Annotated in this window: 35 protein-coding genes (1 of these 35 only partly in view); 13 read left to right on the forward strand and 22 right to left on the reverse strand. The window is 71.7% G+C overall.

Features of this window, described 5'->3' with window-relative positions; translation table 11 throughout:
• The 9 genes from CTZ28_RS46795 to eccD all read right to left on the reverse strand — a co-directional run.
• Positions 1 to 16,411, reverse strand: the 5' portion of a protein-coding gene (locus CTZ28_RS46795; RefSeq protein ID WP_183154206.1) for a lonely Cys domain-containing protein. It extends 6,296 nt beyond the left edge of the window; the window shows 16,411 of its 22,707 coding nt (coding positions 1-16,411); the start codon lies at positions 16,409 to 16,411; the stop codon falls past the left edge of the window.
• Between the two features lie 207 nt (positions 16,412 to 16,618).
• A complete protein-coding gene (locus tag CTZ28_RS01235) occupies positions 16,619 to 16,969 on the reverse strand; it encodes a hypothetical protein (protein ID WP_121887281.1) in 351 nt (116 codons plus the stop codon).
• A gap of 43 nt (positions 16,970 to 17,012) precedes the next feature.
• Positions 17,013 to 17,495 (reverse strand): YbaB/EbfC family nucleoid-associated protein, encoded by a 483-nt coding sequence (locus CTZ28_RS01240; protein WP_121887282.1) that lies wholly within the window; start codon positions 17,493 to 17,495, stop codon positions 17,013 to 17,015.
• Between the two features lie 19 nt (positions 17,496 to 17,514).
• Positions 17,515 to 21,066, reverse strand: a complete 3,552-nt coding sequence (locus CTZ28_RS01245; protein ID WP_121887283.1) for an AAWKG family protein — start codon at positions 21,064 to 21,066, stop codon at positions 17,515 to 17,517.
• Between the two features lie 78 nt (positions 21,067 to 21,144).
• Complete coding sequence (locus CTZ28_RS01250; RefSeq protein WP_121887284.1) at positions 21,145 to 21,618, reverse strand: type VII secretion system-associated protein; 474 nt, start codon at positions 21,616 to 21,618, stop codon at positions 21,145 to 21,147.
• Positions 21,619 to 21,731: 113 nt separating this feature from the next.
• Complete coding sequence (locus CTZ28_RS01255; RefSeq protein WP_121887285.1) at positions 21,732 to 22,052, reverse strand: WXG100 family type VII secretion target; 321 nt, start codon at positions 22,050 to 22,052, stop codon at positions 21,732 to 21,734.
• A 60-nt stretch (positions 22,053 to 22,112) separates the two neighbouring features.
• Positions 22,113 to 22,478 carry a WXG100 family type VII secretion target gene (locus tag CTZ28_RS01260; protein ID WP_121887286.1) on the reverse strand — a complete coding sequence of 122 codons (366 nt, stop codon included), beginning with the start codon at positions 22,476 to 22,478 and terminating at the stop codon, positions 22,113 to 22,115.
• Positions 22,479 to 22,791: 313 nt separating this feature from the next.
• Positions 22,792 to 24,390: a type VII secretion protein EccB gene (gene eccB / locus CTZ28_RS01265; protein ID WP_121887287.1), complete on the reverse strand. Its 1,599-nt coding sequence runs from the start codon at positions 24,388 to 24,390 to the stop codon at positions 22,792 to 22,794.
• Positions 24,391 to 24,475: 85 nt separating this feature from the next.
• A complete protein-coding gene (gene eccD / locus CTZ28_RS01270; protein ID WP_121887288.1) occupies positions 24,476 to 25,876 on the reverse strand; it encodes a type VII secretion integral membrane protein EccD in 1,401 nt (466 codons plus the stop codon).
• Positions 25,877 to 26,314: 438 nt separating this feature from the next.
• On the opposite strand from eccD, the gene eccCa reads away from it, so the two are divergent.
• Positions 26,315 to 30,349 (forward strand): type VII secretion protein EccCa, encoded by a 4,035-nt coding sequence (gene eccCa, locus CTZ28_RS01275; protein WP_259471435.1) that lies wholly within the window; start codon positions 26,315 to 26,317, stop codon positions 30,347 to 30,349.
• A 328-nt stretch (positions 30,350 to 30,677) separates the two neighbouring features.
• On the opposite strand, the gene CTZ28_RS01280 is transcribed toward eccCa, so the two are convergent.
• The gene (locus CTZ28_RS01280; protein WP_259471411.1) at positions 30,678 to 31,934 is read right to left on the reverse strand and encodes a S8 family serine peptidase; all 1,257 of its coding nucleotides are present in this window, start codon (positions 31,932 to 31,934) and stop codon (positions 30,678 to 30,680) included.
• A 215-nt stretch (positions 31,935 to 32,149) separates the two neighbouring features.
• Here CTZ28_RS01280 and CTZ28_RS01285 point away from each other — a divergent pair, with 215 nt between their 5' ends.
• From CTZ28_RS01285 to CTZ28_RS01310, 6 genes are all read left to right on the forward strand, one after another.
• Positions 32,150 to 35,494, forward strand: a complete 3,345-nt coding sequence (locus CTZ28_RS01285) for a right-handed parallel beta-helix repeat-containing protein (RefSeq protein WP_121887289.1) — start codon at positions 32,150 to 32,152, stop codon at positions 35,492 to 35,494.
• Between the two features lie 255 nt (positions 35,495 to 35,749).
• On the forward strand, positions 35,750 to 36,589 hold the full coding sequence (locus CTZ28_RS01290) for a helix-turn-helix domain-containing protein (protein WP_121887290.1): 840 nt from the start codon (positions 35,750 to 35,752) through the stop codon (positions 36,587 to 36,589).
• A 168-nt stretch (positions 36,590 to 36,757) separates the two neighbouring features.
• Positions 36,758 to 37,699, forward strand: a complete 942-nt coding sequence (locus CTZ28_RS01295; protein ID WP_259471412.1) for an ABC transporter ATP-binding protein — start codon at positions 36,758 to 36,760, stop codon at positions 37,697 to 37,699.
• Positions 37,696 to 38,760, forward strand: coding sequence for an iron-siderophore ABC transporter substrate-binding protein (locus CTZ28_RS01300; RefSeq protein ID WP_121887291.1), 1,065 nt, complete (start codon positions 37,696 to 37,698; stop codon positions 38,758 to 38,760). Before CTZ28_RS01295 ends, CTZ28_RS01300 begins: the two co-directional genes overlap by 4 nt.
• Complete coding sequence (locus CTZ28_RS01305) at positions 38,757 to 40,859, forward strand: iron ABC transporter permease (RefSeq protein WP_121887292.1); 2,103 nt, start codon at positions 38,757 to 38,759, stop codon at positions 40,857 to 40,859. Before CTZ28_RS01300 ends, CTZ28_RS01305 begins: the two co-directional genes overlap by 4 nt.
• A 58-nt stretch (positions 40,860 to 40,917) precedes the next feature.
• Positions 40,918 to 42,003 carry a peptidase C39 family protein gene (locus tag CTZ28_RS01310; protein WP_121887293.1) on the forward strand — a complete coding sequence of 362 codons (1,086 nt, stop codon included), beginning with the start codon at positions 40,918 to 40,920 and terminating at the stop codon, positions 42,001 to 42,003.
• Between the two features lie 73 nt (positions 42,004 to 42,076).
• Here the strand turns inward: CTZ28_RS01310 and CTZ28_RS01315 are convergent, their stop codons facing one another.
• From CTZ28_RS01315 to ychF, 5 genes are all read right to left on the reverse strand, one after another.
• Positions 42,077 to 43,513: an ATP-binding protein gene (locus CTZ28_RS01315; protein WP_121887294.1), complete on the reverse strand. Its 1,437-nt coding sequence runs from the start codon at positions 43,511 to 43,513 to the stop codon at positions 42,077 to 42,079.
• A 395-nt stretch (positions 43,514 to 43,908) separates the two neighbouring features.
• A complete protein-coding gene (locus CTZ28_RS01320; protein ID WP_121887295.1) occupies positions 43,909 to 44,331 on the reverse strand; it encodes a hypothetical protein in 423 nt (140 codons plus the stop codon).
• 100 nt (positions 44,332 to 44,431) lie between these two features.
• Entirely contained in the window at positions 44,432 to 44,845 is a 414-nt protein-coding gene (locus CTZ28_RS01325) for a PIN domain-containing protein (RefSeq protein ID WP_121887296.1), read from the reverse strand.
• Positions 44,827 to 45,111, reverse strand: a complete 285-nt coding sequence (locus tag CTZ28_RS01330) for a hypothetical protein (protein ID WP_121887297.1) — start codon at positions 45,109 to 45,111, stop codon at positions 44,827 to 44,829. Before CTZ28_RS01330 ends, CTZ28_RS01325 begins: the two co-directional genes overlap by 19 nt.
• Before the next feature lie 264 nt (positions 45,112 to 45,375).
• Complete coding sequence (gene ychF, locus CTZ28_RS01335; RefSeq protein WP_121887298.1) at positions 45,376 to 46,464, reverse strand: redox-regulated ATPase YchF; 1,089 nt, start codon at positions 46,462 to 46,464, stop codon at positions 45,376 to 45,378.
• A 174-nt stretch (positions 46,465 to 46,638) separates the two neighbouring features.
• Here ychF and CTZ28_RS01340 point away from each other — a divergent pair, with 174 nt between their 5' ends.
• Positions 46,639 to 47,208 (forward strand): DUF6542 domain-containing protein, encoded by a 570-nt coding sequence (locus CTZ28_RS01340; protein WP_183154207.1) that lies wholly within the window; start codon positions 46,639 to 46,641, stop codon positions 47,206 to 47,208.
• Between the two features lie 89 nt (positions 47,209 to 47,297).
• Here the strand turns inward: CTZ28_RS01340 and ppgK are convergent, their stop codons facing one another.
• The gene (gene ppgK, locus CTZ28_RS01345) at positions 47,298 to 48,044 is read right to left on the reverse strand and encodes a polyphosphate--glucose phosphotransferase (protein WP_121887300.1); all 747 of its coding nucleotides are present in this window, start codon (positions 48,042 to 48,044) and stop codon (positions 47,298 to 47,300) included.
• 55 nt (positions 48,045 to 48,099) lie between these two features.
• Positions 48,100 to 49,116: a 4-hydroxy-3-methylbut-2-enyl diphosphate reductase gene (locus tag CTZ28_RS01350; protein WP_121887301.1), complete on the reverse strand. Its 1,017-nt coding sequence runs from the start codon at positions 49,114 to 49,116 to the stop codon at positions 48,100 to 48,102.
• Positions 49,117 to 49,474: 358 nt separating this feature from the next.
• Between CTZ28_RS01350 and xseA the strand changes: the two genes are divergently transcribed.
• From xseA to CTZ28_RS01365, 3 genes are all read left to right on the forward strand, one after another.
• Complete coding sequence (gene xseA / locus CTZ28_RS01355; RefSeq protein ID WP_121887302.1) at positions 49,475 to 50,683, forward strand: exodeoxyribonuclease VII large subunit; 1,209 nt, start codon at positions 49,475 to 49,477, stop codon at positions 50,681 to 50,683.
• Positions 50,684 to 50,692: 9 nt separating this feature from the next.
• Positions 50,693 to 50,935, forward strand: coding sequence for an exodeoxyribonuclease VII small subunit (locus CTZ28_RS01360; protein WP_121887303.1), 243 nt, complete (start codon positions 50,693 to 50,695; stop codon positions 50,933 to 50,935).
• A 207-nt stretch (positions 50,936 to 51,142) separates the two neighbouring features.
• Positions 51,143 to 51,730 carry a malonic semialdehyde reductase gene (locus CTZ28_RS01365; protein WP_121887304.1) on the forward strand — a complete coding sequence of 196 codons (588 nt, stop codon included), beginning with the start codon at positions 51,143 to 51,145 and terminating at the stop codon, positions 51,728 to 51,730.
• An 18-nt stretch (positions 51,731 to 51,748) separates the two neighbouring features.
• Here the strand turns inward: CTZ28_RS01365 and CTZ28_RS01370 are convergent, their stop codons facing one another.
• Entirely contained in the window at positions 51,749 to 52,273 is a 525-nt protein-coding gene (locus CTZ28_RS01370) for a DUF4245 domain-containing protein (protein WP_121887618.1), read from the reverse strand.
• Positions 52,274 to 52,399: 126 nt separating this feature from the next.
• On the opposite strand from CTZ28_RS01370, the gene glpX reads away from it, so the two are divergent.
• A complete protein-coding gene (gene glpX / locus CTZ28_RS01375; RefSeq protein ID WP_121887305.1) occupies positions 52,400 to 53,434 on the forward strand; it encodes a class II fructose-bisphosphatase in 1,035 nt (344 codons plus the stop codon).
• 198 nt (positions 53,435 to 53,632) lie between these two features.
• On the opposite strand, the gene CTZ28_RS49430 is transcribed toward glpX, so the two are convergent.
• Together CTZ28_RS49430 and CTZ28_RS01385 are read right to left on the reverse strand one after the other, a co-directional pair.
• Positions 53,633 to 53,884, reverse strand: a complete 252-nt coding sequence (locus tag CTZ28_RS49430; RefSeq protein ID WP_121887306.1) for a hypothetical protein — start codon at positions 53,882 to 53,884, stop codon at positions 53,633 to 53,635.
• A gap of 151 nt (positions 53,885 to 54,035) precedes the next feature.
• A complete protein-coding gene (locus tag CTZ28_RS01385; RefSeq protein ID WP_310887583.1) occupies positions 54,036 to 54,827 on the reverse strand; it encodes an alpha/beta fold hydrolase in 792 nt (263 codons plus the stop codon).
• Positions 54,828 to 55,008: 181 nt separating this feature from the next.
• On the opposite strand from CTZ28_RS01385, the gene CTZ28_RS01390 reads away from it, so the two are divergent.
• Entirely contained in the window at positions 55,009 to 55,581 is a 573-nt protein-coding gene (locus CTZ28_RS01390; RefSeq protein WP_121887308.1) for a TetR/AcrR family transcriptional regulator, read from the forward strand.
• A 168-nt stretch (positions 55,582 to 55,749) separates the two neighbouring features.
• Here the strand turns inward: CTZ28_RS01390 and CTZ28_RS01395 are convergent, their stop codons facing one another.
• Together CTZ28_RS01395 and CTZ28_RS01400 are read right to left on the reverse strand one after the other, a co-directional pair.
• Positions 55,750 to 56,127 (reverse strand): WhiB family transcriptional regulator, encoded by a 378-nt coding sequence (locus CTZ28_RS01395; RefSeq protein ID WP_121887309.1) that lies wholly within the window; start codon positions 56,125 to 56,127, stop codon positions 55,750 to 55,752.
• A 174-nt stretch (positions 56,128 to 56,301) separates the two neighbouring features.
• Positions 56,302 to 56,997, reverse strand: coding sequence for a DUF1707 SHOCT-like domain-containing protein (locus CTZ28_RS01400; RefSeq protein WP_121887310.1), 696 nt, complete (start codon positions 56,995 to 56,997; stop codon positions 56,302 to 56,304).
• Positions 56,998 to 57,671 lie beyond the last annotated feature (674 nt).

Here is a 57,671-nt window from a genome sequence, read left to right on the forward strand (position 1 = left end):
GGGTCTCCCTCGGCACCGGTCCCGCGTCGGTGTGCAGGCCCGCGGTGCGGGCGCGGTCGGCCAGTTCCGCGTCCAGCGGCTCGGGCCAGAACTCCAGGATCCGGCCGTACCGCCCTTGCGCGTCGGTGTACACCCCTTGCCAGATGCTCGGGTTCGGGCCGGGCGTCTCCTGGTGACCGGTGGGGCGGTCCACGGCCCGTACCCGTTTCCGCGTGCCGTTCGCCACGATCTGGGCCACCGGAAGGTCCGCGAGCGGATCGGCGGTCGGCGGCAGGGACACGGCCACGTTCCCGGCCAGGTTCGCGTTCCCGCCGTCGGCGCTGCTGCCGGCCCAGCACGCCTCCAGGTGGATCCAGTCCTGGTCACGGAGCCTGCGCACGCTCGGCCGCCGCTTGAGCCAGCCGGTGAGACCCTCGCCGGACGCCCGGTGGGTACCGCCGTCCTCCTGCGGTACGGAGAGACTGTCCGGCGCGCCGTGCAGGATGAGGTGGTACACCCGCTCACCGGGACGCGCGCCGATGCTCAGCGGGATGGCCGAGGTGCTGGCGAAGGAACCGGGATGCACGTGCCGGTAGGACGTGATCCGGTGGAGGTTGCGATACAGGTGCTCCCGCTTCCCGGCCAGTTCGGCCGGGCGGAACAACGCGCGGCCGAGCTGCGGGTTGCCGTCCGCGTCGGCGACGAGGGTGTAACTGACCATCCGGCGCTCCCACTCGGGGACGTCCTCGCGGTCCTCCGTCACCACTTCGCCGGGGCTGCTGCGGATCCAGTCACCGCGGGGCACGCCCGTCTTGCGTTCCAGGGTGAGCGTGGCGGGCGTACCGTCGTCCTTCGTGTTCAGGGCGGGCGTGCCACTGGTGGACCACACCTCGCGGCCGAGCCGGTCGGCGAGTGCACGCGGCAGTACCAGCTCCCCGGCTCCGCCGCGCGGGACGACGAGCACCACGGGTACGTCCTTGGGCAGCCCCGCCAGCGCCGGGTCCATGGCCAGCAGTTCGATGAACACGTCCTGCCCCACCGTGACCTCGGTGCCATCGCGCAGTTCCACGGTGAACACCTCGGAGTTTCCGCCCGCCAGGACGACGAACGGCCGTGGCCGTCCCGGCGCCGGCCGCCAGGGTGCCGGGCGCAGGTCGGTCTCCTCGAACGTCCCGTCGTCGTGTTCGACGAGCACCGCCGTGCTGTCCAGGTTCAGGTCCAGGCGCTCGCCCGGCTGGTCCATCCAGTTGCGTCCGTACGGGGTGCCGTCGGACCCGGTGAGCGCGGTCGCCGGGGACGAGGAGCCCCGGAGGGTGAGTCCGAAGGCGGTCAGTGTCGCCAGGCTGTGCGCCTGTGCCACGGCCGGGTCGAGGGCGATCCGGAAGAGGTCCCCGTGGTGCTCGTGGGTCACCGGCGTTCCCGGGTCGAGGCGCAGCACCTCGCGGGCCACGGCGTCCAGGTCGAGGTGCCCCTCGCTCAGCGAGGAGTCCTTCGCGGACTGCCGCAGCCGGTCCAACCGCCCGACGGTGTCGTGCAGTTGCGGGTACAGCCGGTTGCGGGTGATACCGCCACCGAAGATCCGGACGAGTGCCTCGTGGTACCGGGCGTCGGGGGCGGGTGACTCGGGCTCGGGAGTGTCCAGGTCCATGTCCGCCGAGCCCAGGGAAGCAGCGGGGGAACCCGGAGCGGGGGGCGCGGAGGTCAGGGTCCGGGAGCCGCCGGAGGTGCCGTTGGACGGGGTGACCGGGGCCGTGGCCGGCAGCCGCCGGGGGCGGCGGAAGGCCCAGTTCCTGTCGCTGTAGGGCGGCGGCACGGCCAGTTCGAGGGACGTCGTGTCCGTGGTGGCGTCGTGACGCAGTTCCAGCGGACGCAGTGTCGCGATCACGGCGCGGTCGAGGGAGTCCCGGCTCGTGAAGAAGTCGACGAGCTTCCGGGTGCCCGGTCCGAGGCCCACGGGGACGACGCGCACCTCGCTGACAGACCTCATGTTCCGCATCACCGGGTCATGGACGACCAGTTCGGCGATCTCCGCATGAGGAACGGACCGAGTCGTCCCGTCGGGCCATGGCATGGCGACCGTGTCCGGTTCGGCACCCGGGCTGAGGACCACGAAGTACGGGTCGCCACGGTCAGGTCCCTCGGCCCACGGCGTCGGCTGCTCCGCCGACGCACGACCCCCACTCGGATCCACCACGGTGTACCGCTCGGTCTCCAACCGGCCGGTGACCGCACGCGGTGACCAGTTCCGCCCCACGGCACGATCACCCGTCGACGAGACAAGGCTGCCGTCGTCCAACGCACCATGCCGCTGCAGGTCGAAAGCAGCGAGCGCGACCGGGCTGTGGACGTCGCGGCCGATCGCCGCCGCCTCGGCCGCCGTCCACAACAACGCGTCCCGGTGCGCCGGATCGCGGGGGTCCTGCCCCGCCGGCAGGTGCAGCACCTGCCGGGTGAGGGCATCCGCGTCGGGATGGTTGTCCACCGCCTCGACAGCCTTCACCACAGCCCACAACAGCGCCCGGCGATCAGCCGGCGTGACACTCTCGCCCGCCGGTACACCCAGCATCCGGCGGGCCCGCCCGTCCAGACCGCCCGCGGTCATCAGCACTTCCCGCGCCCGGTCCATGGCAGGCAACGAGACGAACCCCGACAACCCCGTCTGACCGTCGGCGTCCAGAGCGGCACGCGCCGCCCGGAGCGTGGCCCGCACATCAGCCGGACGCAGGGACGGGGGCACCGGGGTTCCGGCCACGGGCCGCTGTCCGGTGTGCGCCCACGTCGCCCGCTCCAGCAGATCGAGCGTGAACACACCCCCGCCCGCGTAGTCCAGATCCTGCCGCCGCATGACCTCCAGAGCGCCCAGCCCGCCCAGCAGTTCCCGGTAGGCGTTCTGGTCGTCCTCCACCGACACCCCGAAGACCTGACGCACCGCGCGCACCAGTCGCAGCGCGGCATCCCGCTGCTCTTGCGCACCGGTCGCGGGATCGTCCAGACCCGCCATCCGCGCGACGGCGTCCAGACCGGCCCCGTCCGGCTCCGGCCGCACCTCCCGCCAATCGGCCAGGGTCCCCAGGGAGGATGTGTACACCCCGTGTCTGTATCTCCCGCCGCGGGTCTGCGACACGTGCGTCCGGTTCGGGGCGAAGACGGTGCGCCGGTTGTCGTTGGCGATGTCCTGGGCGACGGACGTGACCGCGAGGGGATCGATGACGAAGGGGGTGGGTCGGTCGTTGTCGGGCCGTTCCGGGCTCGCGAGGCTGTCCGCCCAGCACGAGACGAGCACGATCGGCACGTCCGGGGCGAGTCTGCGCAGGCTGGGCCGGTGGCGGAGATAACGGCCGGTCGAGGGGCCCGGCATGGTTCTGGACCGGGTGTCGGTATCGACCACCTGGGTTCGCCCGGGGTTTCCGTGCACCCACAGGAAGTAAGGCTTGCGCCCCTTCCACGGCACCGGACGGGGGCCACCGACCGGCTCGGTGGTGATGGGGTCGATGGCGTACCACTCCGTCGACGACATCACGGCGGAGACGTGCGGTTCACGCGCCCACCGGTCACGGGTGTCCATCAGCATCCGGCCGGACGAACGGCCGTCGAGGGGCAGGGTGACGCTCTGGATCTCGTCGGCGTGGACTGTGGTTCCGTCCGTCAGGGGCAGCTCCGCCGACACGTCCGACCGGTCGTCCTGGGCCCAGTCGTCCGGTTCGCTCGCGATCCAGGTGCCCAACGGGTGTTGGATCACACGTTCGTCGTACACGTCGATACGGCGGCGGGAGGTCTGCGGATCCTTGCTCAGCCGCACGCGACCGCTGTGGGCCCAGACCGTCCGCCGGGTACGGAACGAGGCCCGGCGGGGCAGGTCCAGGCCCATGTCAGCGGCCCTCGGCGAGACCAGCACCACCGGAACGTCGCGATCCTGGCCCGCCAGGACCGGATCCATGGTGAGGAGTTCGGCGAACACCTCCGGGGAGGTCCGCCACCGCCTGCCGTCGGGCAGCCGCAGCTTGACTGTCTCGTGGTCGCCATGGGCGGCGACCACGTACGGGGCGCGCGCGCCGGCCCTCGCCCAAGGTCCGGGGCTGGGCATGCTGTTGGGCCCGGTCAACGGCACCACGTGATACGTGGCGGTGTCGACCTCCTTACCTGCCTCGTACGTCCAGTCGCGGCCCCGAGGTGTGCCGTTCTCGGTGAGCAGGGTGTCGTCCTCGAACAAGCCCTGCCTGCTCAGGTGGAAGGCGGCCAGGGCTGTCGGACTGGAGTCCCGCCCGGCGGCCATCGCGTCCGTCACCAGGTCGTACAGGTCACGCAGCTTGTCCGGCCCGCTGCGGGCGGCCGTGCCGGCGGGGGAGCTCAGCGCGAGGTCCGCGACCTCGTCGAGACTCAGTGACGACAGCTTGAGCTCGAAGAATTCGAGCCGCGGGTAGAGCTGTTGCAGTCTGTCGAGCACAGGGGACAGCGGGGACCGCTCGACGTCGATGACCGCCCGGCGCCGCGCGACCGGCCCGTCCACCGCATCGGTCGTACCGCTCGCCTGGACCGTACGCCCCCCGCTGCGCACGGCGACCGGGAAGTCGTCGACCCCGACCGCCCTGCCCCGGCGCGCCGCCACCGCCGCCGACTCCGCACCCGACGCGGCCAGTTCGCGGCGGATCGCGGCACGCAGCGCGTCGGCCACTGCCTGCGCCCGGCGCTGGCCGGTGCGCTCCGCCTGCCGGACGGCGCTGGAACCGATGGTGTACCGGGGGCCGTTGCCGTAGCCGGTGACGGTGATCTCGGGGACGCTCAGCCCGGCGCTCAGTTCGCGCAGCCCTTGGGACACGATCTCCTTGGCCAGTTCACCGATCTGCTGGAGCCGGTCCGCGTCGAGGCTCTTGTCGCCCTCGGTGAAGTCGATGTGCGGCCGGGGCCGCGTCTGGACCGGCACGGCTGCGGCCACCGAGAGCGCGGCGGCCGGGTGCGGGGAACGCGTCTCGCCGGATGTCCGCACGTCGGTGGCCGGTGTGGAACTCAGCAGGGCGGGGGACGTGACGTCGGGGGCGGGTGAGGCCGAGGACGTGAGCACGGGTGCCGGGGCGGGAGCGGGCGGCGTGGGCGCGGGTGGCGTCGGAACGGTCCGCGGGACATCGGCCGCGTCGGAGGTGTCGCCCGGTTCCGCGGGCCGCAGGCCCAGTTCGCCGCGGAGCCGGTCGGCGAGCTCGGCCGCCGCGGTCCGCGTTCCGCCCGCCACCAGCAGGTCCGCCACCTGCCGTACGGCGTCCCGGAACTGGTCCCCGGCATACCGGGGATCGGCGAGCACGGACTGCCGGTCCGCCCGCGTGAGCAGGCCGAGGGCCCGGTACCAGTTCCGCCGGATCTCCCCCCGGCCGGCTTCCGGGTCGGCGTCGAGCGCGGTGTCCGCGAAGTTCTCGTACGTCGCGTTCCAGATCCGCAGGGTCGCCCGCGCGGCGACGGCGTGGATCTCTCGCGGCCAGCGACCGCTGCCGAGCATCAGGTGCCGGACCTGGTCGACCGGGTCGTCGGCGTCGTAGATGCCGTCGGGGTCGGGGATGCCGAGTCCCGAGCGGTCGGCCGGAAGGTCGCCGTCCGTCAGCCGCTGGGCGATCCACCGGCGGTGGGTCTCGTCGAGATCGGCGACCGGGACGTCGAGTTCGGCCGGGTCCAGCCCCAGGCCCCGGTCCGGTGCGGTGTCCCCGGGGTCGGGGAAGGAGCGCTTGTCGCCTTCGGTACGGCCCGGCGCGACGGGCGGCTCGTGCGTCCCCGTCGGCTTCGTCGTCTCCGGCGTCTCCGTCGGCCTCGTCACCACCGCCGTCGACTCCGTCTCCGTCACCACCCGCAGGGGCGGGGGCGGAAGCGGAGTCATCGGCGCGGGGGGTGCGGGGGGCGCTTGCACGGGGCCGAGGGGGCGCGGCAGGGCGGCCAGATAGGAGTCCCCACGGCGGTACACGGTCACCTCGCGGAGCGGTCCGGTGCCACGCGGCTCGGCGCCGGCGAACCGCTGCGCGGAGCCGTTCTCCCCGACCACCGTCAGGTTCACGCCGAGCGTGCGCGCGGTCAGGAACGCGGCCAGGTCGGCCGTGCCGCCGTCCCACCGGCGGGCCCGCTGCACATGGAGCTGGACCAGGCTCCGCCGCTGGAAGGGGGTGAGCCCGTCGCGTACGGCGTCGGTCAGGCGTCCCCCGTCGGCCTGGACGGCGGCGCGCAGGGCCGCGTCGCGCGAGAAGCCGCGGCCGACCCTGATGTCCAGCTCCCGGGTGTGGAACACCGCGTCCGGGTCGAGGGCCGGGTCGTCGGGCATGTGCCGGCTCCGGGCCACCCGGGCGGCCAGCTCGGCGAGGGGGACGCGCCGGCCACCGAGGCCACGGGCGACGGCGGCGAAGAAGCCGTTGCCGTCCACGTCCGGCGGGTGCAGGTCGTAGACCCGGGTACGGCCGTCGGGTTCGGTGGCGGTCAGGACGCGGTGGTCGGTGGCGGCGTCGAAACGTACGCCGGTCTCCGCCGGGTCCGGCTGCCAGGGCGGCCGTGCGTGGGCCGGGCGGGCCCCCCGGTCGGCGCCGTCGCCCCCGGTCTCACCCTTCTTGCCGTCGTCCTTCTTCCCGTCGTCCTTCTTGGTGTCACTCTTCTTGGGTTCCGGCGGCTTGCTCTCGCCGTCGGCCGGCGGCGGGGTGAAGGTGACCTCGGCCGGCTCGGGAGTGGCGCCGAGGCGCCCGCGGCCGTCCTCGGTGGCGTTGAGCTGGTGCCAGCGGGTCAGCCGGTCGGCGCCCTCGCGTACCCGGGCGTACTCGTCGGCCAGTGCCTCGGCGGTGGTGCGCGCGTGCTGCAACCGGCCGGTGAACGCGTCCAGTTGGTCCTGGGCGTCGTCCCGGATCCGCCGGGCGGCGGTCACCTCGTCCGCCGCCGCCCGCCGCAGGTCCCTCAGCCGTTCCTCGGCCCGTACCAGCTGCTCGTCCTGCAGTTCCGCCCAGCCGTCGTGGGCGGGTTCCGCGGACCGCGTCTCGTCCTGGACGCGCCGCAGTACCTCGCGCGCCTGGACGATCTGCGGCAGCGTCTCGGGATCGCGGGCGGTGAGCACGGCCAGGTCCCGCTCCGCCTGCTCCAGCGCCGACTCCAGCCGCGCTCCCTCGCCGCGGCGCAGGTCCCAGTACTTCTTGTCGGCGGCCGTCCACCCCTTGTCCGCCTTGGTGACCGCGTCCCACGCCTTGGCCACCTTCGGCGGGAAGCGGGTGTCGTCGATGAGGCCGAGGTCACGGGCGATGTCCTCCCGCACCCAGGCCAGGACGGCGGTGTCGGTCGACACCGCCTGCGGTGCCCGGGTGGTGTTGCCGAACGGGCTGCGCAGCAGCCGTATCGCCCCGCTGTCCTTGAAGTGGTGTTGGACCGCGGCCACGCTCAGCCAGGTGGTGGGGATGGCGAAGAGGAACGAACGCGTCGAGTTCGGCTTGACGTTCACCGAGGCCAGCCGGTCACCACCCGCGGTGAAGGCGTCGGAGTCGGTGGAGGAGTCACCGGGGCCGGAGGCGCCCATCTGGTTGGAGCCGGTGTTCTGCGTGGACGTGACGGGGCCGCCGCCCAGCGAGGACTCGGTGGTGCCGACGCGGGCGGCGGACATGCCGCCGGCGTTCGTGTCCCGTTTGGGCGCCTCGTGCTTCATCCCGTCGGTGACGGTGAGCAGTTGGGCCCGGCCGAAGTCGGGCTTGGAGTACAGCGTCAGGTCGCCGTCCGCGCCGCCGAAGAAGCCCCGGTCGGTCAGGCCCGGCACCTGGTATCCCTGCCCGGTCAGCGTGCGGTCGTAGAAGGAGGTCAGCGACCCGTTCCCGGTGCCGTCCTCCAGGTTCTGCGCGGAGCCGGTGCCCGCCCGGGTCAGCGGGGTGTCCAGCGCCTCGGCGAGCAGGTCGGCACTCGGCCCGCCGGCCTGCGGCACATTCACGGAGGAGTCGTACGCGGCCGCCAGCGCCAGGGTGTTGGCGTTGTGCAGCTGGTCAAGGCCGACGATCCGGCGGACCTTGAACCCGTCTTCGGGCAGGGTGAACGGCTTCGTGGTGCCGTCGCCCGGATGCGGTACGTCGTGCCAGCCGCCCGGTCCCATGGCGCGCGGCAGGGCCACCTTGCGCGGAGCGCCGGGCGGGTCGAGGGCCGGCGGGGCGAGCGGGTCGGGCCGCGGGGCGCCGCCGTCGGCCGGGGCGACCGGATCGGGCCGCATCAGGCTGAGCGGATAGTGCTCGATCAGGTCTCCCACGTCGCCCTGGGAGACCACGGACACCCGGCGCCGGCCGGTGACCTTCCGCCCCCACCGGCCGGCCCGCGCCTGGAAGCCGGTACGGGGGGCCTCCGGGTGGCCGTCGGCGCGGGTGCCGTCGGCATCCCCCGTGTCCGTGACCTCCAGGCTGAGGCGGAGCCGGTAGCGGGTGACGTACTCGCCGTGCGCCTGGGTGGTCGTCGCCGTGCCGATGCGTACGCTCCCCTCGGAGCGGTACTGGGACACGTTCTGCTGGGTGGAGCCGACCTCGGAGTAGGTGGGGCCCGCCGCCCGTACCGTGTCGTTGCCGGTGTGCACGCCTTCGGTGACAACCGTGCCGATACTGGCGCCGGAGGCCCGGTCGCGGCCCTCCTGAACCGTCTCCACCGCCTGCCGGTGCTCCTCCAGTTCCACGCTGTGGCCCAGACCCGTGAACCCCGGCCCTTCACCGTCGGTGGCGGCCTCGGCGCGGGGCACCCGGACCGGGATCAGTTCCGCCCGGGCCCTGGCCTGCCGCTCGCCGATCCAGAACTGCACGGTCTTGGAGCCCCAGCGGCCGATTTCCGCGGTCACCGAGGAACCCGAACCGACCATCTCCTTGCCGAGCGCCCGCACCACCCGGTCCGACATCAGCCGGAGGACGGCGTCCCGGTCCGCCTTGGACAGCCCGAGCGGACGCAGCTTCCGGTCGAAGTCGGCGAGGACGGACGCCGCGTTGAGGGAGTTCACCGGGAAGCTGCCGAAGGGGTTGTCCAGCAGCCACGGCTGCGGTGACCAGGAGCGGCGGGTGTAGAGCGGCACGCCGCCCAGGCGGTCGGTGCTCCAGCGGTCGGTGAGCAGGCCGAGCCGGTAGGCACTCTTCTCCGGGATGTGCCCCGTCCAGCCGCTGTCGACCCGCACCCGCCGGCCCGCGCTCCCGGCCAGCCGGCGCGGTATGTGGCGCCAGCCGAGCGCCTTCTGGCCGACCGTGGAGGAGGCGGCCGCGATCTCGTGCTGGACGTCACCGGTCACCAGGACCTGGCGGTTGAAGTCCTTGCGGTTGATCTCGGCGACGGCGCTCCGCAGCACGGTGAGCACCCGGGAGCGGTCGAGCCGGTACGGGCTGATGGCGACACCGTAGGTGCCGGTCAGTCCGGGCCCGGTGTGGTGGGAGTGCAGATAGCCGAGCTGGCCGCCGAAGAACAGGGTGCTGATGCGGGCCTTGCGGCCGGCGGCCGGGGTGACGGCGCCGATCGTGGTCTCGGTGTCCACCGTGACCGGACCGGTGAGCGCGGTGAGGCTGTCGGGCACGATCCTCGTGCGGTGCGCGAGGACGGAGGAGCGGTTCAGGTACGGCGCCTTGTCCCACAGCCCGGAGACCCGCCAGGCGAGGGGGCTGGAGGTCTGGTCGAAGTTGGCGGTCAGGTACTGGCTCTGCAGGGCCCGCAGCACGGCGTCGTGCGAGGGGGCGCCCTGCTGCGACAGCAGCCACGACCCGCCGGACGCCTCCTCCAGCGTCTCCTGGGCGGCCTGGTCGAGCCCGGGATCGGAGGTGACGGCCAGGGTGAGGTGGGGGTGGTTCTGGTAGCCCTGGGGCCTGCGGCGCGCGGCCTGGTCGAACAGGGCGGGAGTGGCCAGCGCCAGATCGCGGGCGACCCGGGGCGGCATGGGCAGCGGCCGGCCGTGCAGGGGGTGCGGGGTACGGGCGGTGACGCCGGGTCTGGGGACGTGCTCCACCGGGATGCTCAGCAGCACCCGTCCGGCCAGGGGCGTGCCACCGTGCGGAGCCGGCCCGAGCAGGTTGCTCTCCCGCTCGGCGAAGACGAAGGGCTGGGTGCCCAGCAGGTTCAGGAAGAGGATGCCGCGCAGCAGGCTGCGGAACCGCCAGAAGCCGCCCCGCCGGGCGGTGAGGGTGAGGTCGTAACTGTAGAGGTGCGCGCCCTTGGTGCTGATGGACATGGCCTCGTGCGTGACGCTCGGGCCGTGGGAGCTGTCGGAGTCGTGCCGGGTGCCGTACCGCCCGCCGATCGACCCCGTGCCCGCGTGCAGCGGGACACCGACCTCGTCGGTGGCGGAGTCGCGCGCCGAGATCAGGCCCTCCGCGCCGATGTGCAGGCCCCGCCCGCCGCTCTGCTGCCCGCCCAGGTTCTCGCTGCCGGGTGCGCTGAACCGCAGCCGCAGGTCCTTCTGCGTCCCCTCGAACTGCCGCCCGGTCAGCCTGGCGTCGATCCACACGTACCGCACACCTCGGGTGAGGCGACCGGAGTCGACCAGGGGGATGCGCTGCCCGGTCTTCATCATCGTCTCGAGGGTGCCCGCCATGCTGTGGTGGGTGAGCGTCTTGAGGACCTCCTGGGTGTTGGACTGCACGATCTGGAAGTGGTCGGCGTCGCGCCAGCGCGGGTTGTCCGGGTTGAGTTCGGCCAGCGGCGCGACCAGGTTGGGGTAGACCCGGGCGACCTGGTCGAGCACCTGCTCGGCGACGTGTTCGAGGAAGGTGCGCTGCTGACCGCCGGTGGTGCGGGTGACGGCTCCGTCGGCGAAGGTGAACTCCTCCGGGCGGGCCATGCCCAGGGTCGTCGGGTCGTCCTCGGTGAGGTACGGCGGCACGGCGGGCTCGTCCCCGCGCGGCCGGTCGCCGTCGAGACCGGCCAGCCGTCTGGCCTCCGTACGGGTCATCCGTTCCACGGCCCAGGTCTGGAAGGTCTGGCTGCGCGGCGGCAGACTCCACGTCCGCGGCGGGTTCTTGCGCAGCCTGCCCCGCCGCTCTCCCCCGTCGCCCCGCTGGTCGGGCAGCGGGGCCTTGGTGTCGGGCGGCGCGGTCACGACGATCGTCTTCTGGACGAGGTAGAGCCCGGTGGGGTCGCCCTTGGCCTGTCCCGCGGCCTTGACGGCGCCGGTGCCGCCGGTCGTCGAGGTACGGCCACGGGAACTGCCGTAACGGGCGTTGAGCCCGAACAGCAGGCGCAGGTCGAACTTGCCGTGTTCCAGGCCGAAGAGCTGGAAGGAGGGCCCGACCGTGCCGCCGATCTCGGTGTTCTTCGACCGGCCGAGCACCCGTTCGTTGCGGATCGTGGACTGGGTGATGTCACGTAGTTCGGCGGCCTTGGTCTCGCTGATGCGGACCGCGTCGCCGGAGCGGACCTCCACCGAGAAGAAGCCGAGCGGCGACAGGCCCGCCGAGTCACGGAACAGCGGCGGTGTGGTGGTCCGGCCGGCGTTCAGCACCCGGCTCATCCGGTGGAAGCCGTCGGTGGAGAAGAAGTCGCTCAGCTGCGAGCCGGCGAAGCTGTCCGACTTGACGCCGGTCTGCTGCAACGCCCAGTCGCGGATGTGCCCCATGGGGCCGTACGCCTCGGTGCCGACCAGCCGGTAGGAGGGTCTGCCGCCGAGGTCCATCCGGTCGGGCAGCGACTCCGGGAGCGCCTTGTCGTGGGTGAGGCTGTCGGCCAGCCGGGCTCGCACACCGTCCCGGACGGCGAAGCCGAAGCCGACCGCCCGTGTGCTGCCCTCCGGGACGGCCTTGCCGGCCTCGTCGACGGGACGGCCCAGGCGGTCGGTGACCTTGATGTCGTACCAGACGTCGGCCAGGTGGGGGTGGGATCCGTCGGTGGTACGGGTCTCGATCTGGTTGAGCGTCTGGTTCTGCATGGCGTACTGCGCCCGCTTGCCCCACGACTTGCGGAAGTAGACCCGGCCCCAGACATGGAACTGCTCCTTGGCGGGCCCGAGCGGCACCATCGGCACCAGTGAGGTGGACGTGCTGTTGACGGCGGTCCGGCCGGTCGTGGCGGTGAACCGCTGCATGGTGTCCACCTTGACCGGGTTGGCGTACCCGAACGTGAACCGGCTCCAGTTCCCGTACGGGCGGGCGGTCACCGTGACCACGCGGGTACGGCCGCCGGTGGTGCGGTAGGTGAACCGCTGCCCGTCGCCGAAGAAGCCGCGCGGATTGCGGTTCAGCCGCTGCTGTACGTCGTCCTGAAGGCTCCGGCCGAGGGTGCCCCAGCGCTTCTTGGGCGGGGCGGGAGCCATCCGCCCCGGCAGCCGCCCGACGACCTCCGCCGTGACCTGGTCGATGCCGCGCAGTTCGGGGTCGCTCTGGCCGAAGGTGTAGGAGCGGCGCACGACGTCGGCGGAGAGCCCGGGGTGCAGGGCGGCGATGCCGCCCATGTAGGCGGGCAGCCGGGACCCGTCGGTGAACCGCACCGGTCCGCCGCCGTTCACGGGGGCGGGCGGCAGGTCCCGGTCGATGCGCGGGGGTCGCCGCCGGTCGATGTCCTGGCCGACCCAGGTGGGCGGCAGGGTGCCGGGCCGCGTGCTCGCCGGACGCGGTGCGGGTGGCGGGGCGGGCGGCGGCGGGGCGTCCTCGGGAACGGTGCTCAGCGGGGTGGCGAGCGGGTGCGTGCGCGGGGGCACCGAGGATCGGGAACGGCTGGTACGGGGCGCGGCGCGGTCGGTGGCCTTCGGCTCGACCGACGCGTCAGAGCTCGTCCGCACGACGGGGTCGGCGGACTTGACGGTACGCGTCACCGGCGCGGAGGACTCCGTCACCGGCGCGACGGGCGTGGGGGTGCGGGTGGTCGCGGAGGTGCCGGTGGAGGTGCCCGTGGACGTGACGATCGGGGCCGGCGGAGTGCTGCTGGGCAGGTCCACGACCGGCGTTGTGCCGGTGGACGTGTCCGTGGACGTCACCACCGGGGCCGGCGGAGTGCCGCTGGACGGGTCCACGACCGGCGCCGTGCCGGTGGACCTGCCCGTGGACGTGATGATCGGGGCCGGAGCCGGCTGCTCGATCGGCTTGGGGCGGGCGGGAGTCCGATCGCCGCGGCCCCGGACCGGCAGGCCCAACGTGTCACGGAGGCGGTCGGCGAGATCGGCGGCCACCGGCGGGTCCGTCATCAGCCGGTCGGCGACCTGTCGTACGGCGTCCCGGTACGCGTCCCCCGCATACCGGGAGCCGGCGAGGACGGGGTGCGCCTCCGGCGGCAGAACCAGTGCCGTGGCCGTGTTCCAGGCGCGGGACGGGTCCTCGGCCGGGCTCCCGTCCGTCTCCCCCGCCACCGAGTCCGCGAAGTCCGTGTACGCCTCCCGCCACAGCCGCCGCGTCACGTTCGCGGCGGTGACGTCGAGCGCCTGCGGCCACGGCCCGGGACTCAGCATCGACAGCCGGGCCTGCTCGACCGCGGACAACCCCAGCCCCTGCACAGGAAATTGCTCGACACCGAGCTGCTCCTGCACCAGCATCTCGGGCGTGATCGTGACCCCGGCCGCTCGCAGGTCGTCGAGACCGACGGTGCCGTCGACCGCGAGATCCGGCGTGCCGGTGGGCAGGTCCTCGGCCGAGACCTGCTGGGCGAGCCACGTTCGCTCGACGTCGTCATGCGGAACCGCCGGAGCGATGTCCGTCCGGCTGTCCGGCGCCGGGGCGTACGGATCCACGCCGAGGTCCCGCAAGTGGCCCTCGATCCCCGCCAGATCCTCCCAGGCACGCTCCGCGTCGGCGATGGCCTCCTCGAGGACGACGTCGTCGCTCACCTCGCCCGTCTCCCTACCGCCGCGCAGCTCGGCGAGGGTGTGGACGGCGTCCGTGAACGTCCGTACCGCGTGGGCGTGTTCGTCGCGTACGAGGGCGATGTCCGCGTCGGACGAGGTGTCGACGTGTTCGCCGTCCACGAGGTCGGCCTCAGCGTCGACCTCCGGCAGGCGGGACCTGCCTCTCGTGCTGCCGTCCGGGGTGGTGGCGGACGTGTTCGGTGCGCGATGGCCGGGCGTGTCCGTCGCGGGGGTGGCGTTGGAGGACGTGGTCACCGGGGACGGGGACAGGGCAGTCGGGGGCGGAGGGGTGAGCGGAGCCGTCTGCGTGTCCGGCTCGGGAGTCTCGGTGAGATCCTGACTCTGCTCCGGCTTCGGGGTCTCGGCCGGATCCCGAATCTCGTCCGGCCTCGGAGTCTCGGTCGGGTTCTCGCTCTGCTCCGGCTCCGGAGTCTCGGTCAGATCCTGACTCTGCTCCGACTCCTGGCTCTGGTTCCGGCTCTGGCTCTGGCCTTGGTTCTGGCTCTGACCCTGGTTCTGATCCTGGCCCTGGCCCTGGCCCTGACCCTGGCCTTGGTTCTGGTTCTGGCTCTGATCCTGGCCCTGGCCTTGGTTCTGGCTCTGACCCTGGTTCTGATCCTGGCCCTGGCCTTGGTTCTGGCTCTGACCCTGGTTCTGATCCTGGCCCTGGCCTTGGTTCTGGCTCTGGCTCTGGTTCTGATCCTGGCCCTGGCCTTGGTTCTGGCTCTGGCTCTGGTTCTGGTCGGTCTGTGTGTCGACGTGGTTCGAGTGGCTCTCGGGGATGTTGTCCGAGCGGTGACCGTTGCCGGTGCCGGAGTCTCCGGTCAGGCCCTGGGACGACCCGGTGGAGGACCCCGGAACGGCTGTGCGCGGCGCGTCGCTGCCCACTGTGGGCGGCCGGCTCCCGGTGGCGTCCGTCGTGCTGTCGGCCGGGGTCCCCTCGGGCGTGGGCTGCTGGTGCGTCTCGTCCGGTCCCCGCCCCTCGTTCTGCCCTTGGCCCTGGCCGGGACGGCCGGAGACCTCCGGGACCGTGGCGGAGGAGGTGACCGGTCTCCCGCCCGTGGTGTCTCCACGGGGCGCCTGCGAGGTGACGTCCGTGTGGGCATTGCCGGTGACGTTGCCGGTGCCGCCGCCCCTGGTGTGCAGGCCGCTGGAACTCCCGGGGTTCCCGTCGAAGCCCCCTGCCCCCGAGGTGAAGTTCGCAGCGTTGCTCTCGAAGCGCCCCGCGTCCCCGGTGAAGTTCGCGGCGTTGCTCTCGAAGCGCCCTGCGTCCGAGGTGAAGTTCCCGGCGTTGCTCTCGAAGCCCCCGGTGCCGAAGCCGGGGCCCAGGTTCGTCGGGCCGCTGGTCAGGTCGAGCGAGGACGGCGGGCCGCCGTTCGTCGCGCGGGTGCCGTCGGAACCGCGGTTGCCCCCGTCGTCGCCACGCCCCCCGCGACCGCCGGACGTATCGCCACGGCCGGACTCGCCGCCCGAGCCGCCGGAACGCTTGTCGACCCCGCCCCAGTCCGGCGAGTTCGTCGCGCCGAAGTCCTTGGACGAGAAGGAATGGCCGTTCAGTCTGCCCAGCCGGCCCATGCCTTTCCCGATGCCGGCTTCCAGGCCCGACTCGACCCGTTCGCTGAGCCCGGCCCCCACGAAGGTCAGCCAGCTCGCGCCGAAGTTCCCGTAGAACGTGGCCATGGTGATGGCCTCGGCCAGCCACTCCGCCCCGCCGTCGGCGACGAACTGCAGGGGCTGTTCCTTGAGATCGAACTCGTGCGAATCGTCGTGGTGACCCTTGTTGTTGCCGTGGTCACTGCCGTTCTTGGGGCCACCCGTGCCGTCCGGGCCGCCGCGGTGATTCCCGTCGGGGGTGTTGTGGTGGTTGCCGGTCGGGACGTCGTTGCCGCCGCCCTTGTGCTTGCCGGGACCGTTGATGTGGTCGGGGCCGAACTTGCCCCATTTGTTCGGCGGGTCTTTCAGGGTGTTGTCGAAGACCTTGCCGATGAAACCGGTGATGTCCTTCGCGATGTTGCTGAAGATCGACGCGAAGCCGCCGGCCAACCCGCCGACGAACGCGCTGATTCCGACGTCCTTCCAGTCGACGCCGTCGGGCCGCTGGCCGTTCGGGGCCCACTTCATCAGGGCCAGCCGGACCACCAGGGTCTGGAACGCCTCCTCGATCGCCTCCGTGATGCTCGGCAGGAAATGCAGCCGTGTGCTGAGCTCGATCAGGATGACCAGCATCCGGGCCTTGGCGACCAGCTTGCGCAGGGCGATCGCGCTGAGCGAGCTGCCGCCGGTGAAGTACGACAGCGCCGTGAGCACGGCGATCTCCACCGCCAGCCTGATCAGTTCGGCGATGAGCTGCCACTTGGCCTCGCGGACGTCCATGGCCGTCTTCCGCAGCCCGCCCGACACCTCGGTCATGCCGTCGGTGAGCTTGTCGAGGTAGGGCAGCATCTGGTTCATGGAGTCGATGAAGCTCGCCCCGACCTCCCCGGGCAGCGCGTCACCGACGTACCTGATGGCGTCGCGTATCTTCCCTTTCAGGATGCCGACGTTGCCCTTGGTGGCCAGGTAGTCGAGGTTGCGCAGGTTGGCCTCGTCCTCATCCGTCTTGGGAAACATCTCTCCCGTGAGGATGAAGATCATGGCCTCTTGCCATGCGTTGGGCTTGAGCGTCATGAGCCAGGTCCTGTCGTCAAACTCCCGTCGTCCGCCCGGAGGGCGGGCCCTGCGGCGTCGTGGGGGTCCCCCCTGGTCGAGCGGAGCCGAGAGCTTGGGGGAGCGTGCTCTCGGTGCGCCGGGCGCGGGCCCTCAAGCGTGCATGGCGTCGCGGGGCTGGGGGCACCTCCCGGCCGGAGGCTGGGGGAGGGAGTTTGACGACAGGGCCTAGCCCCGGCGGCCGCCGCCACCGCCGTACTCACCCGACTGCTCGCCGATCGCGTCGAGGATCCCCTCCTGGGTGCCCTGCGTGCTCTTCAGGTTCATCAGGGTCGCGTCACCGGTCCGTTCGAGAGCCTCGCCGAGGGACTCGAGGGTGCCCAGGGTCAGGTCCCGGTTCTCCACGAAGTTGGCGCGGATCTTGTGCCCGTTCTCGTCGTCGCCGGTCCAACTGGTGTCGGCCATGACGGACCTGAAGTCGGCCAGGATGCTCCAGGCGTACGAGCCCAGCTCCGAGATGAGGGCGCTGCCCTGGTGGATGCGCTCGGGAACCACATCGAAGGAATCCTCGCTGCCCATGTCCGCCTCCTAGCTCTCGATCGGAATCCCGCGACGACGCCGCTCAGCGGCTGCGGGGTGCCCCGCCTGCCGTGTCGTCGTCCTCGTCGATCTCGTCACGCAGCCGGTCGCTCGCCGTCCGCCTCCCCGGCTCCGCGGGCAACGCATCGGCCGCGGGCCCGACGAGCCGGTCCCAGTCGATCTCCATGCCGGGCAGCTCGGGCAGGGTCGCGCTGGGCCGGGTGAGCGGCTCGAAGAGATCCCGTACCGCGCGGGCGAAGTGCGAGCGCGCCTCCTGGACCGTGTCCAGCACGGCGTCGGCCAGCTGCGAGGCGGACATGGAACGGTACTTGCCGTCCAGGAACCTCAGCCCCGTCATTTCGCCCTGCGAGCCCACGGTCACCTCCACCGAGCCGTCCTTGGACACCACGGAGGACGAGAACGCGTTCATCCGCCGCTCGGCCTCCGCCACGGCGGCCTGTACGGACTCCAGCTCCGCGTTGGCCTGCGCGAGCCGCTTCTCCAGCCGCTCGACATGGTCGCTCATCCCTGACTCCTGACTCCTGTCATCGTCCGATCACGGCCGGCGTCGTGCCCTCGTCGGTGCCCCAGACGTCCTCGTCCTCGGCCACCCAGGCCGTCCGCTCGCGGTCGCCGCTCTGGGTGGCCTGGCCGCGCTGCGCGGGCGGGGGCATCGCGGGCACGAACGGCGCGCCGGAACGCGTGGTGACCACGTCCTCCTCCACCTCCTCGTCGGGCGTCGCCGCCGCCCGGCGGTTGGCCTGCGCGGATGCCGAGCCGCGCCGCATCGACGTCCTGCTGACACGGGGACCGGGACTGGACCGCTCGCGCTCCGACGGGGACTCGCCGCCGCCGCGCATACCGCCCATCGGCGGCATCATCGGGCTGCCGCCCCCGCCCCCGGCGCCGCCCCCGCCCAGCGCGCCGGAGCCGGCGCCGCTCTGGTCGCCCTGCACGAACGGGTTGCCGGAGCCGGCCCCGTTGTAGCCGGTGCCCGATCCGGAGTTCGACGCGGCGGCCGCGTCGTCGTACGCGTAGCCGTCGGAGCCCGTGTCGCTCCCGATCCCCCGCGAGCCTCCGCCGGACGACGAGTGCGGCGAGTCGACCGTGATGTCCCCGGAACTGCCGCTCGGGTAGCGGGTGTCGATGTGGGACCGGCCGTCGGAGCCGTTGCTCGCCTGGTTGGGGTCGCCGATGGTGGATCCGTCCGGTCCGGTGTGCGTGGTCGAACCGTCCGGTGCCGTCACGGTGATGCTGCCGTCCGGGGACGTCACCGTCGTACTGCCGTCGGGGGACGTCACGCTGACGCTGCCGTCCGGGAGTGTCGTGGTGATCCGGCCGCCCGGATCCGTGACCTGCACGCTGCCGTCCGGCAACGTCACCGTCTTGCTGCCGTCCGGCAACGTCACCGTCTTGCTGCCGTCCGGACCGGTCACCGTGGTGCTGCCGTCGGGGGACGTCACGCTGGTGCTGCCGTCCGGATGTGTCGCGGTGATCCGGCCGCCCGGATCCGTCACCTGCACGCTGCCGTCCGGCAACGTCACCCGCGTACTGCCGTCCGGCGACGTCACCGTCTTGCTGCCGTCCGGCGCGGTCACCGTGGTGCTGCCGTCCGGGAGTGTCGTGGTGATCCGGCCGCTCGGGTCCCTCACCTGCACGCTTCCGTCCGGCAGCGTCACCGTCCTGCTGCCGTCCGGCGAGGTCACCGTCTTGCTGCCGTCCGGACCGGTCACGGTGGTGCTGCCGTCCGGTGACGTCACCACGGTGCTGCCGTCGGGTCCCGTCACCGTGACCGTGCCGTCCGAGGACGTCGTCGTACGGCCGCTCGGGCCGTCCACGCTCGTCGAACCATCCGGCTGCGTGGTGATCTCGCCACTCGGACCCGAAATGGTGGTCCTGCCGCCCGGGGAGGTGGTGATCTCACCGCTCGGGCCCGACGTCTGCACGGAGCCGTCGGGTGCGGTGACGGTCACGGAGCCGTCCGGCTTGGTGACGGTGACGGTGCCGTCGGGGCCGGTCTCGGTGACCGTTCCGTCGGGGCCGGTGGTCACCTCGGTGCCGTCGGGGTAGGTGGTCGTCTCGCTGCCGTCGGGGTTCTGTACGGAGATGCCGCCGGTGCGCGCGCGGGAGCCGTCGGAGGAGCGGTCCCCCGGCGGCCCGGAGGTGACGAAGCTGCTGGTGGGTCCGAGCGGGACGCCGGACTGGTTGTTGCCGTTCTGGAGTTGGTCGTTGGCCCCGTCGATGACGGACTGCGCCTGATTGTTGGCGGCGTCGATCGCCGTCCTGGCGTCGGAGTTCGCCTTGTCCGCCGCGTTGTTGGCCTCGTTGTGGGCGTCCTGGATGGCCTTCTCGGCCTCGGAGTTGGCCTCGTCGATGGCCGTCTTGGCGTCGGCGTTCGACTTCTCGGCCTGGTTGTTGGCCTCTTCGATCGCGGACTTCGCCTGGTTGTTGGCCTCCTCGGCCGCGGCCTTCGCTTCGGCCCTGGCCTTCTCCGCCGCGTCGTTCGCCTTGTCAACGGCCTCGTCGGCCTTGGCATTGGCGTCCTTGATGGCCTTTTCCGCCTCGTCGTTGGCCTTCTTGATCGCGGCCTCCGCTTCGGCCCTGGCCTTCTCCGCCGCCGCCTCCGCCTTGTCGATCGCGTCCTGAGCTGCCTTGTTCGCCTTGTCGATGGCGTCCTGAGCGCTGTCCTTGCCGCTGCCGGAGCCGCCGCTCCCGCCCGACCCGCCGAAGTAGTTGGTGACCTCGGGTGACAGGACCTCGTCGATGACGCGCCGCGCCTTGATGAAGGCGTTGTTGACGCTCGACAGCGCCTTGTCGGCCGCGGGGGCCAGATGCTCCTCGACGCCCTTGTTCCAGGACTCGACCGCCTTGGTGCCAAGACCGGCCCAGGTGGAGACGTCATTGAGGTTGCCGAGCCCGGGGATGACCTGCTCGGCCTCGGACCTCAGGACGTAGAAGTGCGTCGTCGTCTTTGTCTCGCGCCAGGTGCCGGCGCCAGTGTAGTTGCCGGAGTAGTACGTCATCGTGCTGCCGCTCTTCGTACCCTCCACGGCGAACCTGGCGTTGTGGTTGTAGGCCCAGGTCTGAACCGACTCCAGCATCGAGAAGAGGATGCCGTAGGGGCTGCCGAGGCCCGGCAGGAACTCCACGGGGTCCGCGCCCTGGGACAGCGCGACCCAGTCGACGTTGGTTCCGGTCTCCCAGTCGGTCCACGCCTGGTACAGGTCACGGATCGCGGCGAAGACGGCGTTGCCGGCGCCCAGGATCGCGTCTCCCTGCAGGCTCGACGACGCGTAGTAGTCCCACATCGACTCGTGGTCGGTGGAGAACTTGGCCGGGTGCATCTGGTCGGCGAACCCGCTGTAGTTCTTGTGCAGTCCCCCGATGAGATCGGCGAACACCTCGGCCGCCTTGCCCTTCCAGGCCGCGGTGTCCTTGCCCAGGGACTCCTTCCACTGCTTGAGCGTCTCGGCGTGGTCCATGAAGAACTTGGCCACCCGGTCGTACGCCTGGGCCGTCCTGGTGAAGGACTCGAAGTCCATGGCCCGGGACGCGTCCACCGTCACGCCGTTGGACGAGAAGTCGATGTTGTTGTGGGTCGTGATCCCCCGGTAGCCGAGTTGGTACAGCGCGCTCCCCGCGCCCTGGACGAACTGGCCCATGGGGTGGTTCATCCCGACCAGCGAGCTGTCGCTGTCGTACTCGCTCCAGCTGAACGGGCTCAGGTAGTTGAGCTTGACGTCCGAACCGTTCGGGCCGACGAAGTCGATGACGACCTTGCGGAGCCTCGGGTAGATCTTCTCCTTGAGCTCGCTCTCGGAGTACTTGCTGACATCCACGCTGTCCGGGTTCTCCTTGCCCGGCAGGAAGAAGTGGATCACGAAGTCGTGTCCGTCGACGTTCGGTCCCGAGTAGAGCTGGTACGCGCTGTCCGTCATCTCCATGAACTCCCGGTCCTCGATCGCGACCGAGATCAACGGGGCGTTGCCGTTCGGCTCAAGGCCCTTCACGTCGTCGAACATGCCGTGACGGGAGGGCATCTTGTAGCCGGTGAACGACTCGACGGCTCTGGCCCAGTGATCGGATTCGTCGGCCATGGGAGGACTCCCGGAGATGGAACCGGTGGGTGGGGATGAGGAGGAGAAGACCGGAGGGCCCGGAGGGCAGGGAGTGCGTTACTTGTTGTTGCCCTTGTCGCCGCCGGACGAGTCCCCGTGATCACCGCTGCCCGACTCGCCCGAGAAGCCGGTGTCGGACAGGACCTCGGAGAACTTGTCCGCCTCGATGTTGCCGAGGTTGTCGCCCTGGGCCTTGAACAGCTCGTTGACGGTCGTCTGCAGCGCTTCGTCGATCTCGTCGAACGTGTCCTGCTGCCCCAGCAGGATGGTGACGACGCCATCGATGTTCTTCGCCAGCGCGTCGGCGAAGCTGGAGCCGGACGTGAGGTCGTCCGCGTCGATCGTCCCCATCATGAGCGGCTTGCCCGCGGTGACCGCGCCCACGGTCTCCTCGGTGGTGATGCCGTCCGCCAGGTCCCGCATGGACAGGTCGCCCTCGAGGATCTGCTTGAGGTCCTCGACGAATGTCGCCAGGTCCCCGTCGATGAACGACTGGATGGACGCCTTGTCCAGGTGACTCAGGTCCGCCATGGCTGTCTCCCCTCTTACGGATGTCCCCGGTTACCGCTGTGTGCCGCCGTGGTACCGCCTCCGGCCGACGGTGCCCTGCTGCTTGCCGGAGGCGGTGGCTCTCACGGCACCCATCACCTGCCGATGGACACCTCGGACCAGAGCTGGCTCAGGTTCTGCTCCGTGTACCGGTAGTTGTCCGAGACGTCGGTCAGCAGGTTCGCGTGCGAGTTCAGCAGCTGCTGCATGGTGATGACAGCGTTGTCCCACGCCGCCTGCTTCTGCTCGTAGACCGCCGCGTCATCGCCCCACCAGGTCTGCTTGAGCTCGTTGAGCTCCATCTCCAGGCTGCTCAGGGTGCCTTCGATGGCCCGGGTCTGCTGGACCATGTCGTCGGCGGCGTTGTTGACGGGGTTGTACTCGACGTGGATGTAGCCGTCGGTCAGGTCGGACATGAGGATCCTCATCTCGTGGGGGTGCCAGGGGGTCGGGGCCGGCGGTGACCGCCGCGGGCATCAGCCGGCCGGGCTGATGGCCCCGGAACCGGACAGGGCGTCGAAGGCGGCCTCGCTCGCGCTGAACGACTGGTCGATGGCCTCGTTGCCGGAGCCCTGGGCCAGACCGTGCTGCACCAGGCTGGTGTTGAGCTTGTCGATCATGTCTTCGAGGTTGTTCAGGATGATGACCACCTGGTCGTCCCACTGGTCGAGCAGCCTGCCGTAGGCGCCGCCGTCCGACCCCTGGTAGGAGCCCGACAGGTTGTTCTTGGTGCTCTCCACGTCCTGAAGGATGCGCTGGACGCCGCTGTACGCCTGCTCCAGCGCCATGATCCCGTTACGGGTGGACCCTTCCGATGACTGCTGTCCGCCGGCCTCGCTCATGTCGCCTCTTCCCTACTCCACAGCGTCGCCCCCGGACTTCGACCGGTCGAACCGGCGGGCCGCCCGAACGGCGGTGTGGTGACCGCTGGTTCAGGTACCGCCACTAAAGACCGGAGGAGCTCGTGACGCATTTCCCGACCACTCTGATTCCTGAGCCCAGCCTAAAGAGCGTCAAATTACCGGTGCAACAGTTCTTGACCCTTGGCACCGAAGCATCAATATCAACTCCGCCCGCATTCACCTCCCGGCCATCTCCAGGTACCGAAGGAGACATTTCCAGAGCCAAATGCACTCTTTTGAGCGGGAGTTGGTGTTACCGCGGCTGTTCGGACCGCTCTGTCTTCTTGGCCGGCTCCGACTGGGGGCCCGATGACGGCGACGCGTCCGGTGCCCGCGTCCGCGATCCGAAGGCGCCACACCCCGCGTCGGCCGATGCCCTGCGCGCGTTCCCGGCCGAGGCCGCGACGGCCGCGTCCGCCGCCGCGAGTTCCGGCCCGGTCGGCAGCATCGACAGCAGCAGCGAGGGCATGGTCTGCACCTGGGCGTCGCTGTAGCCGAGGGCCGACTCGTCGTCCGCCGTGGGCACCCGGTACTTCACCCCGGTGTCCGTGACGAGATACCGGCTGCCCCCGGCGTCGCCACCGGTGGCGCTGCTCGCCCGGACCAGTGCGCCGCCGCCCGGCTGGACCACGACACCGTCAACGGCCAGGCAGGCCACGGTCGTTCCGGTGGCGGGCGGCTGGGCGAGGGGGGTCAGCGCGCTCTGCGCCACCACCGCGACGCCGACCTGCACCCCGGTGCCGGCCGCGGACCCGGGCGTCACGGCGGCGCAGACCCCCTGGCCCTCCTTGACCGCCGCGAGGGCGGGCGGTGAGTCGGGCAGTGCCGCGGCGGAAGCGGCGGACGACCCGGTGCCCGTGCCGCCGGCGGCCAAGTGGCCCTTGAGCGCGCCCGCTTCCAGTTGCCGCGCGCTCGCCGGGCCACCGTCGTACGCCTTCTTGGCGGTGTCCGGATCGCTGAGCTGCAACGCCGCTCCGGTGTTCGTCAGCGGCACCAGGCCCTCGCCGCGCAGCAGGTAGTACTGGGTCCGCGCGGACCCCGGCACGCTGGTGCGGAAGACCTGTCCGATCCGGGTGTCGAGCCCACCGAGCGACGGACCGGCCTTGCCGCGGTCGGGTACGTCGACCGGGGCCAGGTCGGGACCGGCCGGCAGGGCGTCGACGAACGCGACGGAGACCTCGCGGGGCCGGGCCGAACCGTAGCCGAGGCCCTCCAGGGCGCTGCTGCCGGTGTCGATCCGCAGCCGCATGCCCTGCCACACGAGATAGCGGTTCCCGGACGGGTCGGCCACCAGCAGCGCACTGCCGCGCGGCAGCGGGTGTGCGGTGGCGGACGAGGCCACGGAGAGCACGGTGGCGGCGCTGCCCGCGCCACCTTCCGGCGCCGAACACACCAGCCAGGGGCGGGAGTCGGCGAGCGCGCCGGAGGCCGGCAGTACGTCCGGGGCGCCGCTGATGCCGACCGCGGCGCCCCGTGGGGTGTCCCGCAGCGATTCGGTGCCGACCGCCGTGGTGGACATCCCGCCGCTACCGGCCCCCGCGAGCAGCATCGCGGAGGCGTAGTTCAGCACCGGGCGCAGCTCGCCGCCCTGGTAGAAGTAGCGGGCGCCGGTGTCCTTGTCCACGATCAAAGACCCCGAGGCCCGCCAGGAGTTGGTGGTGGACGGGGAGATCAGGCCGAAGATGAAGGCACCCGCCGACACCAGCAGCGCGACGACGATCCCGATCGCCAGGCCCCGGTTGGTGCGGCCGACGGGGCTCTCCGGCGCGTCCAGATCGGTGCGCAGCAGCCCCGAGGTCAACCGCCCCATGACGAACATGTGCGCCTGGACCTGGTCGCGTCTGTTCTGCACGTCTTGCTCCCTACGAGGGTTGGCTCAGGAGGTGGCGGCTCGGAGGTTCATCGAACGTTCACGAACCGGACGTTCACGGAGGGCGTCACAGGTCCAGCGCCCGCAGGTAGCCGTACACGCCGAGGATCCACAGCGCCAGCGGCAGCAGGCTGACCGCCGCGGCGGAGTGCAGCAGTTCGGCGGCCCGGCCCCAGTACGGCACCAGCCGCCGCCCCGGCACCGTCCAGGACGCGATGGCACACGCCGCCGCCGTGCCGAACAGCCCGACGAGCAGGGCAGGCCGCGAGTCCGGCGAGACATGCAGGGCCGCGGACACCACCAGGCCGACCACGCCCAGCACTCCGGGGCCGATCAGCGCGAGCCGCTGCCAGAAGCTGCCCATGCCGCGGCCGTGCAGCAGCAGGAGCAGCGAGAGCCCGGCGGCCATGCAGCCGCCGGGCCAGCCGAACGGCCTGACCAGGGCGGCGATGCAGGCCACGCTGAGCAGCCCGGCGGACGCGAACAGCGCGGTCATCCACACGTCGGCGACCACGGTGCGGGCGGCCACGTCGGCGCTGGGGTGCGGGTCGATCCCCTGCTGGAGCTGCTGGGCGTTGGTTGGCAGCGGTGGGGTGCGCAGGCCCGAGAGCCGGAAGGACAGCGCGGGCGTGAACGCCCCGAACAACACGGTGACCAGGGCGGTCACGGCCGCCGCCTGCTGCGGCGTCAGGTCGAACAGGATGAGCAGCAGCCCGCCGAGCGCGCCGCCCACCGCGATCGCGGCCGTGGCCAGGAACAGCGGGGTGAAGGCCGCCACCACGGCGAGTGCGAGCACCGCGCCGCCCGCCGCGGCGGCGGACGCGGCGAGCAGCCTGGCGCCGAGGACTTGATCGGCCTGGTCGCCCGTGAACGTCCCGCCGGGCAGCAGCCAACCCGCGTGCGTCCAGTACAGGGTGGCCATCACGCCCAGCGCGGCGCCTGCGCCGGCGTCGCCGACGGCCCGGCTCGCCGAGGCCGCGCCGGCGAGCATCAGCAGCCCGCCGGCGAAGAGGATGCCGACGCGCAGCCGGAAGTCCATGCCCGGCAGGGCGAGGAGCACCGATCCGGCGGCCAGCGCGGTCACTGTGAGGCCGATCAGCACCCGCCGGCTCACCGTGGGGGTCCAGGCGAACGGGCGGCGTTCCATGTTGGTGGCGATGCCGTCGACCAGGTCGTCGAAGTGCGGCTCGGGCAGCGCGTCGGCGCGCGGCCTGAGGTGGAGGGTCTCGCCGTCGCGGACCCCGGCCTCGTCGAGCGTGGCCTCCTCGTCCAGGGGCGCGCCGCCCAGCCGTTGGACCACCCAGCCGCCGTGTTCGAGGCCGGCCTCCTGGGTGTCCTCGCCGGCGTAGTCGAGCAGGGCGGGCAGCAGATCGGCCACCGGTACGTCACCGGGTACGGCCAGATCCATGGACTTCTGGGGCGCTCGTACCGTGATCCGGCACAGATGTGCCACCGTGCTGTCGGTCAAGGCTCGCTCGTCTCTCCGAGTACGGAACAGGGGCCTTCAGGTAATGAGGATTTGAAGAAACCTTGTGGCAGTGGGGTGCCGGGACCGACGCGCGAGATCGGCGTCTGGAATCGGACGGCTGTACCCTACAAAATCATTTCCGGTCCCGTCCGGGGTGGCCCACCCCGAGGTGCCCGTCCTCGGGGAATCGGCCACCGCGGGAACCGGCCGTCGAAAAGGCCCGCCCCTCTTGCGAGTTCTCCGACCGGAGAGCTTTACAGTTCTGGTGCCGGCGCCGCTTTGCCCTGCCGCCGCTTCCGACGCCGTCCGTCCGACCGATCACCCGTCCGACCGACCGTTCGACCGTTCCGCCCGTCCGACCGCTCCGTCCGACCCTTCCGCCCGGCCGACCGTGTGGGCCGTGTGACCCTTCGCCGCCGAGGAGGCTGTCCCTTGAGTGTGGTTCTCTTCCGTCGTCCGGCCCGCCGCCGGGCCCCGGACATGCCCGAGGGAGAGCTGAGCCTCCAGGAGCCGCCCACCCTGCCGGAGATCGTGCCCGACACGTCCGCGGTGTGGAACTACCTGCCCATGGGCATGATGTCGGCCTCGATGATGCTGCTGTTCATCCGCATGGGCAACGGCAGCTCGTCCCTCGGCTACACCGCCCTGGCGCTGATGGTGACCGCCTCCGGGCTGATGATCCTGGGCCAGGTGATGCGCAAGGCCGGCGACCGCAAACGCCGGCTGAAGGGCGAGCGCCGCGACTACCTGCGCTATCTGCGGCAGACCCGGATCCAGGTCCGCGGGGCGTTCGTGCAGCAGCAGTACGCCCTGTCCTGGCGGCATCCCGAACCGGGCGCGCTGTCGTCGCTGGCCCGCACCTCCCGGCTGTGGGAACGCAGGCCCGGGCACGACGACTTCGCCGAGGCCCGGCTCGCGGTGGGCGGCCAGCGGCTGGGGCTGCGCCTGGCGCCGATGTCCACCAAGCCCGTCGAGGACCTGGAACCGCTGTCCGCGCACGCCCTGCGCAGCTTCATACGGGCCTACGGGACCGTCCCCGACCAGCCCATCGCGCTGTCTCTGCGGGCCTGGTCGCGGGTGCTGTTCCGGGGCGACGAGGAGCGTATCCGCGGCGCCGTACGGGCCCTGGTGGCGCAGCTCGCCCTGTTCCACTCGCCCGACGACCTGTGGCTCGCCTTCTGCGTGTCCGAGGACCGGCGCGCGGACTGGGACTGGGTGAAGTGGCTGCCGCACGCCCTGCACACCGAGGACCAGGACGGTGCCGGTCCGGTACGGCTGGTCGTGTCCACCATGACCGGTCTGGAGGATCTGCTCGGCGCGGAGTTCCAGGAGCGGCCGCCGTTCGACCCGGAGGCCGTGCCGGGCCGTGAGGAGCCGTTCACGGTGATCGTGGTGGACCAGGGCAGCGTGCCGAGTGGCCACCGGTTCGACGGCGCCGGGTTCCGCAACGCCGTCGTGCTGGACCTGTCCGGCGAGCTGACCTGGCGTCCCGGACGTTCCACACTGCGCCTGGAGTTCAGCGAGGACGAGGGCACCGGCGGGCGCAGGAGCCGGGGCAGCGGCACGGTCACGCTGGTGCGCACCGACCGCAACCGCCAGGAGCAGCAGACGCTGCTCGGCCGCCCCGACCGGCTCGGTCCGGCGATGGCACGGGCGGTGGCGATGCGGCTGTCCCCGTACCGCATGGCGTTCGGCAGCGACTCCGCCGAACCGATGTCAGCGGACATCGAGTTGACGTCGCTGCTCGGCATCGCGGACCTGCACCGTTACGACCCGGTGGAGCTGTGGGCGCGCCGTGGCGGCTCGGACCGGCTGCGGGTGCCCATCGGCATCAGCGCCGAGGGCCACCCGGTGGAGCTGGACATCAAGGAGGCAGCGCAGGGCGGCATGGGCCCGCACGGCATGCTGATCGGCGCGACCGGCTCCGGCAAGAGCGAGACGCTGCGCACCCTGGTGCTCGCCCTCGCGCTCACCCACTCCTCGGACACCCTCAATTTCGTCCTGGTGGACTTCAAGGGCGGCGCCACCTTCCTCGGCCTGGACGAACTCCCGCACACCTCGGCCGTGATCACCAACCTGGCCGACGAGGTGGCGCTGGTCTCCCGTATGCAGGACGCCCTGCACGGCGAGCTGATCCGGCGCCAGGAACTGCTGCGCGCGGCCGGCAACTACACCTCGGCGCTCGACTACGAGAAGGCGCGGGCCGCGGGCACCCCGCTCCAGCCGCTGCCCAGCCTGTTCGTCATCGTCGACGAGTTCAGCGAACTGCTCGCCGCGCACCGGGAGTTCATGGAGCTGTTCGTGATGATCGGCCGGCTCGGGCGCAGCCTCGGTGTGCATCTGCTGCTGGCCTCGCAGCGGCTGGACGAGGGCCGGATGCACCAGCTGGAGAGCCATCTCTCTTACCGCATCGGTCTGCGCACCTTCTCGGCCATGGAGAGCCGGGGTGTGCTGGGTGTGCCGGACGCCTACCATCTGCCGCCGCAGCCCGGCAGCGGCTACCTCAAGAGCGGCGTGGAGGAGCTGACCCGGTTCCGCGCCGCCTATGTCTCCGGGCCCTACGAGCACCGCAGCGGGCCGGTGGCACAGGCGCGGGCGGCCGGCCAGGTCGTGCCCTGGACGACGGAGTGGATCGCGCCCCGGCCGGCAGCGGAGACCCCGGACGACCCGGACGCACCGGACGAGCCGGACGCGAACGCCGCCGCGCCCGACGAGGAGGCGCAGCCCGGCGCCGAGGAGTCGCTTATGGCGGCGGCCCTGGACCGGCTGCGCGGCTCGGGACCGCCCGCCCACCAGGTGTGGCTGCCGCCGCTGGACGCCCCGCCCTCCCTCGACCAGCTCCTCCCGCCGCTGGCACCGCACCCCGAGTACGGCCTGACCACCGTGGGCTGGGCGGGCCGCGGCCGCCTCTCGGTGCCCGTCGGCATCGTCGACCGCCCCTTCGACCAGGTGCGGGACCTGCTGACGGTCGACCTGTCCGGCGCCGGCGGTCATGTGGCCATCGCGGGCGGCCCGCAGAGCGGCAAGAGCACCGTCGTACGGACCCTGATATCGGCGCTTGCCCTCACCCACACCCCGCGTGAAGTGCAGTTCTACTGCCTCGACTTCGGCGGTGGATCACTGGCCGGGCTGGTCGAGCTGCCGCACGTCGGCTCGGTGGCCGCGCGGGTCGACACCGAGCGGATCGGGCGGACCGTCGCCGAGGTCACCGCCATCCTGGAGGACCGGGAACGGCTCTTCCTCCAGCACGGCGTCGCCTCGATGCCCGACTACCGGGCCCGCCGGGCGGCCGGCGAGTTCGCGGACCAGCCGCACGGTGACGTCTTCGTGGTCGTGGACGGCTGGTCCACCGTGCGCCAGGACCACCAGGACCTGGTCCAGACGTTCATCCGGATCGCCGCCCGCGGTCTCAACTACGGCATCCACCTGATCGTCACCACCGCCCGCTGGGTGGAGCTGGCCGCCGCCGTGCGCGACCAGGCGGGCACCCGGATCGAGTTGCGGATGGGTGACCCCATCGAGTCCATGGTGGACACCCGCCGGGCCAGGACGGTGCCGTCCGTCCCGGGACGGGGCCTGACCGTCGACAGCAAACTGCACTTCCTGTCAGCGCTGCCCCGGATCGACGGCGCGGAGAGCGCCGACGACCTCACGGCCGGCGCGTCCGCCCTGATCCTGGACATCAAGGAGCACTGGACGGGTCCGCAGGCGCCCGAGGTGCGGCTGCTGCCGCCCCTGCTGTCCAGCGGCGAACTGCCGTCCCCGCAGCACACCGCCGAGGGCGGACTGCGCGTCGCACTGGGCGTCGAGGAGGACAAACTCGCCCCCGCCTGGCACGACTTCGCCGTCACCCCGCATCTGCTCGTCGTCGGCGACACCGAGAGCGGCAAGACCAATCTGCTGCGGCTCGTCGCCAAAGCCATCACCGAGCGGTACACGCCCGAGGAGGCCCGGGTGCTGGTCGTGGACTACCGCCGTGACCTGGTGGAGGCGGTCCCGCAGGAGTACCGGCTGGGGCACGCCGTGTCCGTCGACGCGCTGCGCGAACTGGTCAGCGGCGCGGCGCGGGCGATCCGGCTCCGGGTGCCCGGAGCGGACATCACCCCGGACCGGATGCGGCGGTGCGACTGGTGGACGGGGCCGCGGCTGTTCGTCCTGGTCGACGACTACGACATGATCGGCACGGGGCCCGGCAACAACCCCTTCATGCCGCTCCTGGACCATCTGGCGCTCGGCTACGAGGTCGGCCTGCACCTGGTCGTGGCCCGCTCGGCGTCCGGCGCCGGGCGCGGCCTCCAGGAGGCCCTGCTGCGGCGCCTCCAGGAGGTCAACTCCCCCGGTCTGCTGCTGTCCTGTCCGCCCACCGAGGGCTATCTGTTCGGGAACATCAAGCCCCGCATCCTGCCGCGCGGCCGGGCCATGCGCGTCGCCCGGCGGACCATGACGCTGGTGCAGACGGCTCAGGTCGAGTAGGCGGTGCGGTGCGCTGCGCTGGCCTTGGCCGTGGCACGCCGTCGTTCGTCTGCGGCGCCGTCGTGGCCGCTCGCGCAGTTCCCCGCGCCCCCCTGCGGGGGCGCGCCCACGCGAACGCCCATGGACAAAGCCGGCCCACGCCGCCGCTCGGCAACACACACCGCCGTACCCAACCTCACGTACATCGTGGTCACTCGCGCAGTTCCCCGCGCCCCTACGGGGGCGCGCCCACGCCACCGCCCAGCAACACACACCGCCGTACCCAACCTCACGTACATCGTGGTCACTCGCGCAGTTCCCCGCCCCCCTGCGGGGCTCGGCTCTGCGTTCAGTTGGGGGGGCGCCAGCCGCGTGCTCGGCCGCGGGGGATTACCACCACCGCTGCGGCCACCACCAGCATCAGCAGGGCCATGGCGCCGGCGGCCAGCAGGGCCCGGTCCTGGGGGGCCGTGGACACCTCGGGGAGGTGGAGCGGGGCGGTGCTCGGGGCGGCGGCGCGTGGGGCGGAGCCGGGCGGGACCATGGAGACGGCCGCGTACGGGTCGAGCCGGGGCGCGCCCCCGGTCGGGGCGGCGGAGCCGGTCAGCCGCTCGGCGGTCTCGGCGGCGGTCAGGTCCGGATGGTAGGCGCGCACCAGCGCCGCCGCACCGGCGGCGAGCGCGGCGGCCGCGGAGGAACCGGCGGCGATGTAGTGCCCCGACCCGCGCGGCCCGATGCCGACCACCGGGCCGCCGGGGGCGGCCAGGTCGGCCCCGGTGACGCTGGCGGCGCTGGCCAGCACGCTGCCGTCGGCCGTCACCCCGACCACCGAAAGGGCGCCGGGCGCGGACGCCGGCCAGTACTGTGCGGCGGCCTCGCCGGACCGGGGCCGGATGTCCGGCGCGGCGGCCGCGACGACGAGGACCTGGTGCTCGGTGGCGTACCGGACGGCGGCGGTCAGCTCGGCCTCTCCGGTGGTCAACGCCGCGGACACGGTGATGACTTGGGCGCCGTTGTCGACGGCCGCCCGGATGCCGTCGGCGACCCGCTCGGCGCTGGCGGTGCCCCGCTCGTCGGTGCCGCGCACGGCGAGCACCCGGGCGCCCGGGGCCACTCCGTGGACGTCGGTCCCGCTGGTCTGCGCGGCGGCGACGAGGCCGGCGACGAAGGTGCCGTGGCCCACGCAGTCGGCGGCGGCGTCCCCGACGGCGGTGACCCGTCCGGACAGCGCCGGCGCCTTGTCGGACACCCCGGTGTCCACCACCGCGACGGTGATGCCCCCGCCCCGGGACAGCTGCCAGGCGTTGGGCAGCGACAGACTCTGCTGGGCCCGGGTCGCGGCCCCCGCCGTACGGTTCGAGGCGGCGGTGCAGGGGGCGTCGTCGCCCAGGGAGAGCGGGATCGGCGGCAGGCTGGTACTGCCGGTGCCGTCGCCCGCGGACGAGGGAGCGGGAGAGGGGGAGGCGGCCCTGGCGGGTGCCGGGACGGACAGGGCGCACACCGCCGTCACCGAGAGCGCGCCCAGCCCCGCGGACAGCCGGAAGAGGAAGCGGGAACAGGGGAGTTGGGGAAGCCGTGGGGACCGGAGATACCGGGATTGCCTCATGAGGCGCATGATAAGGGGGACACCCCGGGGCGCTCGGCCGGGCGTTCGAGCGGGCATGATGACCCCAGCACCACGGCCCACACCGTCTCCGGGGAGGATCCGGCGCGGCACTCGCGCGATGCACTGCCGCCGCCCGCTGTTCACCGCCGCGTTCTACTGTCTGTTTACTTGTCCACCGTCGCCCTGACGTCGCAGACGAAGAGGAGATTCGAGGCGTGGCACGCCAGCTGCTCACGGTCGGTCCCGAAAGGCCCGACAGGCCGGACAGCTTCCGAACCATCAGTGAAGCTTTGGCCAAGGCCCGTACGGGCGCGGTGATCAGCGTCCTGCCGGGGCGATACGAGGAGAACCTGCGGATCTCCCGGCGGGTCACCATCGTCGCCGAGGGATCGCGCGGCAGCGTGGAGATCGCGCCCCGCACCGGTTCCGCCGTCACCCTGGCGGCCGACGCCGTGATGCTCACCGACCTGGTGCTGCGCGGCCCGGAGGACGACGACGTCCCGGTCGTGGACGCCTTCCAGGGCCAGGTCGCCCTCGACGGATGCGACATCACCGGCACCGGTTGGACCGCGGTGCTCAGCCGCAACACGGGCTCCCTGGCCATGCGCGGCTGCCGGGTCACCAACCCCGAGGGCGCCGGCGTCGTCGACACCTCGTCCGAGGAGAGCGTCGTCGCGGACTGCGTGCTGGAGAACCTCGGCAGTTCGGCCGTCGTCCTCAGCGAGAAGGCCCGGACCACCGTACGCGGCTGCACCATGCGCGACACCCGCGGCAACGGCGTCCTGGCCAACGGCCAGACCCGCGGATCGGTCGAGGACTGCGACATCTCCGCCACCGACAAGCCGGGCATCGCGCTGGAGCAGAACAGCGCCACCCGGGTGCTCCGTACCCGGCTGCACGACCTGGCGATCGGCGCCCTGGTGACCAGCGCCTCCCGCCCGGAACTGACCGAACTCGACATCCTGGCCGCCGCCGAGCACGGCGTCCTGGTCTCCGCCGGCGCCGAGCCGGTGCTGCGCCACTGCCGGGTGAGCCGGACGAAGGGCAGCGGTCTGGCCGTCACCGGGCGGGCCCGGGGGACGTACGAGGACTGCGAGTTCACCCACTGCGCGGGACCCGCCGTGCTGGCCACCGAGAGCGCGGCGCCGATGCTGACCCGGACCGTCGTACGGGACTGCTCGGCCACGTCCGCCGTGCTGCTGACCGGCGAGTCGGCGGCCGAGTTCGACCGGCTCGACGTGACGTCGGCCACCGGTATCGGCATCTCCGTGCACTCCGGCGCCAACCCGCTGATCCGGCGGGCCCGCGTGGTGTCGGCCGGCGGCCACGGCGTGGAGGTCCTCAAGGGGGGACGCGGCCGGCTCGAGGACTGTGTGATCGAGAAGGCCGGCGGCGCGGCCCTGCGGGTCGCCGACGACGGCCGCCCGCACGTCGGCAACAGCACCCTGTCGGACGCCACCGGACCCGGCGTCCTCGTCGCGGCGGGCGGCCTGGCCGACATCCGGGACACCACCGTCGACGGCAGCGCGGCGGAGGGCATCCGGGTCGAGGAGGACGGCGAGGTGTCCGCCGTACGCAACCGGATCACCTCCTCCGGGTCGCACGGTGTGCTGCTGGCCGCCGGGGCACGGGCCGCGCTGGGCGGCTGCGAGGTGTCCAGCGGCCAGGCCGACGGCATCCGGGTCGACACCGCCGAGCGGGTCTCCGTCCGCGACTGCACGGTCAGCGACAACCGGGGCGCCGGGCTGCGGCAGACCGTCCGGGACGGCATGCTCGCCGTGGACCGGCTGTCCAGCGTGGCGAACGGCGCCCGGGACGCCTGGGACGGCGCGCCGCCGCCCGCCCCCGCGGACCCGGCGGACCCCGCAGCCGCGGCCGCCAAGGACGGCCCCGCCGAACCGCAGGGCCCGGTCGAGGAGTTGGAGGCCCTGGTCGGGCTGGAAGGGGTCAAGCACCAGGTCAAGAGCCTGGTCAACCTGACCCGGCTGGCCCAGCGCCGGGCCAGTCTCGGCATGCCGGCCCCGCCGATGAGCCGGCACCTGATCTTCGCGGGCGCCCCCGGCACCGGCAAGACCACGGTCGCCCGGCTCTACGGCTCCATCCTGGCCGAGCTCGGCGGGCTGCGCTCAGGACACCTCGTCGAGGTCTCCCGGGCCGACCTCGTCGCCCAGGTCGTCGGCGGCACGGCGATCAAGACCACCGAGACGTTCAACCGGGCGCTCGGCGGCGTGCTGTTCATCGACGAGGCCTACACGCTCGCCTCCGACAGCAAGAACTCCGGGGCCGACTTCGGCCGCGAGGCCGTCGACACCCTGGTCAAGCTGATGGAGGACCACCGCGACGACGTGGTGGTGATCGCGGCCGGCTACTCCAAGGAGATGGACTCCTTCCTCGCCGTCAACCCCGGTCTCGCGTCCCGCTTCGCCCGCACCATCGAGTTCGTCAACTACACGGTCGACGAGTTGGTGACCATCGTGGAGAGCCTGTGCGCACGGCACCGCTACGAACTCGTCCCCGACACCAGGGACGCGCTCGCCACGCACTTCGCCGAGATGCACCGGGGCCCCAACTTCGGCAACGGCCGGGTGGCCCGGCAGGTGTTCGAGGAGATGGTGGACCGGCAGGCGTTCCGGCTGGCCTCGCTCCCGGAGGCCGGGGAACAGGATCTGACGGTGCTGCTGCCCGAGGACGTCGGCGAGGCCGCTGCCGCCGCCGTCAAGGCCGCCTCGTCCGGTCACCGGGCCACCTCGCCGCTGGACGAACTCAATGCGATGGTCGGCCTCGAGACCGTCAAGCACGAGGTCACCGACATGATCAACCTGCTGTCGGCGTCCCAGCGACGGCAGGCCGCCGGGCTGCCCGCCTCCCGTATCAACCGGCACCTGGTCTTCGCGGGACCGCCCGGCACCGGCAAGACGACGGTGGCCCGGCTGTACGGAAAGCTGCTGCGCTCGCTGGGCGTGCTGCCGCGCGGCCAGCTCGTCGAGGTGGCCCGCGCCGACCTCGTCGGACGCTACGTGGGACACACCGCCCAGCTCACCCAGGAGGTCTTCGAAAAGGCCCTCGGCGGTGTGCTGTTCGTCGACGAGGCGTACACCCTCACCCCGCCCGGCTCGCCCGCGGACTTCGGACGGGAGGCGGTGGACACGCTGCTGAAGCTGATGGAGGACCACCGCGAGGACGTCGTGGTGATCGTGGCCGGCTACACCGCCGAGATGAACCGCTTCCTGGCCTCCAACCCCGGCCTCGCCTCCCGCTTCTCACGGCACGTCGAATTCCCCGACTACAGCTCGGAGGAGCTCGTCACCATCGTCCAGCAGCACGCCGCCGCGTCCGGCTTCGAGTGCGCTGCCGATGTGCCGCAGGCGCTGCTCACGTTCTTCAAGGCCCAGCCGCGGGACCGGTCCTTCGGTAACGCGCGGCTGGCCCGGCAGACCGTCGAGCAGATGGCCACCCGGCAGGCCCGGCGGCTGGCCGCGATGAACTCGCCGAGCATGGCGGAACTCCAGACCCTGCTGGCGGAGGACCTCCCCGAACCACCATCGCCACCCGGCCGGTAGCCCGCCCCGGCACGGAAGCCCGCGTGCCCGCCGCCAAGTCCGCGCTCGGCAAGGACAGGGGCCCACGGCCCCGGTCCCGGACGGCAGGACACCGGCGGAGCGGACGTCGGCGGCGGACCGGAGCGGCTGTCGCCCGCCGTGCTGGAGCATCCTGCACAGCAGTCGGTCCTGACCCCGCTCACCGGCCTCGGCCGTCCCGCCCCGGATACACTCGCCCACATGGTCCGTTCGTCTCGTGAGGGTGTGAGCCCCGGGATGTGGCGGCGTGAGAAGGGGACCGTGGTGCGCCGGGCCACGGCACTTCCGGACCGGGCGACGGCCCCCTTCGTCATCATCGCCGAGTCGCAGGTTCCGCGCGTCCCCACGGAGTGGGCGCCGCACACGCATCCCCTGCACGAACTCGTCTGGGTACGCGGCGGCACGCTGACCTCCCGCGTGGAGGACCGTATCTTCACCGTGTCCGAGGGGCACGGGCTGTGGATGCCTGCCGGAGTGGTGCACGGCGGGCGGGCGACGGCGGGTGCGGAGTTCTACGACGCCTTCTTCGCGCCCGACCGCACGCCGTTCGCGTTCGGGGGGCCGACAGCGATCGCGATGACGCCGCTGCTGGAGTCGTTGCTGACCCATCTGTCCCGCACGGATCTCGACGCCGCGGCCAGGGCGCGGGCGGAGTCGGTCGTGTTCGACGTGCTCCAGCCGCTGGAGCGCCCGTTCGCGTTGCAGTTGCCCGGCGACGCCCGGATCGACGCGATCACCGAAGCCCTGCTGGACGATCCCGCCGACTGCCGCTCGCTGGAGGAGTGGGCGCGGTGGCTGGGGATCAGCGACCGCACGATCACCCGTGCGTTCCGCCACGCGACAGGGCTGTCCTTCGCCCAGTGGCGGCAGGTGCTGCGCGTCCATCGGGCGCTGACCCTGCTCTCCGAGGGGCTCGACGTGCAGACCGTCTCCGAGACGCTCGGCTACGCACAGCCCAGCACCTTCATCGCCGCCTTCCGGCGTGTCACGGGAACCACGCCGGGCGCGTTCTTCGACGCGGCCGACGGCACCCCGGGCGGTGTCCGGAATTCCGTATCAGGTGTCCAGAACTCCTGATTGTCGACACGGCGAGCGGAATATAACCTTCTCGAAGTTAGGCAACCCTTAGTTGTTGCTCGCGGCGTACGGGGGTTTCCGGGCGCCGGGGAGTCTCTACGGCCCGGCCGGCAACGGCCGGACGGAGGGTGCCGCAGTCGTTGCCCCTCCGACCGTCCGGACCCACCCATGTTCACAAGCTCCTCCCGGCGCGCCGATCGGCGTACGGCCGATCCGGCCACGCCGGGCGCCGCCCTCAGCGGGCACGATCTGGTGCTGCGCTACAGCGGGACGCCGGTCGTCCACGGTGTCTCGCTGGCCCTGGAGCCCGGCCGCGCAACCGCTCTGGTGGGGCCGAACGGCAGCGGGAAGTCCACGCTGCTGCGCGCGCTCGCCCGACTGCACCGGGTGGACGGCGGCCGGGTGACGCTCGGCGCCCCCGACGGACCGCCCGAGCGCGACGCGGCCCTGCTCAGCGCCCGCCGGTTCGCCCGCGAGGTGACGCTGTTCGCCCAGTCGAGGCCCGCGCCCCAGGGGCTGACGGTCGCGGAGGTCGTGGCCTTCGGACGCCACCCGTACCGGCGTGGCTTCGCCGGACCGACCGCCGAGGACCGGAGCGCCATCGACCACGCCATGGGCGTCACCGGCGTACGGGACATGGCGGGCCGGCCGGTCGGGGAACTCTCCGGCGGGGAGATGCAGCGTGTCTGGCTCGCGGCCTGCCTGGCCCAGGACACCGGCGTCGTGCTGCTGGACGAACCGACCAACCACCTGGACCTGCGCTACCAGATCGAGACGCTCGACCTGGTGCGCGATCTCGTCGAGGAGCACGGCATCGCGGTCGGGATCGTGCTGCACGACCTCGACCAGGCCGCCCGCGTCGCGGACACGCTGGTCCTGATGCGCGCGGGCCGCGTGCACGCGGCGGGCGCACCCGCCGACGTCCTCACCGCGGAGAACATCGGCGCGGTCTACGACATCCGTGTCGAGGTCGGCGTGGACCCTCGCACGGGCCGGCTCCGTATTGACCCGATCGGGCGGCACCCCGCCCGGAGCGGCACATCCGCCGCTCCGACGAATCGCCAGAATCACCAGAATCGCAAGGATCGCAAGAAAGAGGACCCTTCATGAACCGTGCCCGTCGCCTGGCGGCGTCAGCCTCCGCAGGGCTCGTCGTCCTCGCCGCAACGGCTTGCGGCACGACCGCCGTCGACAAGGCCGAGGCCGGCAGCGGCACCAGCGCGTCGCCCGCGTCGAAGAGCTGCGCCGAGGACACCACGACCACCTCGACGAAGCCGGTCTCCTTCAAGGACGGCGTCGGCCGGCAGGTGAAGCTCGACAAGCCCGCCGAACGGATCGCGGTCCTGGAGTGGCAGCAGGTCGAGGACGCGCTGACCCTGTGCGTCACCCCCGTCGCGGTCTCCGACGCGAAGGGGTACCGCACCTGGGTCAGCGCGGAGAAGCTGCCCGACGGGGTGACGGATGTCGGCACCCGTGAGGAGCCCGACCTCGACACCCTCTTCGCGGCGAAGCCCGACCTCATCGTCGTGGAGGCGTTCGACGGCGACGACGAGACCCTCGCGAAGCTGGAGAAGCGAGGCGTCCCCGTGATGGCGACGCGGGGGGCGAACCCGGATGATCCGATCGGGAACATGCGGAACGTGTTCAGCATGATCGGCAAGGCGACGGGTCGCACCGAGCGGGCGGACCGGGTGCTCCAGGAGTTCGACGAGCACCTCGCGACGGCCAAGAAGCAGGTCGCCGCCGCCGATCTGCCGACGAAGGACTTCCTGTTCTTCGACGGATGGCTGCAGGGAGGCAACCTCACCGTCCGCCCCTACGGCAAGGGCGCCCTGTTCACCGAGATAGGTGAAGAGCTCGGCATGAACCCCGCCTGGACCGATGCCGTCAACAAGGCCCACGGCGACGGGGGTGTCGATCCCGCCTACGGCCTCGCGCAGACCGACGTCGAGGGACTCACCGCGGTGGGGAACGCCAACCTCTTCTACGCCAACGACGAAGGAGCCGGGGGGTACGTCGCGGCGCTGGAGAAGAACCCGATCTGGAAGTCCATCCCGGCCGTGCGGGAAAAGCGCGCGCACGCCTTCCCGGCGCGGGTGTGGGGCGCCGGCGGTCCGCGCTCCTGCGAGCAGGCGATCGACGCGTACGTCGACGTACTCGACAAGAAGTGAGCACACCGCGGACACCGGCATCCGGAGCGCGTACGCTGCCGCGCGCCGAGCACGGCGGCGGCCCCACCGGGGTGGCCGTCCTGGCAGTCCTTCTCGTCGTGACCGTCCTGGTGGGCATGTGGCACCTGACGCAGGGGACGTCGGGCGTCGGCGTCGGCGACCTGGTGCGGTATCTCGCCGGGGAACGGGAGAACACCGGCGGGGCGCCGGTCGGTGAGATCCTCACCGGCTCGCGCCTGCCGCGCCTGCTCGCGGGCGTGGCGGTGGGCTTCGCCCTCGGCTGTGCCGGCGCGCTGCTGCAGTCCGTCACGCACAACGCGCTCGCCTCCCCCGACACCCTCGCGGTCTCGGCCGGGGCCTACTGCACGCTCTCGCTCGTCGCGGCCTTCGGTCTCACCGTCCCGCTGTGGGCGTCGGGCGCCGTCGCCTTCGCCGGCGGCCTGCTCGCGGCGGCGCTCGTGCTGCTCCTCGCGGGCCGGGCCGCAGGCACCGCGGGCACCCGTCTCATCCTCGCCGGATCGGCGACGGCGATGGCCCTGGACGCGGTGACCGGGATGCTCCTCATCCTGTTCGACCAGAACACGACGGGCCTCTTCGCCTGGGGGAGCGGTTCGCTCGCACAGCTGAACATCGACGCGTCGGTCCGCGCCTTCCCCCTCGTGGCCGTGGTGCTGTGCGTCGCCCTGGCGCTGTCCCGGCGGCTGGACGTGATGAACCTCGGCGACGACGCCGCGTCCACCCTCGGCGTACCGGTCAGGACCACCCGCGTGACCGCGGTCCTCTGCGCGGTACTCCTGACCAGCACGGCGGTGACGCTCGCGGGCCCGATCGCCTTCGTCGGCCTCGGCGCCCCCGTCCTGACCCGGCTGATCGCGGGACGGGTCCGGTCGCTGCGCCGGCACCTCCTTCTGGTGCCCGCGGCCGGGCTGCTCGGCGCGCTGCTCATCCTGCTCGCGGACGCGTCGCTGCGCGCGGTGCAGGGTGCGGACGGTGCCGCCGCCATTCCCACCGGTGTGCCGACCGCGCTGCTCGGTTCCGTCGTGATCGTGGTCCTCGCGCTCCGCCTCCGCGACACGGGTCAGCTCCGGCAACCACCGCACGCGCGGGTCGCCGTACGGTCCCGCCGCGCGTTCCTCCTCGTCGTGCTCGGCGCGGTGACACTCCTCGCCTGCGCGGTCCTCGTGGCGGTCCTCGCGGGGAGCCTCTGGCTGCGGACGGGGGACATCGCGCTCTGGGCGCGGGGAGCCGCCCCGGACCTGATCGGCCAGGCGCTCGACGACCGGGTCCCGCGCGTGACCGCCGCGGTCCTCGCCGGCGCGGCGCTCGGTCTTGCCGGATGCGTCGTGCAGAGCGCGGTGCGCAACCCGCTGGCGGAGCCGGGGGTGCTCGGCATCACGGCGGGCGCCGGGCTGGGTGCGGCGAGCGTCGTCACGTCGGGACTGCCCGGCGGACGGCCGCTGCTCATCGCGGCCGCGGTCGCGGCGGGGCTCGCCACGTTCGCGGTGATCGCCCTGCTGGCCTGGCGCGGCGGTTTCCTGCCCGACCGGTTCGTACTGATCGGCATCGGCTGCGGGTACGGCCTCAGCTCCGTCACCACCTTCCTCCTGCTGCGTGCCGACCCGTGGAACACGCCCCGGATCTTCACCTGGCTCTCCGGCACGACCTACGGGCGCACGCTGCCCGACGTCGTACCGGTCGCGGTGGCCCTGGCGCTCGCGCTCCCCGTGCTGCTCGCCATGCGCGGCCGGCTCGACCTGCTCGCCGTCGACGAGGACACCCCGCGCATAGTCGGCGTCAGGGTGGAGCGCGCACGCTTCACCGCACTCGCGGTCGCCGCGGTGCTCGCGGCGGTCAGCGTGATCGCCATCGGCGTCGTCGGTTTCGTGGGGCTCGTCGCCCCGCACCTCGCCCGGTCACTGGTGGGCGCCCGGCACGGCCGCGCGATCCCGGTCGCGATGCTGCTCGGCGGGCTGCTGGTCTGCGTGGCCGACGCCCTCGGCCGCACGCTCGTCGCACCCGCCCAGATCCCGGCGGGCCTCATGATCGCCCTCGTCGGTGCGCCGTACTTCATCTGGGTGCTCCGCCGGTCCCGCGCATGACGCCGGTGGAGACCTGCCGGCGAAGCCCCGCCCCCTTCGACCCGTCAGGAGTGCCGGAATGCCGCCTCACCGGGAAACGCCCGTGAAGAGCACCGTCGTCCCGTTCGAGCCCGACAGATTGCCGGCCCCGCTGCGGCGGCTCGGACACCCTGACGTACTGGAGCGCTGGCGCGCGGCCGACCGTTCCGCGCACGCCCCGCACATCGTGGCCGTTCCCGGCGACGACGGCGAGGACTGGTCCGCGGCCGCGCTCGTGACGGCACGCCCGCACACGGCGTACTTGAAGATCGTCGATGCCGTCGGTGACGTGCCGGCGGCCGTCGACGCCGTGGTCTCCCACGCACGGCACCGGGGGCTCGCGCAGGTCAAGTGGGAAGGGTGGACGGCGAGCGCCGAGGTGGCCGCCGCCGTCGGCTTCGCCCCGCTGGGTGCTCCGCTCGCGCAGGCGGCGGACGCCGGAGGGCCGGGTTCCGGCTATGTGCGCTGGCTGTGCGACGCTGCGGTGACCGAGCCCCCGTACTACGGGCAGACGACGCACTTCACCTGCGGCGCCGTCACCGCCCTGGTCGCGCAGGCGCACGCGGGGACGCTGCCGCGGGAGTCGCTCGACCGCCCGGCGGAGCTGGCGCTGTGGCGCGACGCGACGAACTTCCCCGCGTGCGAGCCCGTCGGACTGGGCGTCGCCGTGCGCCGAGCGTGGCCGTCGTCCCCGGTCACGGTCTTTCTCGACGTGGACCGGCCCGTCCTGCTCGACCACTATCCGGAGAGCGAGCAGGAGTGGCGTGCCGTGCTCCAGCGCATGGCGCGGACGGACGCCGAACGGATCGGTGTCCCGGTCGACTCACGCCACCTGCCCATGACCGCGATCCGGAGCGCGATCGCCCGACGGGAGCAGGTGCTGCTCCTGGTCTCGCTCGCCGCGATGCAGGGGTTCGACGTGCCGCACTGGGTGCTCTGTCACGGCGCCGTACCCGGCGCCGTCGTGCTCGAGGACCCCTGGGCCAACGCGCCCACGGGGGACACCTGGGTCGACGCCCACCTGCTGCCGGTACCCGACACGTCACTCGACACAATGACGACACTCGCACCGACCCCTTTCCACGGCGCGGTACTCATCGGCGCCCCAGGCCAAGTCGGCCAGTGATCATCAATTCCCGTGGCACGCATGGCATTCCGGAAGATGACCGCGTTCCGGCATCACCGAACCGTCACCCCGGTCACTGCCAGGCGCGTACGAGGTCCTCCGGACCCCAGTGGGCCGCGAGCGGCAGGCCGTCGGCGAGGCCACTGCGTGAGACCGCGACCAGCGGGGTGTCCGTTCCCGCGCCCGGCACAGCAAGCATGTCGCGGACCAGGGCGTCATAGTCGTGGCGGTCGAAGGGCCGGTCCTCCAGCCACTTGATGGAGCCGAGGAAGTGCACCTGCCCGGCCACCGGCGCCCGGTCGGCGCCGATCAGGTCGATCTCGGGGTTGTTCTGCCGGTTCCACCAGCCGCCGACCGCTTCGGTGTCCGGCCATGCCTCGGCGGGCAGCAGCCTCAGCAGCGACTCGCGGACGATCGGCTCCACCGCCCGTCCTCGCCAGCTGCTCCAGCCGCGCTCGATGCGTTCCAGCGCCAGGTCGCCCCGGCCGCGTTCGATCAGCGGCAGGCCGCGCTGCAGAAAGGCCAGCCAGAATCGCAGATACGGGTCGGCAATGCGATAACGCTTGTTCTTGCGGTCGGGTTTGACCGACAGCGGGAGGTCGGCGGCCAGCACTCGCTTGTCCAGCAGCATGTTCAGCAGTGGGCTCAGCACCCCGGAGGGCAACGTACCCGCGCCGCCGGCCCGGGCGGCGATCGTGGAGAATGTCCGCTCCCCGCTGCCGACAGCCTCCAGTACCGCCCGGGCGTGGGACGCCTCGGGGAACTCACCCAACAGCGACAGCTCGCCCGCCACCAGCAACGGTGAGAGCGGGTTGGCCACCGCCTCGGCAAGGAAGGCGGCACGGCTCATCCCCGGCCGCCAGGACTGGACGATCTCCGGAAACCCCCCAGTGATCAGCAGGGCATCCACCGCTTCTGCCGCGCCCAGCCCGGTGGCGGTCCGCACATCCCCCACGTGCAGCGGATTGACGGTCATCTTCGTCGCCCGCCCGAAGAACGGGCGGCCGTACGACTGCAGCGCCTCCATCACCGAGATATCGCTGCCGACCAGGATCAGCAACACAGGTTGGGCGGACAGGTGCCGGTCCCAGACCGTCTGCAGCGCACCCTCGAACTCGCTGTCCTGCTCCACCAGCCACGGCACCTCGTCGATCACCACGATGCTCGGGGCGTCGTCGGGCAGCGCAACGGCCAGGGAGCGCAGCGCCTGGTTCCAGTCGCCGGCCTGCAGCCCGGCCACCAGCTCCGCCCCGGGCAGCGGCGACTGCGCGAGCGTGGCGGCGAAATCCGCCCGCTCGGCCACAGGGTTGCGGCCTCGCGTGGCCTGGAAGACCACGTACGGCAGCCCGGATCGATCGCAGAACTCCTGGACCAGCCGCGACTTCCCCACCCGCCGCCGCCCCGTCATGATCACAGCCTGACCGCGCGTGGCCCCTGTCCCCCCGGCAACCAGACCGAGCTGGCGCCCCAACCGCTCCAGATCCAGCGCCCTGCCCTTGAAACTGCTCACCGGCCTGACTCCTACAAACGTAGACTCGATATTACGTAGAATGAATCTACGTTCACTCTAGTGAGAGTGAGGGACGATCGCACGTCACTGCATGGCCGGACCCAGGCGCGCCCGCAGCCTCGCGGGCCATCGAGTCGGTGAGGCTCTCCGCGCTGGATGCACTCACGAATCCCTGGCCGGAGCCCTGGCCGGAGCCGCAGTCGGAGATCAACTGGCCACGGAACGGGGCAGCCGAATCTCACGGGCGCGGCTGTTCAGTGGCCTCAGCTCACCAGTGTCTGGCCTAACGAGGAAAACGTAGCCCCTCGCTTTGTCGGCGAAGTTGGCGGCCGGTCGGCCGATGTCAGACGTAGTAAGCAGTATGAGCTACCGGCTCTCGGCCGCCGCGATGCCGTTCAACCTCTGGAGCCGAACCCGCGCTCCCTCAACTGCGCGACTACGGCCTGTGCCAGCATGAGAAGCGAGAGCTTGACGGAAGCCGACACTGCGTTCTCGTCGCGCGGCTCGCCGTACTGAGCCTCGGGTTCCCAGTACTCCGCCGCGTCGATGCGGTGGAGCTCGTAAGCGACGAAGTCGGCGAGCTGAGAGAGCTTGACTGCACCCAGCGGGACACCCGGTTCCGGGCTGCTCCCCTCGCCCACGAGCCAGGCGCCCAGATCGACGCGCCGCCAAACGCCCTCCTGGTCGTACCGGACGTCAACGAGCGCGACGGTGACATGCCGGTCGGCGAGGAGATCAGCCAGTTCGGTGAGTTCCGATGCCTCGGCTTCATTCCAGCGCCAGGGGGAGGGAAGCGACTCCTTCCGTTCAGCAGCCATAGCACAGGCGTGGAGAGGCGGAAAAGCAGCAACGTAGCGGTGGATCGCCGGTTACCGAAACCGGCGATCCACCGAAAGGCAGAAAGCGGACCAGGGGAAATCACACCGCCACAAGTCGGACCCACTCGCCGCACAGCTTGGCCATGTCGTCAATATCGGAAGTCAGCATGACCACGGGGCGGTGCTGTCGCAGCGCGGCCTCGGCAACGGCTGCATCGATCGCGTACTTGTGTCCGTGCAACCCGGCATTCATCAGCAACTTCGAGGCCGCCCTCGCCTCCTCGTCACCGACCGGGACGACCCGCAGCCCGGAAAGCACCCAGTTCAAGCGAGACTTGTTCGTACGGGTGTGGACGGCTTCGATGATGGTGAGCGCACTGATCACGACCTCCATGCCGCGCGAGCGCGCCTCAGCGATAAGAGCCACCACCTGCTCGTCGTCGACGAGCAGCTTCGAGAGTCCCTCGCTGTCGAGGACTAACGTCCCCTCGTGACTCAACCTGCGGCGGGCCACCCGGCCTCCTCAGCGAACACCTCGTCGAAGACCTGCCGCGCCCGCTGACGAGCCGGCTCGGAGACCGGCCCCTTGCGGCTCTCGTAGTCCGCCAGGTACTCGTCCAGGACCTGCCCGCGCAGCTCACGCTCGACCGCCTCGGCGATGAACGCAGAGAACTCCCGCTTACCCACCCGCGCCCGGATCGCCTCCGCGGTCCCCTCCGGCAGCGACAAGCTCACCCGCGTCGCCGGCCCTTCCCCGATGCTGTACGTCGTCTCACCCATACCCCGAGTGTGTCAAACGAGTAGGAAAAGCGCTACGGCCCGAATCCGCACGGTGCCCCAGGGCCGTGAAGAAGACGTGTGGATGAAGCGACTCCCGCCCGCCCCTCGTATCGGGCAGATCACTGCCCGACGCCCAGCACGGGCTCCTCATCTCATCCCAGCACCATCCCAGCACGGGAAAAACAAAGGGCCCGACCCCGAAGAGTCGGACCCCTCTCTGACCTGCGCATTTGCGAGATCAGCGACGTGGTGATGAGTCACCTGCTACACGTTGAAGCGGAACTCCACCACGTCGCCGTCCTGCATCACATAGTCCTTGCCCTCCATGCGGGCCTTGCCCTTTGCTCGGGCCTCCGGGACCGAGCCCGTTTGCAGGAGGTCCGCGAAGGAGATGACCTCGGCCTTGATGAAGCCCTTCTGGAAGTCGGTGTGGATCACGCCGGCCGCCTCGGGGGCCGTGGCGCCCTTCTTGATGGTCCAGGCACGGGACTCCTTGGGGCCGGCCGTGAGGTACGTCTGCAGGCCGAGGGTGGCGAAGCCGACGCGGGCGAGGGTGGCCAGGCCGGGCTCCTCGGCGCCCACGGACTCCAGGAGCTCCAGCGCGTCCGCCTCGTCCAGCTCGGCGAGGTCCGCCTCCAGCTTGGCGTTGAGGAAGATCGCCTCGGCAGGGGCGACCAGGGCCCGCTGCTCGTCCTTGAAGTCGTCGTCGGTCAGCTCGTCCTCGTCGACATTGAAGACGTAGAGGAACGGCTTGGTGGTGAGCAGGTGCAGGTCGTGCAGCAGCTCGGCCCGCTCGCCGCCCTGGACGATGCCCTGCGAGAACAGGGTGTCGCCCTTCTCCAGGATCTCCTTGGCCTCCTCGACGGCCTTGACCTTGGGCGCGACGTCCTTCTTGATCCGCGATTCCTTCTGCAGCCGCGGCAGCACCTTCTCGATGGTCTGCAGGTCGGCGAGGATCAGCTCGGTGTTGATCGTCTCGATGTCGTCCTTGGGCGAGACCTTGCCGTCGACGTGGACGACGTTCTCGTCCTTGAAGGCGCGGATGACCTGGCAGATCGCGTCGGACTCACGGATGTTCGCGAGGAACTTGTTGCCCAGGCCCTCGCCCTCGGAGGCGCCGCGGACGATGCCCGCGATGTCGACGAAGTCGACGGTCGCCGGGAGGATGCGCTGCGAGCCGAAGATCTCGGCCAGCTGGGTCAGGCGCACGTCCGGGACGCCGACCACGCCGACGTTCGGCTCGATCGTGGCGAACGGGTAGTTGGCCGCCAGCACGTCGTTCTTGGTCAGGGCGTTGAACAGGGTCGACTTGCCGACATTCGGCAGGCCGACGATTCCGATCGTGAGCGACACGTTGCGACTTCCCGTACGTGAGGAGGAGGGCCAGGCGGCCAGCAGACCGGCCGATCCCCCAGTTTACGGCGTGCCGGACACCGCCCCGGCTGGAGCGTCGAACACCTGGATATGCTCCGCGCAACGGCGTGTCTGTAGGGCCATTCGGCACATAAGCCGACCTAAGTTGGTCCAGTGGAGCAACACAGGACGCGACCCCCGCAGCACGGACCGCGACGCGGCACGCCACCGGCACCGCTGCCGCCGCAGGCCAGGCGCCGTCCGACGGGCGAACGCCCGCCCGCCCGGCGGCCGGTGCGCCCGCGTCCGGCCCAGCCGCCGCGACTGCCGGGCCCCCGGCTCACCGGGCTCGGCGGTGGCCTGTTCAGCGGGACGCTGATGTTCCTGCTCGGCCTGATCGACCAGCTGCTGTTCGGGGGGTCCCTCACCGTGTACGGGGTGCTGTTCCTGCCCGTGTGCGCGCTGACCGCGCTGTGGGTGCGCGGGGGCGACCTGCTGACGGCGCCCGTCCTGGTGCCGATCGCCTTCGCGGTGGGGCTGCTGCCCCTCGCCGACGACGGCGGCGGGGTGGCGGGCCGGCTGATGGGACTGGTCACCGCGCTCGCCACCCAGGCCGGGTGGCTCTACGGAGGGACACTGATCGCGGGTGTGACCGTGATCGTACGGCGGATCCGGCTGGTCAAGCGCCGACGGCGGGGCTCACCCGCCGGACCCGCGCCCGCCGGACCCACAGGACAGGCCTGACCGCGGCCGCCAGGCCCCGGGTACGGACCGCTGAGCGGGCCGAGCGAAGTCCTCTGTGATACGCGGCGCCCCGAAGGGGCGCGGAGCGCTCAGCCGCCCTTGGACGCGTGCATCGCCGCGCCCACGATCCCCGCGTTGTTCTGCAGTTGCGCGGGGACCATCTCCGCCTTGACGCCCTCGATGAGGTGCAGGAACTTGTCCGCCTTGCGGCTGACACCGCCGCCGATGATGAACAGCTGCGGGGAGAACAGCATCTCGACGTGCGCGAGATACTTCTGCACGCGGCGCGCCCAGTGCTCCCAGGTCATCTGCTGGTCGTCCTTGACCTTGCTGGAGGCCCGCTTCTCCGCCTCGTGACCGCCCAGCTCCAGATGGCCCAGCTCGGTGTTGGGAACCAGGACGCCGTCGACGAACAGGGCGCTGCCGATGCCCGTACCGAAGGTGAGCAGAATGACCGTGCCGCCGCGGCCGCGGCCCGCGCCGAAGCTCATCTCGGCGACGCCGGCCGCGTCCGCGTCATTGACCACCGTGACGTCATGGCCGCCCAGGCGCTCGCTGAACAACGCGCGCGCGTCCGTGTCGATCCAGCTCTTGTCCACGTTGGCGGCCGTACGGATGGTGGTCCCGCCGCTGACCACGCCCGGGAACGTGAGCCCGACCGGGCCCGTCCAGCCGAAGTGCTCGACGACCTCCTTCACACCGTCGGCCACCCCGTCGGGCGTCGCCGGGTGCGGAGTGAGCACCTTGAAGCGCTCCTGCGCGAGGTCGCCCCTCTCCAGGTCCACCGGTGCACCCTTGATCCCGGATCCGCCGATGTCCACGCCGAAGATCTGCATGGCCCCACGGTACGACGTACGGCTGACAGTCACGCGCCGAGCGATGATCTGCCGGTTACGCCTCCGCCGTGCCCGCGCCGCCGCGCTCGGCGACCAGGGCGTCCGCCTCCTCGCGCAGATCGCGGCGCAGCTCCTTGGGGAGCGAGAAGGTGATGGACTCCTCGGCCGTCTTGACGATCTCGACGTCCGCGTAGCCGCGCTCGGCGAGCCATTCCAGGACCTGCTCGACCAGGACCTCCGGAACGGAGGCGCCGGACGTCACGCCGACCGTGGTCACGCCCGCCAGCCAGGCTTCGTCGATCTCGTCGGCGAAGTCCACCAGGTACGCCTCGCGCGCGCCGGCCAGCTTGGCGACCTCCACGAGCCGCTTGGAGTTGGAGGAGTTGCGGGAGCCGACCACGATGACCAGATCGGCCTCCTCGCCCATCTGCTTCACGGCGATCTGGCGGTTCTGCGTGGCGTAGCAGATGTCGTCGCTGGGCGGGGAGATCAGCTGCGGGAACTTCCCCTTCAGCGCGTCCACGGTCTCCATGGTCTCGTCCACGGAGAGCGTGGTCTGGGACAGCCAGACCACCCTGGCCGGGTCGCGGACCTCCACCTTGGCGACGTCCTCGGGACCGTCCACGAGCTGGATGTGCTCGGGGGCCTCGCCGGAGGTGCCGATGACCTCCTCGTGGCCCTCATGGCCGATCAGGAGGATGTCGTAGTCCTCCTTGGCGAACCGGACGGCTTCCTTGTGCACCTTGGTGACCAGCGGGCAGGTGGCGTCGATGGTGGCGAGCCGGCCGCGCTCGGCCTCCTCGTGGACGACGGGGGCCACGCCGTGCGCCGAGAACATCACGATGTTGCCCGGCGGCACCTCTTCGGTGCGCTCGACGAAGACGGCGCCCTTTTTCTCCAGGGTCTGGACGACGTACTTGTTGTGCACGATCTCGTGCCGGACATAGATAGGGGCCCCGTACTGCTCCAGGGCCTTCTCGACGGCGATCACGGCGCGGTCCACGCCCGCGCAGTAGCCCCGGGGGGCGGCGAGCAGGACACGGCGGCCAGGCAGGGCAGTCATGCCACCCATCGTAAGGCCGCCTCCGGCAGGCCAGAGATCGCGTTCGCGTACCGTTCACACGAAGACCAGGCTTGCGGCACGCGCGCGTGCTGGGACGGTCCACGCGGGCAACACCCCAAAGGGGCCACAACACCGCCGCACAGGCCCACAAACAGGAACCGCCCCATAGGGGCGCGGGGAACGGCGCGATCAGCCACAACGCCCCCGCACACAACCACAAACCGCAACCACACCAAAGGGGCGCGGGGAACTGCGCAACCAGCCACAACGCCCCCGCACCCGACCGACAAGCACATCACGCCCGACCCAGTGGAGCGCGCAGCAGCGAGGACGCGGAATTGTCGGAGGGGCCCGTTAGTCTCGCGGCATGGCTGTGAACACGTCCGCGGAGACCCCGCTGCCCGTCGGCGAGGTGTCGCGGCTCATCGGGGGATGGATCGACCGGCTCGGCGCGGTGTGGGTCGAGGGGCAGATCACGCAGTTGTCGCGGCGGCCGGGCGCGGGCGTCGTCTTCCTGACGCTGCGCGACCCGTCGTACGACATCTCGGTGAGCGTGACCTGCTACCGGCAGGTGTTCGACGCGGTCGCCGATGTCGTCGGCGAGGGCGCCCGGGTCGTCGTGCACGCCAAACCGGAGTGGTACGCGCCGCGCGGGCAGCTGTCGCTGCGGGCCGTCGAGATACGGCCCGTGGGGGTCGGCGAGCTGCTGGCCCGGCTGGAGCAGCTGAAGAAGGCCCTGGCGGCGGAGGGGCTGTTCGCGCCCGAGCGCAAGCGCCCGCTGCCCTTTCTGCCGCAGCTCATCGGCCTCGTCTGCGGTCGGGCCTCGGCCGCGGAGCGGGACGTGCTGGAAAACGCCCGCCACCGCTGGCCCGCCGTCCGCTTCGAGGTGCGCAACGTGCCCGTGCAGGGCGTGCACGCGGTGCCCCAGGTCGTGCAGGCGGTCAAGGAGCTGGACGAGACGGACGCCGTGGACGTGATCATCGTCGCCCGCGGCGGCGGCAGCGTGGAGGACCTGCTGCCGTTCTCCGACGAGCAGCTGGTCCGCGCGGTCGCCGCCTGTCGTACGCCCGTCGTGTCCGCGATCGGCCACGAGCCGGACCATCCGCTCCTGGACTTCGTGGCCGACCTGCGCGCCTCCACCCCGACCGACGCGGCCAAGAAGGTCGTACCGGACGTGGGCGAGGAGCTGGAGCGGGTGCGGATGCTGCGGGACCGGGCGCGGCGGTGCGTGGCGGCGCTGGTCGAGCGGGAGGAGCGGGGACTGGCGCACGCGCTGGCCCGGCCCTCGATGGAGGACCCGCACCGGATGGTCGACGAGCGGGCGGACCAGGTGGCCTCGCTGCTCGACCGGAGCCGGCGCACGCTGCGCCACCACCTCGACCGCGCCGACTCCGAGCTGACGCACACGCACGCGCGCGTGGTGGCCCTCTCCCCCGCGGCGACGCTGAAGCGCGGGTACGCGGTGCTGCAGCGGGCCGACGGGCATGTGGTGCGGGATCCGGCGGAGGTGACGGCGGCCGAGGTGCTGCGGGCGCGGGTCGCCGAGGGCGAGTTCACGGTACGAGTCGACGCTTAGGGTGAACGGATGACCGGCAAGGTGGAAGAGGCGCTCTCGTACGAGCAGGCGCGGGACGAGCTGATCGAGGTCGTACGGCGGCTGGAGGCGGGCGGGACGAGCCTGGAGGAGTCCCTCGCGCTCTGGGAGCGCGGCGAGGAGCTGGCCAAGGTGTGCCGGCGCTGGCTGGAGGGCGCGCGGGCCCGGCTGGACGCCGCCCTGGCCGAGGAGAAGGAAGCGGACGCGGAGGGCTCGGAGCAGGCCGGGGAGTAGCGAGCGTACGGACGGGAACCCTGCCGGACGGCGGCTGCCGGCGGCGCCGGGGAACAGCCACCGCGCCGGCGGACCGTCCGTCCCGGGACCTGTGAAGCGGATCACCGCGCCCCGCTTTTTGTTGAACCTTGAACTTCTCTGGCGTACGGTCGTAGCCGTCAGCCGGTCCGGCATCCGGACCCGACGCGCACCTGAGGAAGTTCACGCATGTCTCTCGTTCTTGACCCCGCCGCCCAGGACCTCCTGTTCCGCCAGGCCCGCACCGCGAACACCTTCACCGCCGAGCCGGTGACCGAGGAGCAGGTGCAGACGATCTACGACCTGGTCAAGTACGGCCCCACCGCCTTCAACCAGACCCCGCTGCGCATCACCCTGGTGCGCTCCCCCGAGGCCCGCGAGCGCCTGGTGCGGCACATGTCCCAGGGCAACCGGCCCAAGACGGCCACCGCCCCGCTGGTGGCGATCCTCTCCGCGGACAACGAGTTCCACGAGGAGCTGCCGACCCTGCTCCCGGCCTTCCCGCAGGCCAAGGACCTCTTCACCGACCGTCCGGTGCGTGAGCGCTCGGCGACGCTGAACGCCGCCCTCCAGGCCGCGTACTTCATCGTCGGCGTGCGCGCCGCCGGCTTGGCCGCCGGCCCGATGACCGGCTTCGACGCCGAGGGCGTGCGCAAGGAGTTCCTCGACGACGACCACACCCCGCTGATGGTCGTCAACATCGGCAAGCCGGGCGAGAACGCCTCCTACCCGCGCTCGCCGCGCCTGGCGTTCGACGAGGTCTTCACCACCGTCTGAGCCGGCCCCCCGCGCGCGTCACGACAGCTTCAGCGACCCGGCCATCCGCGCCAGCTGCTCGAAGGACGCCGTGCCCGCGACCACCGTGGTGGAGCCGGGCGTGTCCTCCAGCACCAGGGCGTCGTAGCGGCCCCCGGCGTAGCGCGTCCAGGTGCGGTCGCCGATCTTCTCGGTGACGTCGGTGGCCTTCGCGCCCTGGCTGGCCCGGTCGATGAACTCGGCGCGCTGCTGAGTCGACTGCTCGATCTGCACGTACTGTCCGTCGGGATCCTGGAAGCCCAGGTGCCAGCGTTCGGAGTCCGCCCCCTGGAACCGGACCGAGGTCGCCTTCCAGGAGTCGGGCAGGCCGTCGGGCGCGGCCACCGGGTAGGACGCGGCGCGCTGCGCCGTGAGCAGCTCGACACGGTAGTCGACCCGCTCGAGCTCCGGAGCGCGGTCGTCGTGCGGGATGAAGACATAGATGACGGCCGCCGCCATCCCGATCAGGCCCAGGGAGAGAATCATGTCCCGGACCGTTTTCTGCTTGCCGTTCGAACCTGCCACGCCCCCATCGTCGCAGGTGCCCAGCGCGCTCATCCGTGGGGGCCCCTGCTCATTCTGTACACCTGACGGTAGAGTCGGGACGAACACCCTCATCCGGCCGTCGTCGTATCAGAAAGGTGCGCTCCGATGACCGAGCATCATCACTTGCCGTCCGAACTCGACGTCCCCTCCCAGGCCCCCGACCGGAACCTGGCCCTGGAACTCGTCCGGGTGACCGAGGCCGCGGCGATGGCCGCCGGCCGCTGGGTCGGGCGCGGTGACAAGAACGGCGCCGACGGTGCCGCGGTCCGCGCCATGCGCACCCTCGTCTCCACCGTCTCGATGAACGGCGTGGTCGTCATCGGCGAAGGCGAGAAGGACGAGGCCCCGATGCTCTTCAACGGGGAGCGCGTCGGCGACGGCACCGGGCCCGAGTGCGACATCGCCGTCGACCCGATCGACGGCACGACGCTGACCGCCAAGGGCATGCCGAACGCGATCGCGGTCCTCGCGGCCGCCGAGCGCGGTTCCATGTTCGACCCGTCCGCCGTGTTCTACATGGACAAGCTGGTCACGGGACCGGAGGCGGCGGACTTCGTCGACATCGACGCGCCCGTGTCGGTGAACATCCGCCGGGTCGCCAAGGCCAAGCGGTCCGCGCCCGAGGACGTCACCGTCGTCATCCTCGACCGGCCGCGGCACGAAGGCATCATCAACGAGATCCGGGAGACCGGCGCACGCATCAAGCTGATCTCCGACGGCGATGTGGCCGGCTCGATCCTCGCCCTGCGCGAGGGCACCGGCATCGATCTGCTGCTCGGCGTCGGCGGCACCCCCGAGGGCATCATCTCGGCGTGCGCCGTGAAGTGCCTGGGCGGCACCATCCAGGGCAAGTTGTGGCCGAAGGACGACGACGAACGGCAGCGGGCACTGGACGCGGGGCACGATCTGGACCGCGTGCTGACCACGGAGGACCTGGTCACCGGCGAGAACGTGTTCTTCGTCGCCACCGGCATCACGGACGGCGAGCTGCTGCGCGGGGTGCGCTATCGCTCCGAGACCGCCACGACCGACTCGATCGTGATGCGTTCCCGGTCCGGCACGGTCCGCCGGATCGACTCCGAGCACCGGCTGCGCAAGCTGCGCGCGTACAGCGCGATCGACTTCGACCGGGCGAAGTAGCGCGAGCCCCGGAGAACACGGACCAGATGGCGCCCCCGGTACGAAGGGGACGCCATCGGCTCCGCCGTGACTGCGGCGGACGGTGTTCGAGGCGAGGGCTGACGCGAAGAGCCGGGGCGAACCAGGGGCGCGTAGGGCCGGCGCGCAGACCCGGCGCGGGACGGATTACAGGACGCGCGCCAGCCCGAAGGCAAGGGCTCAGGGCCGTACGCCGATCCGCTTGCCGCGCAGCCATCCGCGCAGGCGGGGAACGCCGTACGCGTGGTCCGCAGGCAGGCGTTGAGGCTTGAAGTGCCGGCCGTTGTGGGAGTCGCGTCCCGACCAGGTCCGGCATACGCGGCGCCGACGGCGCGGCGACCGTCGTGCGACGCCGCTGACCTCGGACGACCGGGCGTCACGGCCGCCGACGTCCACGACGGCGAAGCCGTGAGGCCGATGGCGGTCGGTCACCGATGGCTCACGTGGGCTTCGTCCTGGCCGCGCGGGAGATGGCGTTGCGGAGGAATCCGGTCACCAGGTCATGACGCCGGTGAATCCCCGAAGGGCTCGGCACTGGGCCTCACCGCGAGCCGAGCCCCTTCTCCGCGCCGGGCGGAGCCGTTCAGCGGGCGGCTTGTTCGATGATCTTGGTGACCGCGGCGGGGCGGCTGACCATGACCGCGTGAGAGGCGTTCACCTCGGTGACGTGGGCGTTGGCGCGCTCGGCCATGAAGCGCTGCACGTCGGGGGCGATCGCGTTGTCCTGGCGGGTGATCAGGTCCCAGGAGGGGATGGAGCGGAACGATTCATTGACGCTGGCGTCCGAGACCGCCTTGGTGTTGGCGGGCCGCTGGGCCGCTGCCAGGTTGGCGGCCGTGGTCTTGTCCACATCCCCCGCGAAGGCCTCCCGGAAATGCGCCGGATCGATGGACACTTCCGTGCCGCCCGGGACCGTGGTCGAGATCAGCGGCAGTGCCGGAGAGGACTTGGCAGCCAGTTCGCCGACCGTCTCGCCCTTCGCGGGGATGAAGCCGGCGATGTACACCAGGGACTTGACGTCGGGGTCCGAGGCCGCGACGTTGGTGATCACGGCACCGCCGTAGGAGTGGCCGACCAGCACCACGGGGCCGTCGATGGTGGACAGGTAGCTGGAGACGTACGCCGAGTCGCTGGTGAGCCCCTGCAGCGGGTTGGCGATGGCGCGCACGGGGTAGCCGTCGTGGCGCAGTCGCTCCATCACCGGTGCCCAACTGGACGAATCCGCCCACGCTCCATGGACGAGGACGACCGTCGGCTTGGGATGCCTGGGCTGAGCGTCGGTTGCCTGCGCCACGCCGGGAACGACGGCGGCGCTGAGCAGAGCGAAGGCGGCGGCGCCGATGATCGCGACGCGACGGGAGAGACGGATTCGCACGATATGACCTTTCGGATGGCAAGACGGGGGTGGGACACAGGCACGGAGAGCACGTCCGTCGGCCGCGGTCGAAGCCATGGAGCTGCCCCGGCAGCCAAGTAGACTAACTAGTAACTCTACTGGCGTGGACTACGATGCCCGCTGAGGCGCCTCGGCGCAAGAGGGATGTGGGATCCGTACTATGAACAAGGTGAAGGTGCCGGTACGAGAGCGTCTGCTCGAGACCGCCTCTGAGCTCTTCTATGCGCACGGTCTGCGTGCTGTGAGCGCTGACAAGATCATTGAGCGGGTCGGCACCACGAAGGTGACCTTCTACCGGCACTTCAGGACCAAGGACGATCTGGTCGTGGCGTACCTGGAGCAGCGCGCCGCCCTCGAACGTCGGGGTGTCGGCGAAGCGATCGCCCGGGCCGACGGCGATATCGATACGGCGTTGCGCCTGATCTCCGAGGAGATCGGGGCCATGGCATGCGGGCCGGGCTTCCGCGGCTGCCCGTTCATCAACGCCGCCGCCGAGTATCCCGACCCCGACAGCCCCGTGCGCCAGGTCGTCGACGCGCACAGGACCTGGTGCAAGAAGGCGTATGAGCAGCTCGTCGCGCCGCTCGGACTGCCGGCGCAGGCCACCGTCGCCGACGATCTGATGGTGCTCCGTGACGGCGCCATGGTCGCCGGCTACCTCGGCGAACCCGCGGTCGCGGCCGACTCGTTCCTGCGTGGCTGCCGAGCGATGATCCGCCACCCGCGCGACTGACCGGTTGCCGGATACGCCCCGCGAACCGCTGCGAACCCATCAGCAGGCCGGTGCCGATCCGGGCCGGGCCCACCGTCTTCAGCAGCGGCTTCGAGAACTCAGTCGCGAAGGGCCCGGGGCGTGGGGCCGGCCGGCGCGCATCGCTGCCGGTCAGCCCGCTGTTTTCGGTCAGCCCGCTGCCGCTATGCGGCCCGCCGCCCGCGTCGCCTTCTTCAGCTCCAAGTCGCGGCGCCGGCGCCGGGCCAGCACCACGCGGCGCTCCGCGGCGGTGAGGCCGCCCCACACGCCGTACGGCTCGGGCTGGAGCAGCGCGTGCTCACGGCACTCGACCATCACCGGACAGCGCGCGCAGACCCGCTTGGCCGCCTCCTCGCGGGACAGCCGGGCGGCGGTGGGCTCCTTCGAAGGGGCGAAGAACAGACCGGCCTCGTCCCGCCGGCACACCGCCTCGGTGTGCCAGGGGGCGTCCTGGTCCCGCTCTCGCGCAGGCACCCGCTGAGCCGGAACGGCAGCTACCTGCAGGGACGAATGCGGCGGTTGCAGCACGGTCTACTCCTGACGACGGCTTCGCGAGCGAGAGACGATGCAGCAAGCCCTACCCGCTGTGCGCGCGCCTATGCACTGCGTTCCGATCCGCGGGAGCGCGGCGGCCGGTTCACGACCCCCCGCGCCGGGCGTGGCGGGACCGCGCCGTTCCGGATCCGGCCCGATGCGCGGCCGTCAGCGTCCGAGGTGCTTCCGCACGGTCCTGTCGACCTTGTGGTGCACGCGGTCGAGGATGTCCGCGATGCGTTTCCCGCGTTTCGGCCGGGCCTCGACGTTGCCCAGCACGGCCCATCCGTCCACATAGACCGCGGGTGCCTCGGGCTCGGCCGAGTCCAGCGTGTGCACTTCGAAGTTGCCGAGCACGCCGCCGCCGCTGCCGCGCAGCGCCACGTTCTCCGGCACCCGGATCTGGACGTCGCCGAAGACCGACACCGCGTTGATGACGACCTGCTGGTACTCGAAGATCGCCTCGCTGAGGTCGATCTCGACGCTGCCGAAGATCGCGTACGCGTGCATCCGGCGTCCGGCGCGCCAGCGGCCCTTGCGCACGGCGCTGCTGAACACGGCGACGATATTGGCGTCCGCCTCCTCCGGTATCGCGCCGGGGGCCGGGCGGGGCGGCGCGTACGGCGAGGCGGCCGGGCGGCCGTGGGCGGCGGGCAGGTCCCGGATGAAGACCTCCAGCTCGCCGACCGTCTTGGCGTTCAGCACCCCCTCCACCCGCTCCGCGTGTTCGTCGGCGGTCAGGCGCCCCTCGGCTAGGGCCTCCCGCAGGATGTCGGCGATCCGGTCCCGGTCCGCGTCCGAGGCGCGCAGTTCGGTGACGCGCGGTGCCGCGTCCTGCCGCTGGGCGTGCTTCTGAAGGTCCACGGCAGCAGCGTACCGAAACGCGATAGATCGCGACTAGGGGTGAGAACGGCTCGGCCGTGGCGGCCCGGCCCGGGCTGAGCAGTCCAAGCCGGGCTCGGCGGTCCGAGCCGGGCAGGGGGCCGAGCCGGGTGTGGCAGTCCGAGCCGGGTGTGGCGATCCGAGCCGCGTGTGGCGGGCTGAGCCAGGCTGGGCGGTCCGAGCCGGGCAGGAGGCCGAGCCGGGCAGGAGGCCGAGCCGGGCAGGAGGCCGAGCCGGGCGGGGGCTGACCAGGCAGGCGAACTGAGCCGGGCAAGGCAGGGACTGAGCCGGACAGGCGGGCTCAGCCAGGCAAGGGGGACCGAGCCGGGTGTGGCGGTCCGAGCCCGGCCGGGGGGGCTGAGGCAGGCAGGCGGACTGAGCCGGGTACGTCGGTCCGAGCCAGGCAGGGGGCTGAGCCCGATATGGCGAGCCGATCAGGGCGGGCCAAGCCAGGCAGGCGGGCTCAGCCGGGCAGGGCGGTCCAAGCCAGGCAGGTGGACCGAGCCGGGTATGGCGGGCCGAGCCGGGCAGGCGGGCTGAGCCTGATATGGCGAGCCGGGCAGGCGGGCCGAGTCGGGGCGGGCTGAGCTTGGTGTGGTGGACTGAGCCTGACCTCACAGGCTGGCGCTCGGGGCCAGGTTCTACGCTGGTGAGGC

Origin of the sequence: Streptomyces shenzhenensis (assembly GCF_003688995.1) — a bacterium.
Classification (GTDB): Bacteria; Actinomycetota; Actinomycetes; order Streptomycetales; family Streptomycetaceae; genus Streptomyces; species Streptomyces shenzhenensis_A.

Coding starts and splice junctions, on each gene's coding strand:
- CTZ28_RS01235 (WP_121887281.1), bottom strand. CDS start 16,969: ATGGGCAGCGAGGATTCCTTCGATGTGGTTCCCGAGCGCATCCACCAG.
- CTZ28_RS01240 (WP_121887282.1), bottom strand. CDS start 17,495: ATGAGCGACCATGTCGAGCGGCTGGAGAAGCGGCTCGCGCAGGCCAAC.
- CTZ28_RS01245 (WP_121887283.1), bottom strand. CDS start 21,066: ATGGCCGACGAATCCGATCACTGGGCCAGAGCCGTCGAGTCGTTCACC.
- CTZ28_RS01250 (WP_121887284.1), bottom strand. CDS start 21,618: ATGGCGGACCTGAGTCACCTGGACAAGGCGTCCATCCAGTCGTTCATC.
- CTZ28_RS01255 (WP_121887285.1), bottom strand. CDS start 22,052: ATGTCCGACCTGACCGACGGCTACATCCACGTCGAGTACAACCCCGTC.
- CTZ28_RS01260 (WP_121887286.1), bottom strand. CDS start 22,478: ATGAGCGAGGCCGGCGGACAGCAGTCATCGGAAGGGTCCACCCGTAAC.
- CTZ28_RS01280 (WP_259471411.1), bottom strand. CDS start 31,934: ATGAGGCAATCCCGGTATCTCCGGTCCCCACGGCTTCCCCAACTCCCC.
- CTZ28_RS01290 (WP_121887290.1), top strand. CDS start 35,750: ATGTGGCGGCGTGAGAAGGGGACCGTGGTGCGCCGGGCCACGGCACTT.
- CTZ28_RS01295 (WP_259471412.1), top strand. CDS start 36,758: ATGTTCACAAGCTCCTCCCGGCGCGCCGATCGGCGTACGGCCGATCCG.
- CTZ28_RS01300 (WP_121887291.1), top strand. CDS start 37,696: ATGAACCGTGCCCGTCGCCTGGCGGCGTCAGCCTCCGCAGGGCTCGTC.
- CTZ28_RS01310 (WP_121887293.1), top strand. CDS start 40,918: ATGCCGCCTCACCGGGAAACGCCCGTGAAGAGCACCGTCGTCCCGTTC.
- CTZ28_RS01320 (WP_121887295.1), bottom strand. CDS start 44,331: ATGGCTGCTGAACGGAAGGAGTCGCTTCCCTCCCCCTGGCGCTGGAAT.
- CTZ28_RS01330 (WP_121887297.1), bottom strand. CDS start 45,111: ATGGGTGAGACGACGTACAGCATCGGGGAAGGGCCGGCGACGCGGGTG.
- ppgK (WP_121887300.1), bottom strand. CDS start 48,044: ATGCAGATCTTCGGCGTGGACATCGGCGGATCCGGGATCAAGGGTGCA.
- CTZ28_RS01350 (WP_121887301.1), bottom strand. CDS start 49,116: ATGGGTGGCATGACTGCCCTGCCTGGCCGCCGTGTCCTGCTCGCCGCC.
- xseA (WP_121887302.1), top strand. CDS start 49,475: ATGGCTGTGAACACGTCCGCGGAGACCCCGCTGCCCGTCGGCGAGGTG.
- CTZ28_RS01360 (WP_121887303.1), top strand. CDS start 50,693: ATGACCGGCAAGGTGGAAGAGGCGCTCTCGTACGAGCAGGCGCGGGAC.
- CTZ28_RS01365 (WP_121887304.1), top strand. CDS start 51,143: ATGTCTCTCGTTCTTGACCCCGCCGCCCAGGACCTCCTGTTCCGCCAG.
- glpX (WP_121887305.1), top strand. CDS start 52,400: ATGACCGAGCATCATCACTTGCCGTCCGAACTCGACGTCCCCTCCCAG.
- CTZ28_RS01390 (WP_121887308.1), top strand. CDS start 55,009: ATGAACAAGGTGAAGGTGCCGGTACGAGAGCGTCTGCTCGAGACCGCC.